This is a genomic window from Burkholderia theae, from assembly GCF_048565265.1.
Classification (GTDB): Bacteria; Pseudomonadota; Gammaproteobacteria; order Burkholderiales; family Burkholderiaceae; genus Burkholderia; species Burkholderia theae.
Genome location: NZ_CP183462.1, coordinates 969,707 through 1,026,262, shown reverse-complemented (window position 1 = coordinate 1,026,262; position 56,556 = coordinate 969,707). Strand labels below are relative to the sequence as shown.

General features: G+C 67.2%; 50 protein-coding genes and 1 pseudogene (2 of these 51 only partly in view). 20 read left to right on the top strand and 31 right to left on the bottom strand.

What is annotated here, in order from left to right; genetic code table 11:
* The 4 genes from ACN22W_RS22105 to ACN22W_RS22090 form a co-directional block, all read right to left on the bottom strand.
* A protein-coding gene (locus ACN22W_RS22105) for a (2Fe-2S)-binding protein (protein WP_048244466.1) crosses the window boundary here: on the bottom strand, positions 1–137 show its 5' portion. 319 nt of this gene lie to the left of the window's left edge; 137 of the gene's 456 nt are visible here — the first part of the coding sequence; its start codon is at positions 135–137; the stop codon falls past the left edge of the window.
* Positions 138–278: 141 nt separating this feature from the next.
* Positions 279–578, bottom strand: a complete 300-nt coding sequence (locus ACN22W_RS22100; RefSeq protein WP_048244468.1) for a putative quinol monooxygenase — start codon at positions 576–578, stop codon at positions 279–281.
* A gap of 93 nt (positions 579–671) precedes the next feature.
* A complete protein-coding gene (locus ACN22W_RS22095) occupies positions 672–1,730 on the bottom strand; it encodes an NADP-dependent oxidoreductase (RefSeq protein WP_419689409.1) in 1,059 nt (352 codons plus the stop codon).
* Positions 1,731–1,970: 240 nt separating this feature from the next.
* A complete protein-coding gene (locus tag ACN22W_RS22090) occupies positions 1,971–2,591 on the bottom strand; it encodes a TetR/AcrR family transcriptional regulator (RefSeq protein ID WP_193100548.1) in 621 nt (206 codons plus the stop codon).
* A 307-nt stretch (positions 2,592–2,898) separates the two neighbouring features.
* On the opposite strand from ACN22W_RS22090, the gene ACN22W_RS22085 reads away from it, so the two are divergent.
* Positions 2,899–4,470: a hypothetical protein gene (locus ACN22W_RS22085; RefSeq protein ID WP_419689408.1), complete on the top strand. Its 1,572-nt coding sequence runs from the start codon at positions 2,899–2,901 to the stop codon at positions 4,468–4,470.
* Positions 4,471–4,599: 129 nt separating this feature from the next.
* Here the strand turns inward: ACN22W_RS22085 and ACN22W_RS22080 are convergent, their stop codons facing one another.
* The 6 genes from ACN22W_RS22080 to ACN22W_RS22055 form a co-directional block, all read right to left on the bottom strand.
* A complete protein-coding gene (locus ACN22W_RS22080; RefSeq protein WP_419689880.1) occupies positions 4,600–5,619 on the bottom strand; it encodes a DNA-binding protein in 1,020 nt (339 codons plus the stop codon).
* A gap of 588 nt (positions 5,620–6,207) precedes the next feature.
* Positions 6,208–6,759, bottom strand: coding sequence for a methylated-DNA--[protein]-cysteine S-methyltransferase (locus ACN22W_RS22075; RefSeq protein WP_419689407.1), 552 nt, complete (start codon positions 6,757–6,759; stop codon positions 6,208–6,210).
* A gap of 113 nt (positions 6,760–6,872) precedes the next feature.
* Positions 6,873–7,646 carry a 2OG-Fe(II) oxygenase gene (locus ACN22W_RS22070; RefSeq protein ID WP_419689406.1) on the bottom strand — a complete coding sequence of 258 codons (774 nt, stop codon included), beginning with the start codon at positions 7,644–7,646 and terminating at the stop codon, positions 6,873–6,875.
* Positions 7,643–7,948 (bottom strand): Ada metal-binding domain-containing protein, encoded by a 306-nt coding sequence (locus tag ACN22W_RS22065; RefSeq protein ID WP_419689405.1) that lies wholly within the window; start codon positions 7,946–7,948, stop codon positions 7,643–7,645. The genes ACN22W_RS22070 and ACN22W_RS22065 overlap by 4 nt, the downstream gene beginning before the upstream one ends.
* 20 nt (positions 7,949–7,968) lie before the next feature.
* The gene (locus ACN22W_RS22060) at positions 7,969–8,688 is read right to left on the bottom strand and encodes a 2OG-Fe(II) oxygenase (protein WP_419689404.1); all 720 of its coding nucleotides are present in this window, start codon (positions 8,686–8,688) and stop codon (positions 7,969–7,971) included.
* Positions 8,689–8,853: 165 nt separating this feature from the next.
* Positions 8,854–9,462 (bottom strand): hypothetical protein, encoded by a 609-nt coding sequence (locus ACN22W_RS22055; RefSeq protein WP_419689403.1) that lies wholly within the window; start codon positions 9,460–9,462, stop codon positions 8,854–8,856.
* 236 nt (positions 9,463–9,698) lie between these two features.
* On the opposite strand from ACN22W_RS22055, the gene ACN22W_RS22050 reads away from it, so the two are divergent.
* Positions 9,699–10,148 (top strand): ester cyclase, encoded by a 450-nt coding sequence (locus ACN22W_RS22050; protein ID WP_048244493.1) that lies wholly within the window; start codon positions 9,699–9,701, stop codon positions 10,146–10,148.
* 241 nt (positions 10,149–10,389) lie between these two features.
* Here the strand turns inward: ACN22W_RS22050 and ACN22W_RS22045 are convergent, their stop codons facing one another.
* Positions 10,390–11,022 (bottom strand): CGNR zinc finger domain-containing protein, encoded by a 633-nt coding sequence (locus ACN22W_RS22045; RefSeq protein ID WP_419689879.1) that lies wholly within the window; start codon positions 11,020–11,022, stop codon positions 10,390–10,392.
* Between the two features lie 167 nt (positions 11,023–11,189).
* Here ACN22W_RS22045 and ACN22W_RS22040 point away from each other — a divergent pair, with 167 nt between their 5' ends.
* From ACN22W_RS22040 to ACN22W_RS22020, 5 genes are all read left to right on the top strand, one after another.
* Positions 11,190–11,885 carry an alpha/beta hydrolase gene (locus ACN22W_RS22040; RefSeq protein ID WP_419689402.1) on the top strand — a complete coding sequence of 232 codons (696 nt, stop codon included), beginning with the start codon at positions 11,190–11,192 and terminating at the stop codon, positions 11,883–11,885.
* Positions 11,886–11,975: 90 nt separating this feature from the next.
* Positions 11,976–12,830 (top strand): alpha/beta fold hydrolase, encoded by an 855-nt coding sequence (locus ACN22W_RS22035; RefSeq protein WP_419689401.1) that lies wholly within the window; start codon positions 11,976–11,978, stop codon positions 12,828–12,830.
* A 66-nt stretch (positions 12,831–12,896) separates the two neighbouring features.
* A complete protein-coding gene (locus ACN22W_RS22030) occupies positions 12,897–13,868 on the top strand; it encodes a zinc-binding alcohol dehydrogenase family protein (RefSeq protein WP_419689400.1) in 972 nt (323 codons plus the stop codon).
* Between the two features lie 24 nt (positions 13,869–13,892).
* Positions 13,893–14,669, top strand: coding sequence for an SDR family oxidoreductase (locus tag ACN22W_RS22025; RefSeq protein ID WP_419689399.1), 777 nt, complete (start codon positions 13,893–13,895; stop codon positions 14,667–14,669).
* Between the two features lie 283 nt (positions 14,670–14,952).
* The gene (locus ACN22W_RS22020) at positions 14,953–15,618 is read left to right on the top strand and encodes a cation diffusion facilitator family transporter (protein ID WP_419689398.1); all 666 of its coding nucleotides are present in this window, start codon (positions 14,953–14,955) and stop codon (positions 15,616–15,618) included.
* A 208-nt stretch (positions 15,619–15,826) separates the two neighbouring features.
* Here ACN22W_RS22020 and ACN22W_RS22015 read toward each other — a convergent pair whose 3' ends face one another.
* On the bottom strand, positions 15,827–17,017 hold the full coding sequence (locus ACN22W_RS22015; RefSeq protein ID WP_129514887.1) for a helix-turn-helix transcriptional regulator: 1,191 nt from the start codon (positions 17,015–17,017) through the stop codon (positions 15,827–15,829).
* Positions 17,018–17,299: 282 nt separating this feature from the next.
* Here ACN22W_RS22015 and ACN22W_RS22010 point away from each other — a divergent pair, with 282 nt between their 5' ends.
* The 3 genes from ACN22W_RS22010 (at position 17,300) to ACN22W_RS22000 (ending at position 20,851) form a co-directional block, all read left to right on the top strand.
* Positions 17,300–18,238: an alpha/beta hydrolase gene (locus ACN22W_RS22010; protein ID WP_419689397.1), complete on the top strand. Its 939-nt coding sequence runs from the start codon at positions 17,300–17,302 to the stop codon at positions 18,236–18,238.
* A complete protein-coding gene (gene ribBA, locus ACN22W_RS22005) occupies positions 18,235–19,359 on the top strand; it encodes a bifunctional 3,4-dihydroxy-2-butanone-4-phosphate synthase/GTP cyclohydrolase II (RefSeq protein WP_419689396.1) in 1,125 nt (374 codons plus the stop codon). The genes ACN22W_RS22010 and ribBA overlap by 4 nt, the downstream gene beginning before the upstream one ends.
* Before the next feature lie 256 nt (positions 19,360–19,615).
* Complete coding sequence (locus ACN22W_RS22000) at positions 19,616–20,851, top strand: NADH:flavin oxidoreductase (protein WP_419689395.1); 1,236 nt, start codon at positions 19,616–19,618, stop codon at positions 20,849–20,851.
* Positions 20,852–20,890: 39 nt separating this feature from the next.
* Here the strand turns inward: ACN22W_RS22000 and ACN22W_RS21995 are convergent, their stop codons facing one another.
* Positions 20,891–22,018 (bottom strand): 4-hydroxyphenylpyruvate dioxygenase family protein, encoded by a 1,128-nt coding sequence (locus tag ACN22W_RS21995; RefSeq protein ID WP_343493858.1) that lies wholly within the window; start codon positions 22,016–22,018, stop codon positions 20,891–20,893.
* A gap of 355 nt (positions 22,019–22,373) precedes the next feature.
* Here ACN22W_RS21995 and shiA point away from each other — a divergent pair, with 355 nt between their 5' ends.
* The gene (gene shiA, locus ACN22W_RS21990; protein WP_419689394.1) at positions 22,374–23,681 is read left to right on the top strand and encodes a shikimate transporter; all 1,308 of its coding nucleotides are present in this window, start codon (positions 22,374–22,376) and stop codon (positions 23,679–23,681) included.
* A 205-nt stretch (positions 23,682–23,886) separates the two neighbouring features.
* Positions 23,887–25,188, top strand: a complete 1,302-nt coding sequence (locus ACN22W_RS21985) for a UDP-N-acetylglucosamine 1-carboxyvinyltransferase (RefSeq protein WP_129514881.1) — start codon at positions 23,887–23,889, stop codon at positions 25,186–25,188.
* A 141-nt stretch (positions 25,189–25,329) separates the two neighbouring features.
* On the opposite strand, the gene ACN22W_RS21980 is transcribed toward ACN22W_RS21985, so the two are convergent.
* Positions 25,330–26,247 carry a TonB family protein gene (locus ACN22W_RS21980; protein ID WP_419689393.1) on the bottom strand — a complete coding sequence of 306 codons (918 nt, stop codon included), beginning with the start codon at positions 26,245–26,247 and terminating at the stop codon, positions 25,330–25,332.
* A 154-nt stretch (positions 26,248–26,401) separates the two neighbouring features.
* Here ACN22W_RS21980 and ACN22W_RS21975 point away from each other — a divergent pair, with 154 nt between their 5' ends.
* Entirely contained in the window at positions 26,402–27,172 is a 771-nt protein-coding gene (locus ACN22W_RS21975; RefSeq protein WP_072436791.1) for an IclR family transcriptional regulator domain-containing protein, read from the top strand.
* Positions 27,173–27,232: 60 nt separating this feature from the next.
* Here ACN22W_RS21975 and ACN22W_RS21970 read toward each other — a convergent pair whose 3' ends face one another.
* From ACN22W_RS21970 to ACN22W_RS21960, 3 genes are all read right to left on the bottom strand, one after another.
* A complete protein-coding gene (locus ACN22W_RS21970; protein WP_419689392.1) occupies positions 27,233–29,533 on the bottom strand; it encodes an ATP-dependent DNA helicase in 2,301 nt (766 codons plus the stop codon).
* On the bottom strand, positions 29,530–31,224 hold the full coding sequence (locus tag ACN22W_RS21965; RefSeq protein ID WP_419689391.1) for a VRR-NUC domain-containing protein: 1,695 nt from the start codon (positions 31,222–31,224) through the stop codon (positions 29,530–29,532). The genes ACN22W_RS21970 and ACN22W_RS21965 overlap by 4 nt, the downstream gene beginning before the upstream one ends.
* A gap of 66 nt (positions 31,225–31,290) precedes the next feature.
* Complete coding sequence (locus tag ACN22W_RS21960; RefSeq protein ID WP_419689390.1) at positions 31,291–32,169, bottom strand: MipA/OmpV family protein; 879 nt, start codon at positions 32,167–32,169, stop codon at positions 31,291–31,293.
* A 389-nt stretch (positions 32,170–32,558) separates the two neighbouring features.
* Between ACN22W_RS21960 and ACN22W_RS21955 the strand changes: the two genes are divergently transcribed.
* Positions 32,559–32,807: a hypothetical protein gene (locus tag ACN22W_RS21955; protein ID WP_419689389.1), complete on the top strand. Its 249-nt coding sequence runs from the start codon at positions 32,559–32,561 to the stop codon at positions 32,805–32,807.
* A 168-nt stretch (positions 32,808–32,975) separates the two neighbouring features.
* On the opposite strand, the gene ACN22W_RS21950 is transcribed toward ACN22W_RS21955, so the two are convergent.
* Positions 32,976–34,775: a methyl-accepting chemotaxis protein gene (locus tag ACN22W_RS21950; RefSeq protein ID WP_412024573.1), complete on the bottom strand. Its 1,800-nt coding sequence runs from the start codon at positions 34,773–34,775 to the stop codon at positions 32,976–32,978.
* Between the two features lie 329 nt (positions 34,776–35,104).
* Entirely contained in the window at positions 35,105–35,362 is a 258-nt protein-coding gene (locus ACN22W_RS21945) for a DUF3562 domain-containing protein (protein ID WP_129514872.1), read from the bottom strand.
* Between the two features lie 555 nt (positions 35,363–35,917).
* Here ACN22W_RS21945 and ACN22W_RS21940 point away from each other — a divergent pair.
* On the top strand, positions 35,918–36,355 hold the full coding sequence (locus tag ACN22W_RS21940) for a hypothetical protein (RefSeq protein ID WP_419689388.1): 438 nt from the start codon (positions 35,918–35,920) through the stop codon (positions 36,353–36,355).
* Between the two features lie 457 nt (positions 36,356–36,812).
* Here the strand turns inward: ACN22W_RS21940 and ACN22W_RS21935 are convergent, their stop codons facing one another.
* From ACN22W_RS21935 to ACN22W_RS21915, 5 genes are all read right to left on the bottom strand, one after another.
* Positions 36,813–37,748: a universal stress protein gene (locus ACN22W_RS21935; RefSeq protein ID WP_419689387.1), complete on the bottom strand. Its 936-nt coding sequence runs from the start codon at positions 37,746–37,748 to the stop codon at positions 36,813–36,815.
* Positions 37,749–37,956: 208 nt separating this feature from the next.
* Positions 37,957–39,339, bottom strand: coding sequence for an amino acid permease (locus ACN22W_RS21930; protein WP_419689386.1), 1,383 nt, complete (start codon positions 39,337–39,339; stop codon positions 37,957–37,959).
* Between the two features lie 443 nt (positions 39,340–39,782).
* Complete coding sequence (locus tag ACN22W_RS21925) at positions 39,783–40,808, bottom strand: DedA family protein/thiosulfate sulfurtransferase GlpE (protein ID WP_343493848.1); 1,026 nt, start codon at positions 40,806–40,808, stop codon at positions 39,783–39,785.
* Positions 40,809–40,995: 187 nt separating this feature from the next.
* Positions 40,996–41,502: a cupin domain-containing protein gene (locus ACN22W_RS21920; protein WP_129514867.1), complete on the bottom strand. Its 507-nt coding sequence runs from the start codon at positions 41,500–41,502 to the stop codon at positions 40,996–40,998.
* Positions 41,503–41,874: 372 nt separating this feature from the next.
* The gene (locus ACN22W_RS21915; RefSeq protein ID WP_048244536.1) at positions 41,875–42,345 is read right to left on the bottom strand and encodes a universal stress protein; all 471 of its coding nucleotides are present in this window, start codon (positions 42,343–42,345) and stop codon (positions 41,875–41,877) included.
* A 610-nt stretch (positions 42,346–42,955) separates the two neighbouring features.
* Here ACN22W_RS21915 and ACN22W_RS21910 point away from each other — a divergent pair.
* Together ACN22W_RS21910 and ACN22W_RS21905 are read left to right on the top strand one after the other, a co-directional pair.
* Positions 42,956–45,070: a PAS domain S-box protein gene (locus ACN22W_RS21910; protein ID WP_419689385.1), complete on the top strand. Its 2,115-nt coding sequence runs from the start codon at positions 42,956–42,958 to the stop codon at positions 45,068–45,070.
* A complete protein-coding gene (locus ACN22W_RS21905) occupies positions 45,067–45,714 on the top strand; it encodes a response regulator transcription factor (RefSeq protein ID WP_006755659.1) in 648 nt (215 codons plus the stop codon). The genes ACN22W_RS21910 and ACN22W_RS21905 overlap by 4 nt, the downstream gene beginning before the upstream one ends.
* Positions 45,715–45,786: 72 nt before the next feature.
* Here ACN22W_RS21905 and ACN22W_RS21900 read toward each other — a convergent pair whose 3' ends face one another.
* The gene (locus ACN22W_RS21900; protein ID WP_193100572.1) at positions 45,787–46,191 is read right to left on the bottom strand and encodes a lysozyme inhibitor LprI family protein; all 405 of its coding nucleotides are present in this window, start codon (positions 46,189–46,191) and stop codon (positions 45,787–45,789) included.
* Positions 46,192–46,534: 343 nt separating this feature from the next.
* Here ACN22W_RS21900 and ACN22W_RS21895 point away from each other — a divergent pair, with 343 nt between their 5' ends.
* The 3 genes from ACN22W_RS21895 to ACN22W_RS21885 are packed head-to-tail and all read left to right on the top strand — an operon-like array spanning position 46,535 to position 48,851.
* The gene (locus ACN22W_RS21895) at positions 46,535–47,137 is read left to right on the top strand and encodes a DUF1326 domain-containing protein (RefSeq protein ID WP_419689384.1); all 603 of its coding nucleotides are present in this window, start codon (positions 46,535–46,537) and stop codon (positions 47,135–47,137) included.
* Positions 47,138–47,160: 23 nt separating this feature from the next.
* Positions 47,161–47,949 carry a DUF2182 domain-containing protein gene (locus ACN22W_RS21890; protein ID WP_419689383.1) on the top strand — a complete coding sequence of 263 codons (789 nt, stop codon included), beginning with the start codon at positions 47,161–47,163 and terminating at the stop codon, positions 47,947–47,949.
* Positions 47,950–47,957: 8 nt separating this feature from the next.
* Positions 47,958–48,851: a DMT family transporter gene (locus ACN22W_RS21885; protein WP_419689382.1), complete on the top strand. Its 894-nt coding sequence runs from the start codon at positions 47,958–47,960 to the stop codon at positions 48,849–48,851.
* Between the two features lie 76 nt (positions 48,852–48,927).
* On the opposite strand, the gene ACN22W_RS21880 is transcribed toward ACN22W_RS21885, so the two are convergent.
* The 6 genes and pseudogenes from ACN22W_RS21880 to ACN22W_RS21855 all read right to left on the bottom strand — a co-directional run.
* Complete coding sequence (locus ACN22W_RS21880) at positions 48,928–49,521, bottom strand: SCO family protein (protein ID WP_419689381.1); 594 nt, start codon at positions 49,519–49,521, stop codon at positions 48,928–48,930.
* Positions 49,514–49,946, bottom strand: a pseudogene (locus ACN22W_RS21875) (hypothetical protein); the annotation flags it as partial. The pseudogene ACN22W_RS21875 and the gene ACN22W_RS21880, both read right to left, overlap by 8 nt.
* Positions 49,947–49,972: 26 nt before the next feature.
* Positions 49,973–52,345: a ricin-type beta-trefoil lectin domain protein gene (locus ACN22W_RS21870; protein ID WP_419689380.1), complete on the bottom strand. Its 2,373-nt coding sequence runs from the start codon at positions 52,343–52,345 to the stop codon at positions 49,973–49,975.
* Between the two features lie 225 nt (positions 52,346–52,570).
* Positions 52,571–52,897 (bottom strand): DUF4148 domain-containing protein, encoded by a 327-nt coding sequence (locus ACN22W_RS21865; RefSeq protein ID WP_193100576.1) that lies wholly within the window; start codon positions 52,895–52,897, stop codon positions 52,571–52,573.
* 224 nt (positions 52,898–53,121) lie between these two features.
* A complete protein-coding gene (locus tag ACN22W_RS21860) occupies positions 53,122–53,997 on the bottom strand; it encodes a PilZ domain-containing protein (RefSeq protein WP_419689379.1) in 876 nt (291 codons plus the stop codon).
* A 79-nt stretch (positions 53,998–54,076) separates the two neighbouring features.
* Positions 54,077–56,556 carry the 3' portion of a penicillin-binding protein 1A gene (locus ACN22W_RS21855; protein ID WP_419689378.1) on the bottom strand. Its footprint extends 103 nt past the window's final position, so the window shows 2,480 of its 2,583 coding nt (coding positions 104–2,583); the start codon falls outside the window, past its right edge — the gene reads right to left on this strand; it ends in the stop codon at positions 54,077–54,079.

The following is a 56,556-nucleotide window of genomic DNA, read 5'->3' as shown; positions in this document are numbered from 1 at the left end:
CACGCGCCGCATTGCGCGATTCCGCAGCCGAACTTCGTGCCGGTGAGGCCGACGACGTCGCGCAGCACCCAGAGCAAGGGCATGTCGTCGGGGGCGTCGACCGTGCGGGTTTCGCCGTTGATGTTGAGGGTGACCATACAGCCTCCGGGGCCGGTGTATTGGGGAAACGGCGCGAACGGCACGCCGTGCGGGGTCGTCATTGTCATCGCCGTCGCGCGGTGCGCCACGGGTGCCGCGCGGCCCGGGTGGGGCGAGCCGCGGCGGTGGTCCTGCGGTTGTTACTCGGCCACGTCGAGGCCCGACAGCACCTTGATGACCGGCGGGGCCGTGAACCAGTCAGCCGACTTCGCGCGGAATTCGCCGAAATACGGGCTGGCGAGGTGCGCGTCGAATGCGGCCTGATCGTCGTAGATCTCGTACAGGTGCAGGTTCGGCGAGCCGTCCTGCTCGCGGAACAGGTCGTAGCGCCGGTTGCCCGGTTCGGTGCGCGTCTTGGCGACCATGCTGCGCAGTTCGGCTTCGGCTGCCTGCGCGTGTTCGGGTTTCACGAACAGCGAAGCAATCACGTGAAGCGCCATCTTGTTACTCCTTTCGAAACGGGATCGAGCATGCCACAAGCCGGCGTCGCGTGACGCCAGCGTGCAGCCGCATGCAGTTGCCGTGCCGTGGTATCAGGCCAGTTCGTCCGGACCCACGCGCACGACGACCTTGCCGAAATTCTTGCCGGCGAGCAGGCCGATCAGCGCGTCCGGTGCGTCGGCCAGGTCGGGGACGACATCTTCCAGCGTCTTCACCTTGCCCTGCGCGACCCACTCGCTCATCTCCTTCATGAACGGTGCATAGCCGGTCGCATAGTGATCGAGGATGATGAAACCCTGGATCCGGATGCGTTTGCGCAGGATCGTGCCCATCAGTGCCGGCACGCGGTCACGGCCGCTCGACACGGCCGTGTCGTCGTATGCCGAGTCGTTGTAATGCGCGATGATCCCGCACACGGGCACGCGCGCATGCTCGTTGAGCAGCGGCCAGACCGCGTCGAACACGGCCCCGCCGACGTTCTCGAAATAGACGTCGATGCCGTTCGGGCACGCGTCCTTCAGCTTGGCGGCAAAGGCCGGATCGCGGTGGTCGACGCAGGCGTCGAAGCCGAACGTTTCGGTGACGTACGCGCACTTGTCGGCGCCGCCCGCGATACCGATCACGCGGCAGCCCTTCAGCTTCGCGATCTGGCCGACCACCGCGCCGACCGCGCCGCTCGCCCCCGCGACGACCACGGTTTCGCCGGCCTTCGGCTCGCCGATCTTCAGCAGCCCCGTATAGGCGGTGAAGCCCGGCATGCCGAGCACGCCGAGCGCGTACGACGGATGCGCGAAGTCGCGGCCGAGCGGAATCAGGTCACGACCGTCGGACAACGCATAGTCCTGCCAGCCGGCGCCCGCGACGACGAGGTCGCCTTCGCGGAACGCGGGCAGGTTCGACGACACGACACGGCTGATCGTGCCGCCCACCATCACGCCGCCGAGCTCGACCGGCGGCGCATAGGACGGCGCGTCGCTCATCCGGCCGCGCATGTACGGGTCGAGCGACAACCAGACGGTGCGCAGCAGCACCTGGCCGGCGCCGGGCGTCGGCACGTTGCCGGACTCGGTGCGGAAATCGTTCGGCGTCGGCGCGCCGACCGGGCGCGAATTCAGGATGATCTGGCGATTTGCGGTCTTGCTTTGCGGCATGTGAGCCTCCGTCAACAGGAATAAACGTGCTTCGTGGGCACGATCGGATCAGGGGTGGACCAGCAGAAGATGCGCGCACGTGGCAGCGGCAGTGTCGGCGGTCAGGCCGTTGCGGTCGCATGCGTGCGGTTGGAATGATCGGGACAGCGTAACGCGGAGCAAGGCGTTCGTCATGCGTGATTGAGTAGACCAGTCGTCTAGAATCAGGGTAAAAACAAGGCGCGCTGATGCGCGCCCGGCTTACGACTGCGCGCCGTCATGCGCGGCCGGCGGCAGGTTCAGCATGCGTCGCGTTTCGGCCATCGCTCTTTCGAGCGGCTTGCGATTGCGGTGAATTTTTTCCAGCAGCGTCGCGCCGAGCCACAGCTCGTAAAGGATTGCGGCCGTGTACGACGGATCGTCGACCGCGCTCAGCGAGCCGTCGGCCAGCCCGGCCTCGATGCCGCCCGCGAGCCGCTCGATGATCTGGCTCGTACCGTTCCGCAGCACCGCGCGCATCGCTTCCGACAGGTCCGACACTTCCGCGCCGAGCTTCACCGCCAGGCACTTGCCTTCCGGATCGTCCGCGCACTGCGTGTGCAGCCAGTTGCCCCAGTACGTCATCAGGCGCTCGGCGCCCGTGCCGGCCTGATGCTTGAGCAGGTTGTCGAGATGCGCGAGATAACCTTCGAAATACGATTCGAGCAGCGCTTCGCCGAATGCCTCTTTCGAGCCGAAGTAATGGTAGAACGAGCCCTTCGGGATGCCCGCCGCAGCGAGAATCTCGTTCAGACCGACCCCCGAAAACCCCTTGTGGAGCATGATCGGCTTCGCGATATTCAGGATGTGCTGGCGAACTTCCGCGCCTGAAGATGCATTCATGATGGCGTATGGTAGCAACGATTAGACCGGTCGTCTAGTAACGTCCAACCGGCATGTTTAGCGGCACTTTACCCGATCCCTGCTGCGCGCCCAATGCCCGGCCGGCTTTCTCCGTCACCTGCTCCCGCATAACCGCGTGCCGGCGTCACACGAACGACTCGGTTTCGTCGCGGGCGTTTCATCGATCTCCCGCATAAATACGCGCGGCGCATCTGCCGGCGAGCGCGAAACCGCGGCCGGCATTGCACACGTGTGCAATGCGCCGGACTGTCGTTGCCTCCTCCCGAACCCGTGACCAGGAACGCCCATGACCGCTTCGAAACCCGAACGCCCGTCCGCGCCGAACCGCCGGCGCTTCATCCAGCGCGGCGCCGCGCTGACCCTGTCGCCGCTCGTCGGCACGCTGGCCGCCTGCGGCGGCGACGGCAGCACGACGTCCGCATCGTCGTTCGCCGCCGCCGGCGCGGCGGATGCGTCCGCGCGCAGCTACGGCATCGCCGATCGCTCGATCACGATCAACGTCGTCAATGCGATCCCGTCGACGACGCTCGCGTTCGGCAACGCGGCGAGCCAGAGCGGCTCGTTGCCGCAGGCGTCGCAAGCGCTGGTTGCAACCGGGCAATCGACCGCCGTCAGCGCGTCGAACAGCTGGGGCGATTGCACGGGATCGTTCAATCTCGGCGGCGGTGATGCATCGTTCGCGATCTCGTACACGCATCCGTTCGGATCGCAACCGACCACCGTCAGCGTGACGCCGTCGGCCGGCTACGTGTCGGGCGCGGACGCCGCCACGTTTCCCGGCCACGACTCGGTCGCGAATCTCAACCTGTATCGCGGCGTCGCGACCGCGAACGGCGCCTGGGTCGTCCCGCTCGCGCAGCTCGCGACGCCGCCGGCCAACAACTGCCAGGATTTCGCGAACAGCATGTTCGGCAGCAACGTGCGCACGGCCGCGGCGATCCAGTCCGCCTACCAGAGCACCGGCCCGCTCGGCTACGTGCCGCCCGCCGACTTCACCGGCGGTCAGCTTGCGGGTTTCGTTGCGCAATGGGTCCAGCGCTGGCAGAACGGGGCGTCGTATGGCGTGCTGCCCGGCGCCGATGCGCAGCTCGTCGATGCGCTGAAGCAATATGTCTCCACGGCATCGAGCGCCGGCCCGCTGACGATGTGGGTGCCGCAGATCGCGTGGCAGGCCGGCTCCGATCCGGCCGTGTTCGCGCTGACGGGCTATCGCGCGTTTCCGTTCGTCGATGCGCAAGGCAACTGGATCGCGGACACGCTGACCGCGTTCCTGACGCTGCTGGCGGCCGGTTCGCACCTCGTCGCGATCAGCGCGACGAGCGACCTGCCGGCGGGCGTCACGATGCAGGCGTTCGACAGTTTCATGGGGGCGAGCGGGCTGACGACGTCGATGGATATCGGCAATTCGCACTACGCGTCGGTCTTGAACACGACGGGCCGTTATTACCTGAGCGTCGGCAGCGATTTCGCGCCGACGAACTGCGGGCTGATCCTGTCGTTCCTGTACGGGCGCACGGTGAACAACCTGCTCGCGGGCGCCGGCACGTACAACACGTTCATCCAGCTCGAAGGCTGGCAAGCCGGCGGTTCGCGTCACAACGCCGACTACGCGACGTATCAGCAGACGCTGTGGAACATCTCGACGTATGGTGCGTCCGCGTACAGCGAGAAGCGTGCGACGTCGATCTTCCTCGCGCCGGCCGGCTGGACGCCGCAGGTCTATCAGACGACGCGGATGATGCCGTACGTCGGCGCCTACGCGCAGTCGAACGGCACGCCGCAGGGCTGGCTGAACACGTCGCTTGTGACGATTCCGGCGGACGCGCCGCCGCTGCCGTCGAAGTATGTGCTGAGCTGAGTTGAATGGGCAGGCAGGCATTTCGGGTGCGGGGCATCTCGCCTGTTTCGCTGCTTGCCTGCCTCGGTGTGCGTCGGTGTGCCTCAGCGTACGTTGTCGGCTGACGCACGCCGGCTGTTGGTTTCGCCGTCAGCGCGCCGCTTCGTCGGCACGCTTTCGCGTGCGCGTTCTCCGCTCGTCTCGCTGCGCGGCCGGTGCCGTCTTGGCGCCGCGCAGCGGGGCCCGGCGCGCGAGCACCGTCATCTCCCGCCTCAGCGCATCGAGCTCCTTGCCGCGCGCCGCATCGGTCGCCTGCGCGCCGTCGAGTTGCCCCTGAAGGACGCCGCATCGATGCAGCGCGTCGCCGAGTTGCGCTTGCAGCGCGGCGATGTCTTTGCGGTGCTGCGCATCGCGTTGTTCGGCGCGCGATGCCGTGGCATCGAGTTCCTTTTGCAGCCGTGCGGCCGCGAGCCGCTCGCGATCGATCTCCTGAAGCGCCCGCTTCTCCGAGGCGCGCAAGCGCTCCTCGGCGCGGCCCGCGTCGTCGCGCAGCCGGTCGAGCTGGGTGGTGAAATCCGCGCGAGCCTGCACGAGTGCGCGATCGCCTTCCGCGTTGTCGGCCTTCAGGCGTTCGATATCCGATTGCAGCGCGCGCCGCGACGCGTCGTCCGCCGCCCTCGCCTGCTCCAGTTCCTGAATGCGCACCTGCGCGGCCAGCAGCGCGGCCGTGCGTTGTTCCAGCGCGGTTTCGGTACGGCCGAGTTCGGCCTGCAGCGCGGCAACTTCCGCGTTCGCCGCCGCCCGCTCGGCTTCGACTTCCGCGCGCAGTGCGTCGAGCGCGGTGGCCGCTTCGGTGCTCGACCGATTCCACAATGCCGCGACCAACTCGCCGGCTGCCGCCTGCAGATCGGCCGGCAGGTCGGGATGCTCGATGCGGACGCGGCTCTTTTCCCGCAGTTCGGCCCAGAACTCGCCGAGGACGGCCGTCGGCGTGCTCATGCTGCCCTTGCGAACGAGCTGGTACAGGCGGTTCGCGGTGGGCGTGATGCCGAAACGGAAGAACAGCAGCGCGCAGGCTTCGCGATACAGCTCGCGGGTTTTCGGGAAGTCGGCCTTGAGGCGCTCGATTTCGGCGGTCAGGCGCGGTTCGTCGGCAGCGAGATCGGACATGGCGGGTTTCGTCGGTGATTTCGTCAATAATATAACGTAAACCGTTAAATATCTAATCATTTTAGTCTAATAATTTGACATTATTTCTATAATGTTGAAATAGAAGGATGCCCGCGCGGCGCGCGGAATCCCGGCTGTTCTTGTGCACGATCTTGTAACCGCCTCCCCTTGCGTGGGATCGGACGGCATGACCCAAGCGTTACCCAGCCGGGCTCGGCGGCTTCACGGCGTGCTCTTGGGTGTGGATCGGCGGTTTGAACACGGTAGCGCTTGCCGGACAACTGGCGGCTACGGCATTCACATCCACGCTGACGGAACAGCGGCGACGGACGTTGGATCGCTGCGGGCGCAGCATTTCCGCATGCTTGCCGGCGGCCAAACACCGCCGGCAAGCGGAATGGCATATCCATCGCCGCCGAGCCATCCCCCGCTCAATGTCGCTCGCGGCAGGATCGTTCGAGACGCGATCCCGGAGAGCGTGCAAGGTCGGAAGTGCCCGAGACGATTACGGGCAGCTGAGAAAGTGACGTGACAGGAGACACACCCACGGCGGCCACATGCCCGCCGTGGTACTCGATCCGGGAATAGTCAGAACCCCGGGAGCGACATCGAATGCGGAACCTGGCCGGAGAATGCCGGCACCTTCTCGTGCTCGAGTAGCCAGCGCTTCCGGTCCAGGCCCCACGCATACCCCTTCAGTTCGCCGTTGCTTGCGATCACCCGGTGGCACGGCACCACGATCGCGACAGGATTGGCGCCATTGGCTGCGCCAATGTCGATCGCGGCGCGGGGGTCTTCAAAGCCCAGTTCCTTCGCGAGTTTTCCGTATGTCGTCGTCGTGCCCGGCGGAATGCGCCTCAAAGCGGTCCACACGCGCTGCTGCAGATCGGTGCCGACCGTTGCGGTCGGCAACGCGTCGATAGCGGTCAACTCACCCGCAAAATATCGGTCGATGGCACGCTCGATCACTTCCGGCGCCGGACGGCTCGTGACTTCGGTCACCCCATATCGTTCGCGCAGACCACGATTCAGACGCGTGGCGTGGCTGGCAAACTCGAGTGCGCGAATCGCATCCTGGGTGTCCGTGACAAGCAACATGTCACCCATCGGGGTTTCAAGACGACTCTGAAAAAGCTGCATGATTCGCTCCCGATCGAAAGCACGTTATGGTGCACCTACTGTATCTGTATGAAGCCGCAGCCGAACTCCGGCTCTTGCGCTCTCATTCGTGTTCTTCCGCGTGCGTTCCGATGCTACTTCGCGTCGTGGAAAATGACGCCGAGCGTACGCCGCTCGCCGCGGCGCAAGCGGCTCACGCCGTGCCGGAGCACGGCGCGATAGAAACCCCGCGACGACTTTACCGGCCGATGGTTCACCGCAAGAACGACCGCGTCGCCTTGCCGAAGCGGCACCACCTCGGCCCGGCCCGGCTTCTTCGGATCGCTTTCGGTCAACAGGAGCTCGCCGCCGTCGAAATCCCGCCCGGGTTCGTCGAGCAGGAAGATTGCCTGCAACGGGAACACGAACTCGCCGTACAGATCCTGATGCAGGCAGCAATAGTCGTTCTCGCGATAGCGCAACAGCAGTGGCGTCGGCCGGGTCTGTCCTGCGTTACGGCACACGGTCTCGAATTCCGAAAGCGTCGCAGGAAACCGGGTGTCGATCCGCATCAAGCCATGCCAGCGGTTCGCAATGGGCGCCAGGCGTGAATAAAGCGATTCACGCAGTTGACCGACGATGTCGGGCAGCGGTCGTGCGAAATACTTGTATTCGCCGCGGCCGAACGCGTATCGCTCCATCACGATGCGGCTGCGAAAGCGCGCTTCCTGAGGATAGTAGCCGGCTACCTCGCTGCAGAGCGACGGCGCGAGCAGTTTGGGAAGTAGCGCGTACCCGTCGTGCGTCAGGTCTCGCTCGAATGCCGCCCAATCGATCGCTGCGATCCTGGCGTCGACCGACGTGTCGGCTGATTCCCCGTCGACGTCCACAGGATCGGCGTCGAACAACAGCGTTGCCTGTCGGGTCATGCGTGCGGCTCCTTGGTGCGTGTTTTATTTGAATGCGATGCCGTGGCCGCCTTCCACGCCGTGTACTTTTCCGGCAGGCAGACTGCGCACGGACGATAGCCGGCCGCTACGGCGGTCGCTTCGTCTTGAAAGAACACGCGGTGTTTGACGTATTCGCCACGCGCGATTGCCCGCAGCGCGGACCGGCAATCGAGCCGGCCGTAGATACGGTTGCGTCGATGCCCGCCGAGTGTGCCCGGCACGTCGCTGTCGTACGGCTTGCCGTCTCGGCCGATCAGTTTGAATCGCGTGGATGGCGTCACGTTCGCTGTCTTCCAGCCCGTCAACGGGCATTGTGAAACGACAGCTCGACGCCAAGCCGCTCGCCGCCGCGAACGCGGCTGATTGCATGCTTGAGATTGACGCGGTAGTAGCCCTTGGTCCCCTTGAAGGGGCGCTGTGCGGTGCTGATGATCGCGGCATCTCCCAGCGTGAGCGGCACAACCATCGGGCGCGACTGCATGCGCGGGCGCTGTTCGGTGAGCACAAATTCCCCACCCGTGAAGTCCTTGCCGGCCTCACTCAGCAGCACGACGACCTGCATCGGAAAGACGTGCTCGCCATCGCTGTTCTGATGCAACGCCAGATGATCGCCGGCGCCGAGTCGGTTCAGATGAGACAGGGGTTGGCTTTGCCCGTCGTCGCTGTTACGCCGCAGGAATGCGTTCAATTCCAATGGATATCGATACTCGACACCCAGGATCTCGTTCCAGCGATTGGCGATGGGGGCAAGATCTCGATACAGCGCGGCACGCCAGGACGCCAGCGGCTCCGGCAGTTGCGCACCGAAGCGCAAGATTTCCCCGCGCCCCAACTCGAGCGAATCGAGCGACACGCGCCGCCCCACCCCGTCCTCGCGGATCTGGCGTGCGAGTTCACGAGCCTCGTCGCGGTCAAATGCACCGCGCAGCAGCGCGTATCCGTCGGAATCGAGTTGCGCGCCGATGTCGATCCAGTCCGGCGCGGCGCAGCTGATGGCAGTTTCGGTCATGTTGAAAGTCATGTTGGGGTTTGAGTTCGGCGCGCTCGAGATTGGGCTTCGCGTCGCAGGCGCTCGCGTTTGCGGTCGACGCCTCGTCGACATGGAAAGGAATGCCTCGAATTTACATGCGACAGCCCCGAGCCGAACTCCATTTCTTGCGGTAGTACTCGCGTACCGCGATGCGATTCACCAACCGGGGAATCGTGCGATCAACCTGATCCAGATCGTCAGGCACCCGGCGTCGTGCATGTAGCGCAATGCCTCGCTCGCGCGCCACGTGCACGGTACCCGTCGTAACCAAATGGAATCGGCGCCGGACCGGTACATCCACACGATCGTCGCCGCCATCATTTGTTGCTCCGGGGCCATCGCGCGAAAACCGGCCCGCCACGCGGCCATTTCTGCCGGATGATGTTCCCCGGATCGCTCGTCGTAGGCAGCCGGGCAGATACCCCGATGGAAGTCCCCCTGGCTGCTGGAACAGAACAGCCGTGACAGTCTCAATTCGGTGATCGCCTGCTTCAGGACGGTGAGGAAGTGGGCCGGTGTTCTCATCGCGCTGACGTGCGTTTCGCCGGCCACCGCCTCCAGCGACAGCGCCGCGTGTTCGTCGAGATCCAGCGATCGAGCAACCAGCCGGTCCAATCGCGTTTCGTCCATCGGCGTCGGAATTTGAGCCTGTGCGTGCAGCACGTGCAGGATCGCATCGACGTCGCTGTCAGTCTTTTCGCACTCGGTGACGAATTGAGAATCGATGTTCAACACTTCCGGTCTTTGACTTTGTGAACGGGTCATCGCATCCGCTACGTGTGCGATTCGTTTTCTCGTCGAGAACGATATCGGTTTGAGACGGACTATTCGATCCGTTTCTTGCTGCCTAATTTTCCCGTATCGACGCCGTGAAAACTGACGACGATTCGTTGAATGGAACGACAAGAAACGAATAGAAGTGCGCATGCTCGATCGCTATCGTTCGTTCCGAGCGGAGCCACTCCGTCTCTCTATCAACCGAGATCACCAAGGAGTCGAACATGTCGAAGGAAGACGATAACAAGGCAGTCGTCGGTCGCTGGTTCACGAATTTCTGGGGCGAGAAATGCGACCTCCGCATCGTCGACGAAATTGCGGCGCCGGACATGCTGCTGAAGTACTCGCTTCACGAGCCGCGCCGTGGCCGTGAGGATATCAAGGCATTCATGACCGACTTCCGCGCGGCTTTCCCGGATCTCAATTTCTGGGGCGTCACGGATCTGATCGCCGAAGGCGACTACGTGGTCGGTCAGTGGGAAGGTGGCGGCACGCACACGGGCCCGGCGTTCAGCGACTTCCTGATCGGGTCGCTGCCGGCCTCGACCGGCCGGCGGATGCACTTTACCGGGACCACGGTCCTTCGCCTGAAGGACGGTCTGATCGTCGAAGAGCTCGGCCTCGATGACGGTGTGACGGCACTCACGCAACTCGAGCTGATCAAGAAAGCCTGAGCGCGGACACAGTCGGTTCAGCGGTCGGATATCGGCCGTAGCAAACCACGAGCACGGATCGGCCCAAGCCGATTCGTGCTTTTTCAATGCGCGGTGCTTATCCGGTATCTGCCGGCGAAGTTCGACACCAGGAACCCGAGACAACGCTTCGGCGGCGCCGGCTGGATTGCGGCGTTCGGCGCCGTCATGCCGGATCGGAAACGACGGGCAGGCAAATCGCCGGCCAACTGAAATCGACCGGCTAGTCGCTTCCCTGTTCCTTGAGCCGCTTCCGGTGCGCTGCGACCTTCGCTCGATTGCCGCAGATCGCCATGCTGCACCAGCGTCGCGCGTGGCCCCGCGTGTGATCGGCAAACAGCAGCGTACAGCGAGGCCCTTCGCATGCCTTGACGTGCGTGAAATCTTCGTCGCACACCAGTTTCGCCAACGCTTCGGCAATCGGCATCAGCAATGATTCCGGCGACTTCCACCGTCGGTTCACTCGCCACTCGAACGGCGCCGTGCCGCCAACCGAATCCGGGACGATTTCTCCATAACGCTCATCCCGCTCGAGCAGCCGGTTCAACTGTTCGAGCACGGCCAGATCCTCCGCACCCAGCTGCTGCCCTTTCCTGCTCCGCACAAATTCCCTGAACCATTCGCGCAACGCACGCGCATCGCGCGCCACGGCATCGAACTCGGCGGACGAAAACCGGGCCCGCAGCGCGTCGAGTGCCGCGGACGGAACCATGGCCGCCTGCTCCAGCCATGACAGCAACCCGGCGCCATCGCCGATCCAATCGACGGGTTCATCGGCTGGCGTTGCGATCGAGTTCAGGAAGTCGAGGCCTGGCGCATCGGCCACGAATATCGCGGGTGTCCGGCGGTAGTCCATCTCTGATGACGAATAGGTGACGACGACCGAATGGTAACCATCAAAATCCACCTTGACAAGTTACATAATCGGTTTGTAACCTGTGTTTTGCCGTCTGAGCGGTTACATAGGTGGGTGTCGGTCGCAGTGCATCACGGTGAGCACTTTTTTCTTCACGGGAGCTGAACATGTCTGCAAGCAAGGTAAGCGCTGTGCTGGTGCACGGCGCATGGGCCGACGGATCGAGCTGGAGCAAGGTGATCGATCGTCTGATTGTTCAGGGCATTGATGCGGTCGCGGCGCCGCTACCGCTGACATCGCTGACCGACGACGTGGCCGCACTCGATCGAACGCTGGAACGGATCGACGGCCCGGTCGTGCTGGCCGGGCACGCATATGCCGGTGCGGTGATCGGTGCAACGCGCGCTGCCAACGTCGCCGCGCTGGTCTATGTCGCGGCGCTCGCGCCCGATGAAGGCGAAACGGTGGCCGACGTGTTTTATCGCGGCGAGTCGCATCCGCAGGCGCCGCAACTCGCACCCGACTGGCACGGCGAGATCTGGTTGCCGAGGGACGCATTTGCAGCCGCATTTGCGCAACATGCAACGGCGCAGGAGTTGGCGGTGCTTGCAGCGGTCCAGCGGCCGATTGCCGTGCCGTGCATCAGTGAGCCGGTTGCGCGCCCGCTATGGAAAGACCGTCCGAGCTGGTTCCTGGTGGCCGGGCAGGACCGGATGATCCACCCGGACACGCAGCGCTTCATGGCAAAGCGAATGAACGCGCAGGTGCGGCCATCGGATGCGGATCACACGCCGTCCGTCACGGCGCCCGACCTGGTGACCGGGATCGTCGTCGAGGCGATCCGGTCGATTTCGACACGCTGATCGGGCGAACGTATCCGGGCATCCGCGAGCCCGCGCAGGCGCTCGGCTCGATCTCATGACCCGTGTCCACATTTTGCATCGAGGGAAATCATGACAGCCGTTACCTATCACCACGTCGACGTCGACGGTTTCAACGTGTTCTATCGCAAGGCCGGCCAGGAGCACGCACCGAAGCTCCTGCTATTGCACGGCTTCCCGAGTTCGAGCCACATGTTTCGCGACCTGATGCCGAAGCTGGCCGACCGCTTCCAGATCGTCGCACCCGATTTGCCGGGGTTCGGTCAGTCCGACAGGCCGACACACGAACATTTCACGTACACGTTCGACAACATCGCGAACGTCGTCGACCGTTTTACGGAGGTCATCGGTTTCGACCGCTTTGCCGTCTACGTCTTCGACTACGGCGCACCGACCGGTTTCCGGCTTGCACTCAGGCACCCCGAGCGGATCACCGCAATCATTTCGCAGAACGGAAACGCGTACCAGGAAGGGCTGAGCGACGGCTGGAACCCGATCCGCAACTACTGGCAGGACGCGTCGCCCGCCAATCGCGAGGCGCTGCGTACGCTGCTGGCCCCCGAGACGACCGTCTGGCAATACACGCACGGTGTGTCCGCTACGGCGTCCGTGTCGCCGGATGGTTACACGCTCGACAATTTCTACCTCGGCCGGCCCGGCATGGACGAAATCCAGCTCGACCTGTTCCGCGACTATCGAAACAACGTCGCGCTATACCCGGCATTTCAGGACTATTTCCGCACACATCAACCGCCGTTTCTTGCAGTGTGGGGACGTCACGATCCGTTCTTCCTGCCGGCGGGCGCGGAGGCGTTCAAGCGCGACATGCCGCGTGCGGTGGTGCGCTTCTTCGATACCGGTCACTTCGCGCTCGAAACCCATGCGGCGGAGATCGCCGACGCCATTCGCGATTTTCTTCCCCATTGATCGACACCCGTCGAACCCGTTTCCCGCGTTCGTGCGGGCACCTCATTTGATTGCGGAGAGATCATCATGCGTGCCATCGTCCTGGAAAAATTCGGCGGCCTCGACAGCCTCGTCTACAAGGACATGCCCGAGCCCGAAGCGAAGCTCGGACAAGTCGTCATCGAGATCAAGGCGTTCGGGATCAACCACGCCGAGATGCACATGCGCCGGGGCGAATGGGCCGAAGCCGCTCCGGTCAGCGGGATCGAATGCGTGGGTATCGTGAAGTCCTGCCCGGGCGGCGAATTCCCGACCGGTGCGAAGGTTGCCGCGTTGATGGGCGGTCTGGGCCGCACCATCAACGGCAGTTATGCCGAATATACGTGCGCGCCGGTCACCAACGTTGCATCGATCGAATCCGACCTGCCGTGGGCGGAACTTGCTGCCATTCCCGAAACGTATGCGACGGCATGGACCTGCCTGTTTCGCAATCTCGCGCTCCGGACGGGCCAGCTGCTTGTCATCCGTGGCGCGACCTCGTCGTTGGGCCAGGCTGCGTTGAAGATGGCAGTCAACGCGGGCGCACGTGTCATCGCGACGACGCGCAATCCCGAGCGATTCGCCCTGCTGGAGAAACTGGGAGCGGAACGCTGCGAGATCGAACGACGCGATCTGTCGAAACACATCGTCGAAGCCGGGCAGATCGACGCGGTGCTGGATCTCGTTGGAAATTCGGTTGTACTCGATTCGCTCGCGATGCTGCGCCGGGACGGTCGTGCGTGCCTGGCCGGATGGCTTGGCGGCCTGGCCCCGATCCCGGATTTCAATCCGTTGCTGCAGATGGCAAGCGGCGTCCATCTGTCCTTCTTCGGCAGTTTCGTCTTCGGGGCGCCCGGCTTTCCGCTGTCGGACGTGCCCTTGCAGGCGATCGCGGCAGATGCCGCCGCCGGACGCCTCGACGTAAAACCTGTCCGTGTCTTCGGCTTCGACGAAATCCATGACGCGCATCGCGTCATGGAGGCCAACGAAGCGATCGGAAAGATGGTTGTCGTCCACTGAAGCCTTCCGCATTCGATGAGGAGCATGGAAATGTCGAACAGGGTCGCCATAGTCACTGGCGCAAGCCAGGGTATCGGTCGCGCCACCGCTTGCAGGCTGGCGCGTGAATTCAGCGCGGTCGCGGTCGTGGCGCGCAACCGGGAAAACCTCGAGCTGACCGCGTCGGAGGTGACGCACGCCGGCGCGGAACCGCTGATCGTCGACGTCGATCTGTCACTGCCGGACGCCGCCGGTCAGGTTGTCGCCTCGACCCTCGCGGCGTTCGGCCGGATCGACGCGTTGCTCAACATCGCGGGCGCGGTGCCGCAAATCGACGTGTTCGAAATGACCGACAGGCAATGGGACGATGGTCTCGCGCTGAAGCTGCACGGTGCGCGGCGACTGACGGTCGCGGCGTGGCCGGCGTTGAAAGCGAGCGCGGGATCGGTCGTGCTGATGTCCGGCAATTCGGCGTTGTTCCCGAAGGCGCCTTATGCAGCGGTGGGCACGATCAACGCAGCCATCGTGGCACTCGCGAAAGCGTTTTCGGATCGCGGCATCGCCGATGGCGTGCAGGTCAACAGCGTACTTCCCGGGCCGGTGATGACCGACCGCCGCCGCTCCTATCTGGAGCACTGGGCGCAGTTGCACGCCATGAGCGTCGAAGACGCAATCACGAGGTTTCCGGCTGAAGCAGGCATTTCGCGTTACGGCACGCCGGAGGACATTGCCGAATTGATGGCGTTCCTCGTGTCGCCGGGCGCGAAGTGGATGACTGGCGCGACGGTCCGCATGGACGGTGGAGAGGTCAAGTCGATCTAGGTTGTTTCGATGCGGACTGGTAAACGGGAGGCATGGGTCGTCATGATTGGTTGAAAGGCAGGCTCTGACGTGCGTAACCGGTTGAGCGGGATTCGGTGGAAAGCGCCGGAATCGGGCTCGGCACGATCCGGCCGGTGCGGTGGCTCCCGGCGCTCGTGGCCCGCTCCGCCACGCCGCTGGCGTCGACGCACGTGCAGGGCTGACCGGCCGCCTTGTCATTTACCTGCCACCGTCGACCGGTAGCGTTCGGGGCTGACCCACGCTATCGACAGACGAATCCGCCATGCAGCGTACGTCGCGCGCCACGCCCAACGTTTATGCGGCCACGTCCCGCGCCCTCGCCGTCAGCCTCGCGATCAACCTGCTGCTGCTCGCCGTCGAGACGGTCGCGGCGTGGTCCGCGCATTCGTCGGGGTTGCTCGCGGACGTCGCGCACGCGGCGATCGACCTCGCGGCCGATGCGCTGATCCTCGTCGCGTGCCGGCTCGACGCGCGCCTGCCGCCGGAGCGGCGCCCGACCTACGAACCGCTCGCGCTCGCGGGCCTCGGCGCGTTGCTCGCCGCGACGGGCGCGCAGATGATCTGGCACGCGATGACCCGGTTCGATACGCCGCCTGTCGTGCAGCCGGTCGCGACGACGCTCGCGCTGGTCGCCGTGACGCTCGCCGGCAAGGCCGCGCTGTCGTACTGGATGCTGCGCAAGGCGCGCGAGACGGGTTCCGCGCTGCTCGAGGCGAGCGGCTGGCATGTGCGGACCGATGCGTTGTCGTCGTTGCTGGCGGCGCTCGCGATGAGCGCGGCGCTGGTCGGTTTCGGCCGTCTCGACGACGTGGCCGCGCTTGCGATCGGCGCACTCGTGATCCGCACGGGCGTTGGGTTCATCCGGCGCGGCTGCGCGCAGTGGCCGGCGCTGGCGGAGTGGGCGAACCGTTCGACGCGCGGGTCGTAAGCGCGGGCGGCATCGTCGGGCATTGTGCCGAGGGGTGAACCTTCCAATACTCGCTATCGGGGATCGGCCGGGCGGAATGACAAAGAGGCTCGCGTGGTGCGAGCCTCTTTTGCGTGATGTCGTCATCGGCAAGCGACGCGTTGCCCCATGCCGATGAATCGCCAGACGAATGCGCCCGGTTCCGATGGTGTTCGGTATCGGCCGCCGCTTACCCGAGCGGCACGACGCTCCCGAGCAGGATCCGCACGAGCGTCGCCTGGCGCGTGACGCCTGTCTTCGAGAAGATCGCACGCAGGTGCGTGCGCGCCGTGTTCTTGCTGATCCCCGATTCGTCCGCCGCTTCCTCGAGCGTCAGCCCGTTCGTCAGCAGCAGCGCGAGCGACGTCTCGGCGGGCGTCAGGTCGAACAGCTTGCGGATGATTTCCTGCGCGCCCTGCGGCTTGCGGTCGGGGTCGCGCAGGAACAGCGTGACGGCCGGCCGCCGCTTGTTGTCCTCCGACCAGTCGGACAGCAGCACCGTGCGCACCAGCAGCCCGAGGCGCGGCTTGTCGAAGCTGCGCGTGATCGGCATCGCCTCGACGGTCGCCGCGGCCGTGCCGTGATGCCCCATCACCGCGTGGCGGATCAGCCGCTTCAACGTGCGGTTCTCCTGCGCGTCGGTAGCCTCGATCGTGCCGCGCGCAATCGTCAGACCGTTGTTCTGCTTGAGGATCTCGTCGGCGACGCTGTTCATGTCGATGATCGTGCCGTTCTCGTCGAGCGCGATCGTGCCGACCTGCATCCGGTCGATCGCGTTCGCATAGATCGACCGTTCGACCTCGGCCGAGTCGAGCCGCGAATGCAGTTCGATCGCACGCTTCAGGTGCGGCAGCAGCAGCGCGCAGATCGCCTTGTCGCGCGCGGAGAACTGCTTCGACGCATGGTTGCGGCACACGCGGAACCGGCACTCGACGCCCGACGGCGTGCGCAGGTCCGCGCCGAGGATATAACGCACGTCCTGCGGCTTCAGGAACTGCTTGTACAGCTCGCTCGACAGCCAGCCCGTGTCGCCGAACACGTCGTCGACCGTCACCACGCGATCGGCCGGCAGGCCGACGAACGGGTCGAGGGAATAGTAGTAATCGTTGTAGGCCGCCTGGCCGTCGCCCGGGACGACCGGGCCGAATTCCGATGCGTGCACGGACAGCGGCGCGCGGCGGTCGCTCGCGGCCGCGCGCAGGATCAGCGTCACGTAGTTCGCCTGCAGCCAGCGGCGGACGAGTTCGAGCGCACCGGCCCACGGCGGCGTCTCCAGCGGCCCCTGGTAGATGCGCGCCATCAGCTCGCTGAAATCCGCGACGCCGACATCGGCCTCGTCACTTGTTGCCTGGCTCTCTTGCGGAGCCCATCTCGTCTCCATCAGCACGCTCCATCCTCCATACGACATGTTTCCAGTGCGACTTGATCTCGCAACCATGATTAGGACGCGTCTAAATTCCGGCGTCATCGGGGGGATTCACTGAATAGTGAGAATTGGCCATCCGGGCGGGCGAACCATCGTCCAATCGGATGATGTGGCGCCCTGCCCGCTGCGCTGGAATGCCCGTCAGGCCGTGCCGGCAAGCGTCCGGCCCGGACTCAGGGAAAACCGCGACACGGGTTTACCTGATTCAGACCGCATCCGATTCAGACAGGAGTTCCCATGCCGCTCGACCCTCAGGCGCAGGCGCTGCTCGCCGCGTTTGCCCAAGCCCCCGCGATCGATTTCGCCCAGCTCACCGTTCCCGCCTACCGTGCGAGCCTCGCCGCGGGCGGCGCCTTCGCGCCCGGCGACGCCGTCGCCGCCGAGGAGGACTGGCAGATTCCCGCCTCGGGCCGGCAGTTGTCCGCGCGGCTGTATCGGCCCGCTGCCGACGGGCCGTTGCCGCTGACCGTGTTCTTCCACGGCGGCGGCTTCGTGTCGTGCGGCATCGATTCGCACGCGAACCTGTGCCGCAGCCTCGCGACACGCGCGCGCACGCTGGTGCTGTCGGTCGACTACCGGCTCGCGCCCGAGGCGCGCTTCCCGGCGGCCGCGCACGACGCGTGCGATGCCGTGCGCTGGGCCGCCGCCAGTGCGCGCGATCTCGGCGCGCGCCCCGGCGCGGTGGCCGTGGCCGGCGACAGCGCCGGCGGCAATCTCGCGGCGGTCGCCGCGCTGCAGTTGCGCGGCTCGGGCATCGGCATCGCGCATCAGTTGCTGCTCTATCCGGTCGTCGATTGCGCGACCGAGCATCCGTCGTATGAATCGCTCGGCGACGGCTACTTCCTGACGGCGGAGATGATGCGCTGGTTCAAGCACCACTATTTCGACGCCGGTGCCGATCGCGCGTCGCCGCTCGCGAGCCCGCTCGCCGCGCCGGACGTCGCGGGCGCGGCACCGGCGACGATCGTCAGCGCCGAATTCGATCCGCTGCGCGACGAAGCCGAAGCGTATGCGCTGCGGCTCGCGCAGGCCGGCACGCCGGTGACGCTCGTGCGCTGGCCCGGCCAGTTGCACGGTTTCGCGAGCATGCTCGGCGCCGTCGATGCGGCCGATCGCGTGCTGACGTTCGGCGCGGACGCGCTGCGCCGCGCATTCGACGCGACGGAGGCGCAATGACGCTCGCCGGCACACTGGAGATCGTCGACGAGCTTCGTGCGGGCCGGATGGTCCTGCTCGTCGACGAAGAGGATCGCGAGAACGAAGGCGATCTCGTGATCGCGGCCGATCACGTGACGCCCGACGCGATCAATTTCATGGCGCGCTTCGGGCGCGGGCTGATCTGCCTGACGCTGACCGCCGAACGCTGCGAGCAACTGCGGTTGCCGCCGATGGCCGATCACAACGGCACGCCGTTCGGCACCGCGTTCACCGTCAGCATCGAGGCGGCCGAAGGCGTGACAACCGGCATTTCGGCGGCCGACCGTGCGCATACGATCCGCGCGGCGGTCCGTGCGGGCGCCCGCCCCGACGATCTGGTGCAGCCCGGCCATGTGTTTCCGATCGCCGCGCGCCCGGGCGGTGTGCTGGTGCGCGCGGGGCACACCGAGGCCGGCTGCGATCTCGCGGCGCTCGCCGGGCTCACGCCCGCGTCGGTGATCTGCGAGGTGATGAACGACGACGGCACGATGGCGCGGCTGCCCGAGCTGAAGGCGTTCGCCGCGCTTCACGGGCTGAAGATCGGCACGATCGCCGACCTGATCCACTACCGCCGCGAGCACGAATCGCTCGTGGAACGCATCGGCGAGCGGCCGCTGCATACGCCGTGGGGACGGTTCCGCGCGATCGAGTACCGAGACACCGTGCACGGCGCGCCGCATCTCGCCCTCGTGCGCGGCGAACCCGATCCGGCAACCCCCGTGCTGACGCGCGTGCACGAATGCCATTCGCTGCTCGACCTGCTCGACGCGGAGCCGTCCGCGCATTCGTGGCCGCTGCACGCCGCGCTGCAGCGGATCGATGCGGCCGGCTGCGGGGTCGCGGTGCTGCTCGACTGCGACATGCGCGGCGACGCGATGCGGATGCCGGCCGGCAATGCGCGGCGCGACGGACGCGTGACGGGGATCGGGTCGCAGATCCTGCGCGACGTCGGCGTGCGGCGGCTGAACGTGCTGTCGAGCCCGTTCCGGCTGCCGGCGCTGTCGGGGCACGACCTGGAGATCATGGCCTTCATCCCGCTCGGGGACGACGATCCGGAAAGCGCGCGCGGTGCGCACGCGAACCCGCTGCGGGCGGCGTGATGCTCGGGTAACGGGCGAGCGTCGTGTGCGGCGCTCGCTGTCGGGCGGGTTGATCGGGTTTTCGCGTAACAGGCGATCGTTTGTTTTTGTGGAATACAGCCCCAAGCCTGTAATTGGCCGCTGCATGCCATCGTTGATGTCTGCTCGGAGGGCCGCTCGCCGCCCTCCGCCATCACGGCTCGTCCACCCGGACGATGCGCGCCCGCACCACCGCCGCACAATGATCGCCGTGCCCATTCCCGACGCCCGCGCCCTCATGGATTCAGCCGACCTCACGACCGCGTTCAGCCCGCTGCAGATCGGCCCGCTGACGCTGCGCAACCGCCTGATCAAATCCGCCACCAACGAAGGCATGACGCCGAACGGCGTGCCGTCGCGCGCGCTCGTCCGTTTTCACGAGCGCATCGCCGAAGGCGGCGCCGCGCTGACGACCGTCGCGTACTGCGCGATCAGCGATGACGGCCGCACGTTCGTCGACCAGGCGCAACTCGATGTGCCAACGGTCCGGCAATTCCGCGCGCTGACCGACGCCGTCCATCGCCACGGTGCGGCCGCCTCCGCGCAGATCACGCATGGCGGCTGCTTCACGTTCCTGCCGTCGCTGTCGACGAAACGGCCGTTGAGCGCCTCGGGCGGCTTCAACAAGGTCGGCGTGATGAGCGGCCGCTTCCTGAAGCAGGCGATGACGCGCGACCAGATGTCGGCGGTCGCCGACGAATTCGCGCAGGCGGCGCGGCATGCACGCGACGCCGGTTTCGATGCGGTCGAGATCCACATGGGGCACGGTTATTTGCTGAGCCAGTTCCTGTCGCCGTTGTACAACCGCCGCCGCGATGAGTACGGCGGCGACGCGGCGCGGCGCGCGGCGTTCCCGGTCGAGGTGTTGCGCCGCGTGCTCGATGCGGTGGGCCGCGATCTCGCCGTCGTCTGCAAGATCGGCGTGACCGAGGGCGTGCGCGGCGGCGGAACGGCCGACGACGCGTGCGAGATCGCGCGGCGGCTCGAAGCCGAAGGCGCACACCTGCTCGTGCTGAGCGGCGGGATGAACGTCGAGTCGGTGTGGCAACTGTTCGGCAGTCCGCTACCCGGCGATGCACGCGCGAACGCCGACAACGCGATCGTGCGCGCCGCGATGGCGCTGCAGAAGCTCACCGAACCGAAGATGGGCGCGTTTCGCGAGATGTATTTCCTCGAACATTCGCGCAAGGTGCGCGCGGCGGTCAGGATGCCGCTTGCCTATCTCGGCGGCGTGCGTTCGCGCGAAAACGTCGAACTGGCGATGCGCGAAGGATTCGATGCGGTCGCGCTCGCACGGGCGCTCGTGTTCGAGCCGGGTTTCGTCAACGGCCTGCGCGACGACCGGCTCGCGCAGTCGGGCTGCACGTCGTGCAACCGCTGTGTCGTGTCGATGTACACGCCGGGCGGCACGGCGTGCGTATTGCGCGAACCGAACGACCCCGCGCCGAACCGGGTACCGGCAGCCGGCGCGTGAGGTTTGATGTATGACGCGTGACGCGGGCGCCGTGGCCGATCAGCCCGCGTCGCGCGCCCGGGCGAGCGCTGCAAGGTTCCCTTCCCCGAACCCGTGGTGCCCCTTGCGCTGCACGATCTCGAAGAAGATCTCGCCCGGCCGGCGCTTGACGAAGGTCTGGAAGAACAGGCGCGGCACGCCGTCGCTGCCGATCTCGCCGTCGACCAGCACCGCGCGGCGGCGCAGCGCGTCGAGATCGACGCCGTGCCCCGGCAGCCGCGCATCGACGTCGTCGTAATAGCGTGCGGGCGGCTCGATGAATTCGACGCCGTTCGCGCGCAGCGCATCGACGCAGGACAGGATGTCGTCGGTGGCCAGCGCGACGTGCTGCACGCCCTCGCCCGGATGGTCGGGCAGATACGCGTGCATCAGCTCGGTGCGCCGCGTGCCTTCCTCGTAGACCGGAATCCGCACCGCGCCGCACGGCGACACCATCACGCGCGAGTCCTCCGACACATGCCAGTGCGCGTCGATTTCGTGGATCTCGCGAAAGTGCAGCAGATCGTGGTAGAAATCCAGCCACTCCCGCATGCGCCCCGCGCCGACCGTTTGCGTGAAATGGTCGACCTGCTGCAGGCCGACGCCCACGCAGTCGAGATCGGTATGCGCGGTCGCGATGTCGATCGGCCGGAAATCGATGTCGAAGATCGAGATGTCGCCGACGCCGCCAAGCTGGCCGTCCTTCCCGCGCCAGCGATCGACGAAATAGAGATGGGAATCGCCGATGCCCTGGATCGCCGGGATCTTCAGCTCGCCGACGCCGACCCGCTCGCCCTCGAACGCCCACGCGCCGAGCTCGATCGCACGCTCGAACGCGCGCCGTGCGCTGGCCACGCGCAGCCCGATCGCGCAGACGCCCATCCCGTACTCCTCCGCGTAGCGCGCGGCGAACGATTCGGGCTCGGCGTTGATCAGGAAATGCATCTGCCCTTGCCGGTACAGCGTGACGTTCTTGCTGACATGCCGCGCGATCGCCTTGAACCCGAGCTGCTCGAAGCGTTGTGCGAGCGCTTCCGGCACAGGCGCCGCGAATTCGACGAATTCGAGGCCGGCCATCCCGAGCGGATTGGCGGCCGGATCGGCGACGGGCGGCGTATCGCTGGACAGGGGGTGGGAATTGCCGGGCATTCCAGTCTCCGGGGGCATGCGGTCCGTGGGGATGACGCCCGTTGCGTGCGGCATGCGCGGCCGATGTGGCGGCCGGGCCTCCGCCCCGAACGGGCGAGTTTTCGATGCTGCAGATTTTAACCAAATCGTTCACGGCGCACACCCTGGCCGAACGGGATATCGTCGCACCGCCTAGTGCAAACCCGGAAAGCGTTCGATAATCGCACGGACTTGAACGATAATCGCGCACTTTGTCCGATTGGCCAATTGCCGCCGTACGGCGCGCGCCCTATTCTCCGTTCACCCATCGACTTCAATGCAGCATCGGACGCGGCGCCGCCACGATCAACGATGCGCCGTACCAGGAGACATCGCAATGACCCCAACCTTCGACACCCTCGACGCCGCTGCCGGCGCCCGCGCGCGCAGCCAGGCCCGCAAGGCCGCGATCGGCAGCTTCGTCGGCGCTGTCGTCGACTGGTACGACTTCCTGCTGTACGGGATCGTCGCCGCGCTGGTATTCAATTCCGAGTTCTTCCCGAAAGTCAGCCCGACGATGGGCACGCTCGCGGCGTTCGCGACGTTCGGCGTCGGCTTCCTGTTCCGGCCGCTCGGCGGCGTCGTGTTCGGTCACTACGGCGATCGGCTCGGCCGCAAGCGGATGCTCGTGCTGACCGTGATGCTGATGGGGCTGTCGACCGTCGCGATCGGCCTGCTGCCGGCATTCTCGACGATCGGCTGGTGGGCGCCGGTGCTGCTGGTGCTGATGCGCGCGGTCCAGGGTTTCGCGGTCGGCGGCGAATGGGGCGGCGCGGCGCTGATGGCCGTCGAAAGCGCACCGAAGCAAAAGAAGGCGTTCTACAGCAGCGGCGTGCAGGTCGGCTACGGTGTCGGGCTCGTGCTGGCCACGGGCATCGTGTCGATCCTGAGCCACACGCTCGGCGAAGCCGCGTTCAAGTCGTGGGGCTGGCGCCTGCCGTTCGTGTTCAGCATCGTGCTCGTGCTGATCGGGCTGTGGGTGCGCAAGAACATGGACGAGTCGCAGGAATTCGTCGAGAAGGTCGAACACGGCAACCGCAAGCTGCGCCTGCCGGTGCTGGAAGCGTTAACGCGCCATCCGAAGGCGTTCCTGCTGATCATCGCGCTGCGGCTCGCCGAACTGTTCACGATGTATATCGTCACCGCGTTCGCGCTCAGCTATTCGACGACGAACCTCGGCATGTCGCGCGACCTGTTCCTGAACATCGGGCTGCTGGTCGGCGCGGTGAGCTGTGTGACGATCCCGTGCTTCGCGTGGCTGGCCGACCGCTACGGCCTGCGCCGCATCTACCTGATCGGCGCGCTGATCGGGCTCGCGTCCGCGGTGCCGTTCTTCGTCGCGCTCGAGGCGCGGTCGATCGCGTGGATCGTGATCTTCTCGATCCTGCTCGCGAATGCCGCGCACGACATGGTCGTGAGCGTCCGGCAGCCGCTGTTCACCGAGCTGTTCGGCGCCGAATACCGCTACAGCGGCGCGGGCGTCGGCTACCAGTTCGCGAGCGTCGTCGGCGGCGGGTTCACGCCGTTCATCGCGGTTGGCCTCGTCAGCGTGGCTGGTGGCTCGTGGCACCTCGTCGCCGGTTATCTCGCGGTGGGTTGCCTGATCTCGCTGGTGGTCGCCGCGCGGATGCGGGCGGCGCAGTGACGACCTGACCGGATGGCCGACCCGACTCGCGGCCGGCCATCTCTCCGCACGTCGGCCGGTGGCCGCACATCTGCATCGCGGGCGCGACGTCAAACACTGTCAGTTACGCGCGCCAATCCCCCATTTCCCCTCTGAACATTCCACGCCGCCCGCCGACCAATGGCATCATATGGGCCTACGTCAGTCACCGATACGCCCCCATATCATGTCGAATCTCATCGTCCACGGCGGCACTCCGCTGCGCGGGGACATCAAGCCGTCCGCGAACAAGAACGCCGTCCTGCCGATTCTGTGCGCCACCCTGTTGACCGATCAGCCGCTGCGCCTCATCGGCGTGCCGGACATCACCGATGTGCGCAAGATTCTCGACATCTTCCGCACGCTCGGCAGCGACGTGTCGGTCGACTTCACGACGGGCCTGCTCGAACTCCACCATCGCAACACGAAGTTCGATCCGGCCGTCCACCGCCTGCCCGAGGCGATGCGCTCGTCGATCATGCTGATTCCGCCGCTGCTCGCGCGCTTCGGTGTCGCGCGTCTCGAGAACGACGTGAAAGGCTGCACGCTCGGCGTGCGCGAGATCGATCCGCACGTCGAGGTGTTCGAGCGTTTCGGCGCGCACATCGAGCGCACGTCCGATTCGCTGATCGTCCGCACCGACGGCCCGCTGACGGCCAACGATCACTGGTTCGACTACGCGTCGGTGACGACCACCGAGAACTTCGCGTTGTGCGCGACGACGGCGAGCGGCACGTCGACGCTGATGAACGCGGCGTCCGAGCCGCACGTGCAGGAGTTCTGCCAGTTCCTCGCGATGATCGGCGTCACGATCGAGGGCATCGGCACGTCGCGGCTCTGCGTGACGGGCGGCGGCAAGCTCGGCGGCGGCGAGTTCCGCTTCGCCGAGGATTTCCACGAGATCGCGACGTTCCTCGCGCTCGGCGCGATCACGGGCGGCGACATCACGGTGCGCAACTCGTCGCCCGAGCATTTCCCGCTGATCGACCGCACGTTCGCGAAGTTCGGCGTGAACGTCACGCACCGCGACGGCTGGTCGCGCGCGGAACGCGACGGCCCGCTGCGCGTGCGCCGGCCGTTCACGCAGAACATCCTGACCAAGGTCGAAGCCGCGCCGTGGCCGTACCTGCCGGTCGACCTGCTGCCGATCTTCATCGCGCTCGGCGTGCGCGCGGAAGGCAGCGCGATGTTCTGGAACAAGGTCTACGACGGCGCGCTCGGCTGGTCCGGCGAACTGTCGAAGTTCGGCGCGCACGTGCTGCTGTCCGATCCGCACCGGCTGATCACGTTCGGCGGGCTGCAACTGACGCCGGCGCGCGTCGAGAGCCCGTACATCATCCGCGTCGCGATCGCGCTGCTAATGGTGGCCGCGAGCATCGAAGGCCGCTCGGAAATCATGAATGCGCTGCCGATCCGCCGCGCGCATCCGCACTTCGTCGAGAACCTGCGCTCGGTCGGCGCGAACGTCGAGTGGACGAGCAGCGAGTAAGACCCTGACGGGTGCGGCGCGCGTAACGCGGGCGCTGCACTCACCCGGCGGCTTCGACAAGCCGCCGGCCGCTAGCCGTCCGTGTTTTCCGCCTTTCCCGCAATGGGTGCATCCGGCACACACTCACCGGCCTTGCGCGCCTCAACGCGGTTTCACAAGCGCGATCGTCCCAGCAATACCGCGGAATAGCGGCAACGCTTTCGGCATGTCGTCCACAACCGTCGCGCACGTGAGACTGATCCGGTAGTTCGGCGTATCGCCGAGCGCCATGTACAGCCTGACACGCTCGTGATCGGGCCCGATCTTCGGCCAATACACGGCCTCCTGCCCCTTCACGCCGTCGCCGAGGTCGATCGGCGTCACGCGCTCGATCACGCCGAGGATCGAAATCGTCGATTCGATCGCCGACTTCAGGTTGGCGATCGCTTCCGGTGAATTCAGCGCACGCTGCGGCACGTCGGCCATCGCGAGCGGCTGTGACTTCAGCGCTACCTTGCACAGACTGTCCGACTTCCCCGCGTAGCGAGGCGACGGTTCCGGATTCGTCACGTCGACGATCAGCGGCATCGATGGCCGCGTATGCTGCCCGCCGATCTCCAGCGGCGCCGGCACGGAAAACGACAGCCCCGTCGCGGCATCGCTGAACTGCCACTGGCCGTCCGCATCGGATTGCGCCGAGCCGAGGTCGAAGTTGATCGGCACCACGAGCGGCACGGACGCCTGGCTCATGTCGGGCGAGAACGCCGGCACGTTCCCGCGGCGAAACGCGGCCAGCGCCGCGACATCGAGATCCGCGTAACCCGACGACTGGGCGATTTCCACCTGTGTGACTTCGCCGTCGCGGCCGATCAGCGCTCGCACGCGCACGGTGTACGTACCGGATTGCCGATGACCGGGGCCAACCGGCACGATCAATCGCTTGCCGATGGTTTCCCTGACGGCCGCCGCCCACGCATCCTGCGTGGCCGGTGCCGCCGCATGGGCAGGCAATGCAGCAAGCGCCAGCACCACGGCGTAACGTGCGAGATGGCGGGCGAATTGGTGGTTGTCGACGTTCATTTCCTCGCGCTCGGGCCGAGAGTTCAGCGTCGAATCATACAAGCTCGAACCGGCGAGCCTCGCGACGCGCCCGCAGGCCATTCGATCTGCGCGATAATCGCCCGATTCCGCGCGATCACCGCCCGCAATCGCTCAGTTCCCGACGCTCCCGACGATGAAAAAGCCCGAACTCGACCGACGCGACTGGATTGCCGGCCTCGAAAAAGGCCTGATGATCCTGGAAGCCTTCGACAGCCAGCACGCGCGCATGACGCCCACGCAGGCCGCCGCGCGCACCGGTCTCACGCGCACGGCCGCGCGGCGCTACCTGCTGACGCTCGAATCGCTCGGCTACGTGTACACCGACGGCAAGCTGTACGGCCTCACGCCACGCGTGCTGCGGGTCGGCTGGTCGTACTTCGATTCGGCGCGCCTGCCGCGCACGGTCCAGCCCTATCTGCAGCAACTGAGCGCGTCGCTGAACGAATCGGCATACGTGAGCGTGCTCGACGGATGGGAGCTGGTGTTCATCGCGCGCAACGGCGTGTCGCGCGTGATGACGACCGGCTTCGTGCTCGGCGCGCGCGTGCCGGCGCCGCTCACGTCGCCGGGCGTCGTGCTGCTCGCCCATCATCCCGATCGCGAAGCCGTGCGCGCGTGGCTCGACGACACCGAACTGCCGCCGTTCACGCCGCACACGATCACGAACAAGGCGCGCCTGCTCGAACAGGTCGACCACGCGCGCGACGCGGGTTTCGCGGCAATCGAACAGCAATTGCAGGTCGGCGTGCGCGGGATCGCGGTGCCGCTGAAGAACCGTCACGGCGAAGTGGTCGCCGCGCTGAGCACGAACATGCCGATCGGCACGGAGACGACCGATGCCGCCGTGCGGCGCGTGCTGCCGCACCTGCAGGAAGCCGCGCTCGCGATGCTCAACGTGCTGTAGGAACCTGCGAAGACGGGGCATCCGCACGGCGGAAGCGATTGCGCGGCTTCAACTTCACCCTTACCCGATCCGCCACCAGCGCGGCAGCAGATCGCGCACTTCGCGGCGCCGGTAACGGTCGTCGATCAGATGCACGACACCTTCGTCGTGCTCGGTGCGGATCACGCGCCCGGCCGCCTGCACGACCTTCTGCAGCCCCGGATACAGGTACATGTAGTCGTAGCCATTGCCGAAGCGCGCGTCCATCGCGCGCCGCATCTGCTCGTTGACGTCGTTGACCTGCGGTAGCCCGAGCGTCGCGATGAAGGCGCCGATCAACCGCTCGCCGACCAGGTCCACGCCTTCCGAGAACGCGCCGCCCAGCACCGCGAAACCGACGCCGCGCCCGCCCGCATCGAAGCGCGCGAGAAACGCGTCGCGTTCGTTTTCCGCCATGCCGGGCGCCTGCGCCCACACGGGCACGTCCGGATGGCGCGTCTGCATCAGCGCGACCACCCGCCCCAGGTAGTCGAAGCTGCTCAGGAACCCGAGGTAGTTGCCGGGCCGCGTCGCATACTGCGCGGCGATCAGGTCCGCGATCGGTTCGAGCGAACGATCTCGGTCGCGCCAGCGCGTCGACACGTGGCTCGCGACACGCACCGTCAGTTGCTCTGCGCGGAACGGCCCGTCGACGTCGAGCCAGCCCGTATCGCCGGGCAACCCGAGCGTGTCGCGGTAGAAGTGGAACGGGCTCAGCGTGCCGGAGAACAGCACGGTCGCGCGCGCGGCTTCGTAGCGCGGCGCAAGAAACGCGGCCGGGATCACGTTGCGCACGCACAGCGTCGACTGGACGCGGTGCCGGCGGCGCGCCGACGCGACGCCGTCGAGCGCCGGCTGGCGCGGCATCGGTTCGCCGTGCAGCGTCGCGTCGAAGATCGACGCACTGTCGAACGCGTCGGCGAGCACGCCGAACTGGATCGCCTCGAAATGAAACCGCAGCAGCGCGTCGCCGTTCGCGCGCGGCGCGTCGGTCAGGTGTTCGCCGATCGCCGCGACGAGGTTCTGCACGGCCGACACGATCGGGCCCGGAACGTCCGGATATGCCGCATAGCGCTCGGCCTGCGCGCGATTGATCGTGCCCCACGCGCGGGCGAGCCGGTCGAAGGCCTTGCGCAGCGCGGCGGGCGCGGCTTCGCGCGCGGCCGCGAACGCGAACGGATCGAGCGACGCGCTGTACATCTTGCGCGCGCGATCGAGCAGGTTGTGCGCCTCGTCGACGAGCACGCCGACGCGCCACTGATTCTGCTGCGCGAGCGTGTGCAGCATCGCGCTGCCGTCGTAGTAGTAGTTGTAGTCGCCGATCACCATGTCCGACCAGCGCGCGAGCTCCTGCGCGAGGTAGTACGGGCAGACGTCGTGCGCGAGCGCGGCAGCACGCACCGTGTCGCGATCGAGCAGCCCGGCGCCGATCGCCGCGTCGCGCGCGGCCGGCAGCCGGTCGTAGAAGCCTTGCGCGAGCGGGCACGATTCGCCGTGGCACGCTTTGTCCGGATGCTCGCACGCCTTGTCGCGCGCGACGAGCTCCAGCACGCGCAGCGGCAGCGCGGGCGTGCCGGCGCCGAGCGTCGTCGCCGCTTCGAGCGCGAGCGCGCGGCCGGGCGTCTTCGCGGTCAGGAAGAACACGTGGTCGAGCTCGCCCTCGCCGCACGCCTTCAGCAGCGGGAACACGGTGCCGAGCGTCTTGCCGATGCCGGTCGGCGCCTGCGCCATCAGGCAGCGCTCGTCGCGCGCGGCACGATAGACGGACACCGCCAGCTCGCGCTGGCCGCTGCGGAACTGCCCGTGCGGAAACGCGAGCGCGCGCAGTGCGGCATCGCGCGCGGCGCGATGGGCCGTCTCGCGCTCGGCCCAGCCGACGAAACATGCGCATTGCTCGGCGAAGAACGCCGCGAGCGTGCTCGCGTCCAGCTTTTCCGTCAGCACGGTCTCGCGCTCGGACACGATGTCGAAATACACAAGCGCGACGTCGATTTCGGCGAGACCACGCGCGTCGCACATCAGGTGCGCGTAGACCTTCGCCTGCGCCCAGTGCAGCGCGCGGTGGTTGGCCGGCATCGCGTCGAGGCTGCCGCGATAGGTCTTGATTTCCTCGAGCCGGTTCGACACGGGATCGTAGCCGTCCGCGCGGCCACGCACGGTGAGCGTGCCCCACGTGCCCGTCAGCGCGATCTCGGTTTCGTAGCGTGCGCCGCGGTTCGACGTGACCGCGCCGTGGCCGGCGATGCCTTCGAGCGCGGTTGGCGCGGGCGTAAAGCGCAGGTCGAGATCGCCGCGCCGCGCGGTGAACTCGCACATCGCCCGCACCGCGACGACGTAACTCATGCGGACAGCCCCGCCGCCTCGGCTTGCGCGATGCCCGCGCCGGCCCACTCGACATCGACGACGCGCACCGGAATGCCATGTGCGACGCAATACGCGAGCCAGCGCGTCTGGTTGTCCTGCAGCCGGTCGCCGGGGCCTTTCACTTCGATCAGCTCGTAGCGGCGCTCGCCGGGCCAGAAGCGCACGAGATCGGGCAGCCCCGAGCGGTTGCTGCGGATGTCCGCGAGCAGGCGCGTGAACCACAGCCGCAGGTGCTCGGGCGGCAGGCAGGCGAGCGCCTCGTCGAGCAGTTCGTCGGTCAGCACGCCCCAGAACACGAACGGCGACTGCATCCCCGCCTTCGTCGCGAAATGCCGGCGGATCGTATCGCGATATGCACCCGAATCGAGTTGCGCGAAGCATGCGGCGAACGCGTCCGCACGACGCGCGGCGAAATCGGGTGCATGCAGGTCGGCCGGGCCTCGCTGGAACGGATGGAAAAACGCGCCGGGCACGGCCGCGAACACGGGCTCCCAGCACAGCAGCCCGAACAGCGAATTGATCAGCGTGTTCTCGACGTAATGGACCGGCGAAGCCGGCTGCGCGAGATGGTCGCGCACCGCGAACTCGACGCTGACGAACGCATCGGGACGCGCAAGCACGAGCGTCTCGCGCGGCACGTCCGCCGCGACGGACGCACGTTCGACGCGCTGGCCCAGGCGGCGCTGCAGGCGTGGCAGCATGCGCTCGACGCGCTGGCGCTCCTCGTCGCTCTCGAAGCCGCCGCGCGCATCGAGCGCCAGCGCGAGCGCGTCGTCGTCGCGCCCGCAGCGCTCGAGCACGCGGATGCGCCGAGGGCGGCTGCCGGGCCACGCGCTGCGCGCGTACGCGTCGAGCGCGGCGGCCCAGTCGGCCCGGCGCTCGCACGTCTGCCCGAGCGCGAACAGCAGCTTCGCGCGACGCGTCCCGAGCCACGGCTGCGCGCAGTCCACTGCATCGATCGCGCGCACCAGGTCGTCGAACGGCAGATCTTCCGGCCATACGTCGAGTGCGTCGCGGCACATGTTCAGCGCGAGGTACGCATCGACGTCGCCGCGCTGCTGGAACGCACGCGACGACGGCGCGATCGGCACGCTTTCGTACTGGAACACACCGAGATCGGCGAGCACGAACTCGCTCCAGTCCTGATGGAGATTGCCGAATAACATCAGGCGCAGCCGGTCGCACAGCGCGCCGACCATCACGCGCAGCACGACGTCGCCGGCCTGCGCGCACCATGCGTCGAGCGGTTGCGCGACGTCGTGCGCGGGCCGCAGCCGTTCGAGCCATTCGAGCTTGCGCTCGCCCGCATGCGCGGCGAGCGACGGGAAGATGCGCAGCAGATCGGCCTTGGTCGACAGCGCGAACAGTTCGTCGAGCGTCAGTGCGGGTGCCGGATCGACCCAGCCGAGTTCGACGAGCGGCGCGGCCGCATCGAGCGCGCAGCCGATTTCGTCGTATACGAGCTTGCTGGCACGGAAGTCGGGCCCGTTGCGCATCAGCATCCGCACGAGGAGCGCACGCGACGCCTGCGGCAGCGTCGCGAAATGCCGGACGAACGCGTGCTCGTGCGCGTCGAACAGGTCGTCGTAACGCGCGCCGAGCCAGGCCAGCGCGCGTTCGAAATTGGTCAGGTAGTAAAACGCCGGGGGCGTCGGCGAAACAGGCGTCACGGAGTTTGATCACTGTACATTTGTACAGGTCGGAATCATATCAAATGTGACGCTGCCCGGCCCCGGTCAGAACTGGTAATTCACCGACATGTCGAACACGCCGTTGGTCGACTGCTGCGTGATCGGGCTGCGCGCCGCGCGGCCGACGAGCTGTTCGATCGCGCCGTCGATCGTGACGAACCAGTGCTTGTTCACGAACCAGGCCATCGTCACGCCCGCGCCGACCGACTTGATCCCCGCGCCCGACGAATAGGCGGGCAGCCCCGAACGCGCGGCGGCGCCCTGGTTCACGCCGAACCAGCTGTTCATGTAGCGCGAATCGGCGAACGACACGGTCGGCCCCGCGAACCAGAAGAAATGCTCGTTGCTGCCTGGCAGCGGCATGTACGCGGAGAAATCGCCGACCCAGCCGTTCGAGCCGCCGATGCTGCGCCGGATATCCGCACGCAGCACGAGCGGAAATTCCTTCGAGATCACGTAATCGGCCGCCAGTTTCATCACCGGCGCCGCGTTGATGTTGTCGAGGCCGTTCAGGTGCTCGGTGTCGTCGGCCGAACGACGCCCGAGGTCGTAACCGACAGACAGGCTTACGCGCCAGTTCGGCCCGCGCAGCACGTTCGCGCCGAGCCCCTCGCCCGTCGACAGGAAGAACAGGTCGCGATAGCGGATGTCGAGATTCGGGCCGCCCAACACGCGATAACGGTCGGAGCCCGCATAGCGCGGCTGCAGCGTCATCGCGGCGCCCACGCTGATATCCCAGGTGGAAATGTTCGGGTCGTACAGTTTCTCGAGCGGCACGCCCGCCGAGTATTGCCACTCGCCGAGCGGCGAAGGCGTCTGGGCCGACGCGTCGCGTGTGCCGGCCGCGGCGAGCGCCGCGCAGGCCGACAGGCCGGATACGAACCGGCGTGCGCCGGGTGACAGCAACGGGCGATCAACAGTCATCAAGGCGGTCTCCGTCGGTTGCGCGAAACGAACCTGAGGGAAAGCGCGTCGCGCCTCCTCGGCTGCAGCCATTGGCAGCCTGCGGTGCGAACGTAGTGTGCGCTGAATTAACGAACATCCTACGCGACGCGCGCGCAGACGCAAAGCGCCCGCTGTGCACGGGCACCTTGCCGCATTCCGGAACGAACCGGTAACGCGTGATGGAATCGGACGCGTTCGCCGTGATAGTCGCGAATTCGTCGCCGCAACCGTTCGCGTCGTAACGTATCCTTTTCGAGGATGGATGCATCACGATGTCCTCTCCGTTTCAGCGGCGCGCAGGCATCGAGCGGCCGATGCCGGGCAGGCACGGCGCTCGCGCGCTGCATCACCGACAAGGAGGTTCGACCATGAACGTTCAAGTCCCCGGCCGCCGCGACGCCGTGTCACCGGCTGCCGGACTGTTCCGGCTCGCCACGTCGCGCCCGCCACCCGAAGACAAGACGGAAGAACGAATCGACGAAGGGCTCGAAGAGTCGTTTCCGGCCAGCGACCCGCCCGCCGTCGGCGGCGCGACCCGTATCGACCCCGCCAAGCCGGCTGACAAGCACGAACGTCGCGCGCCGCACGTCCCGCCCCCGCCCCGCGATCAGGGCTGACGGCGGTACCCGGCCCGTACAGCGTTTCATCGCGGCGACGCTGTGCCACTTCGACGACAACGAGCCGCGCGACGAAGGCGCTTGGGATCAACGCACTGCAACCGGCTCGCGCTGATGCGCGACAACGGCCGCTCCTGACCGGCGCGGCCGCGTCCTGCGCGGGACGCGTCACGCGACCTTGAACCGCCCGACCGTGGTCGCCAGCGCGTTTGCCTGCGACTGCAGCGCGGTCGCGGCGGCGGTCGACTGTTCGACGAGCGCCGCGTTCTGCTGCACCATTTCGTCGAGCTGCGTGACCGCGCGATTCACCTCCTGGATGCCGCGCGTCTGTTCGTTCGCCGCGTGCGTGATCTCGGAGATGATCGTCGTCACGTTCGACACGTTGGAGACGATCTCGCGCATCGTGTCGCCGGCCTGGCGCACCTGCCCGGACCCGGCCGACACGCTCGCGACCGTCGATTCGACCAGCACCTTCACTTCGCGCGCGGCCTGCGCGCTGCGTTGCGCGAGGCTGCGCACTTCCTGCGCGACGACCGCGAAGCCGCGGCCCTGCTCGCCCGCGCGCGCCGCTTCGACGGCCGCGTTCAGCGCGAGGATGTTGGTCTGGAACGCGATACCGTCGATCACGCCGATGATGTCGCCGATCCGGCCCGACGCTTCCTCGATCTTCTCCATCGTCGCGACGACGTCCGACACGACCACGCCGCCGTGCGACGCGATCCGCGACGCGGCCGCCGCGCGTTCGTCGGCCTGACCGGCCGCCGCGGCCGACTGGCCGACCGTCGCGGTGATCTCTTCCATCGACGCAGCCGTTTCCTCGAGGCTCGCCGCCGCCGATTCGGTGCGCGACGACAAATCCTGGTTGCCTGCCGCGATCTCGTTCGCGGCCGTGCGCACCGATTCGCTCGCGTCGCGGATCTGGCGCATCACGTCGTTCAGCTTGTCGACGAAGCTGTTGAACGAGCGCGCGATGTCGGCGACTTCGTCGCGGCCATCGGCCGGCAGGCGCTGCGTCAGGTCGCCGGCGCCCGAGCCGATCGCGGCCATCGCCTGGCGCACCTGCGACAGGCGGCGGAACGCGGTCGCGGTGATCGCGCCGATGATCAGCGACGCGACGCCGACGATCACGACCAGCGTGATCAGCGACGCGGTCAGCAGCGAGCGCATCCCGGCCGTCGCTTCGGTCTTGTCGAGCAGCACCAGCGCATACCAGTCGGTGCCCGGCACGGGCCGTGCGCGCACCAGCTTCGCGTCGCCGCCGACGCTCACCTCGACGGGCGCATTCGCCGCCGCGACCGACGCGGCACCCATCGCGCCGAGCTCGGGCGACACGTCGGCGACCGCCTTCAGCGTGAGCTTCGGGTCCGGGTGCGCGACGATGTGGCCGCTGCTGTCGATCAACATCCCGAAGCTCGCCGGCGTCGGGCGGATCGATTTCACGTTGGCGATCACGCTGTCCATCGCGACGTCCGCGGCGACGACGCCCTTCAGCGAGCCGTCGCGCAGGATCGGCACCGCGAACGTGACCACGAGGTTACCCGTGCCGGCGTCCACATAAGGCGGCGTGACGACCGGTTTGCCGGCCTGCGCGGCCTGCTTGTACCACGGGCGGCCGGTCGGGTCGTAGTCGGGCGGAATGCCGGTCGGGTCGGAGAAGCGGAACGCCTTGTCGGCGTAGCCCGCGTAGACGTTCGTGAAGCCGCCGGCCGCGGCCATCTGCTTGAACACCGGCAGCGGATCGGGCGCCAGCGCGGCATCCTGCAGCGATGCGATCATCCGGCTCCGGGTGGCGACCCAGTCGGCGATCCCGACCACGTGGCCGCTCGCGACGGAGGTCAGGTTGCGGTCGATCGCGTCGTCGTTGTACGAGTGTGCAATGAAATAGTTGATCAGCGTGGTGGCGACGAGCGCGAATACAACGATGGCGACGCACGCGGCGAGGATGCGGGCGCGGATGGACGAGAGCATGGCAACGACTCGGTAAGGGAGCGCGAACGCCCGGTGGACGAATTCACCGGGTAAACGGCAATCGCGCCACATACTTGAGGCCGTTGTGACAATTCAGTGAAATGTATGACAAAAGGCGCCGGCGACTGTCAGCGTATCGTCAGGATGGTTGCGCCCGGCTGACGCCCCGCGCGAAGGCTGCCGAGCGCGGCAACCTGCGTGCGGGAAGCACCGGCGTTTCGGGTCGGCCGGTTCGTCGTCGGCCGCCTGCATGAAGGTCGAGCGGGATCCGGCCGCGGCGCGGCGACGGAACGGGTAACGCCCACGGCGTCAGCCGCGGCGAGCGCCCGTCACAGACGATGGCTCGGGCGTGGATCGGATTCCGTGGGCGGTGCACCGGCCGGCGTGTCGTTGTCGACGAGATCGCCCTGCTGGCGCATGCGTTCGCGCAGGTGCCGGATCGCGAACACATGGATGTAGTCGTGCACGCGCGCGCCGGACGACAACACGCGCACTTCGTCGTCGAGCATCGCGCGCAACTGATCCGCGTCGATCGCACGCTGTTCGGCGGCTTCCTTGAGTGAATCGAGCAAATTGTCCTTGGACATCGACGGACTCCTGACGGTCGAGGAACGAAAAGATGACGGTACCGGAAGCTTAAAGACTGGACGGCCGCGCGGCGTGCGATGCGCCGGCGTGTGTTTGCGCGCGATCAACGGCACGTTGCGTGCCGCCGTGCCGATCCGTCCCCGGACCGCCGCGCATGGTTCGCGGCGCAAACTGCCCGCGAACGAGACTGGAAACCCTGCCACGCCACCCCGGGGCGCGGCACCGGCTGACGGGCGAGCGGTGGAACGCCGCACGACGCCGATGCAGTGGGGAACTTAGACTGGCCGAAATCATGCGTCAAGCGACGTCCGACGCACGCCGTTCATTCGTCGGAATGAATGCGCCGGGTCGCCGCCGCACCGGCCGATCGGCCGCCGCGCGTGTCAGTGGATTCCGATACGCGCCGCGCAATACCTGACAGCGACTTCAGCGCGCGCCGCTTGGCAGCGCGCTCTCGACGCACGATACTGGCTACATGAACGAAACGTTCATACCGGGTCATCGCTCAGCCGGCCGTCGAGCCGGCATGCGGGGTCCGGCGCAGGAGACCAACCATGAAAAAACATCGCAATATTCCGGGCCGGGACGGCCAGCGGCGCGCGACGTGCAACGCGCGTGCCCTGCCCGCCCGGGCCGAGTCGGACGGCAACCGCCCGGCCGACGATCTCGACACCTTGCTCGCGCTCGCACGCGAAGCCGGGCTGCTCGTCACGCTGGACGGGCAGATCGGCCGCGAAAAATACCAGAGCGTCGCGGGATCGCTACTCTCGCTGCAACGGTTCGCCGCCGCACTTCGCGCGCGGGCCGCAGCCGACGCGCCAGCCGTTTCGGAGCCTCGCCGCAAGGCGCGCCCCGGCTGGCCGCACGCGAACCGTCTGCGCAACCGTACGTGCAGCGTGTGTGCGCCGCTTCATGCCATGCGTCAACACCCGCGTGTCCGCCGTGGCGCCGCCCGTCGGCACGACCTGCGGTCGATTCCTCGCATCACTTGAGCGTGCAGGCAGCCAGCACGGCACGAAGCCGTGTCATGGCTGCATCCCGCACTCTCCTCTGCAACGCCTGCCGCGTGCCGTGCACGGACGGCAGCGCCACACACGCCGCGCAACTCGGCGGCATGCACAACGATTCCTGCGAAGAAAGAAAGCTGACGGGGCCAACAACATAAATGGGGAAAGCGGACGGGGTGACTTGCACCCCGCCCGTCCTCCAAGGCAGCCGGTGGCTGCCTACCCTCGTGCCAGAGAGTTCTCGGTCGGATGACGCGCCATTCGATGCATGGCACGGCTCCGGAAGTGATGTGATCGCTGCTCGCGCTCATGCGTGGTTGTCGCTACGCTTGCACGACAGACCGGCTGCGTCGCCGGATGTTCCGTCAATGTCTCACGCGATAAACACGCCATTTCTGACGCAAGTCAACTCAAGCCCGCTTTGCGCTCGACACCGCGCGATTCACTCGTCCCCGCGCACGAGCAGCACCGGCACTTGCGCGAGGTGCGCAACACGGCGCGCGACGCTGCCGATCAGCCAGGCGGCGAGGCCGCGCCGGCCATGCGTGCCGACCACCAGCAGCTCCGCACGCCAGTGCACGGCGTCGCGCATCAGCGCATGGGCCACGTCGTCGCTCGTCGGGCGGGTCTCGACGACGCCGCGCTTGGTCGGGTTCCCGGTCGCATGAAACAGCGGGCCGATCTTCGCCAGCGCATCCTCGCCCTCCGCGCGGTACGCATCCTCGAGCGCGCGCACCGGCACGATATCGGTCAGACGAACCGCGCGATCGATCACGTACGCCGCGTACAGCAACGTCGTCGGCGCCGCGAAGCCGAGCCCGACGCGCACTGCGTGCAGCGACGGCTCGCTACCGTCGACCGCGAACATCAGCCGCTGCAGCGTGCCGTCCGACGGTCGCGCATAGGTGGCCGGCACGATCAGCAGCGCACAGCGCGCGCGCGTCGTCAGCGTGTCCGACACCGCGCCTTCGACGAGCCTCAGCAGCCCGTGATGCGGATTCGCGCCGACCATCAGCACGTCCGCGCGCCACGCCGACGTGTCGTTCACCAGCGCATCGGCGACCGAGCCGCCCGTGACCGACGTATCGACGATGGTCTGCTCGACTTCGATACCGCTGTCGGCGAACAGCGCCGCGATTCGCGCGTTGATGGCGTGCGCGTCTCCGATCATGTCCTCGCGCGCGGACGTCAGCAGCGCGTCGATGCGCGGGATGTCGGGCAGCACGAGACGCGGATTGTCGATTGCGCAGATGATGCGCAACCGCATGCCGGGACGCAGCAGCGTGCGCGCATAGCGCGCGGCGGACAGCGATTCGGGCGTCGGATCGACGGCCAGCGCGATCCGCGCGAGTGTCGGGATGGACTGGGCAGGCTGCATGGCGAAGGCCTCCGTGCGTGCGCGTCGCCGCGGAACGATGACGGGAACTTCGCGCGGAAGCGGCGCGCGGCGGCCGGACAGCCGCCGCGGTCGCAGGGATCGGCGGGTAGCCACGCGAAGCGCGGACAAGCGATTTGTTCAGCATAGGACGTCCGGCCCGCGCGCGCATGATCGCGATCAACGATCGCGCGGCCCCTGCCCGCGCCGCTTACGACTTCGTCGGCATCGATGCCGCCGGCCGGTTCGCGTAGAACAACGCATACGCGATGCCGAGCAGCACGATCCATACTGGCCCGATCACGAGCGCGATACGCGTGTCGGGCGTGAATGCCATCAGCACGACGACCAGTGCGAGAAAGCCGAGCGCGACATACGAACCGAGCGGATAGAACGGCACGCGGATCGGCAGGCGCGCGATCTTGTCGGCCGACAGCGTGCGGCGAAAGCGCATCTGCGCGATCAGGATCACGCACCACGTCCAGATCGCGCCGAACGTCGACACCGACGTGAGCCACGTGAACACGTGCTGCGGCGCGAGATAGTTGAGCAGCACGCCGATCAGCAGCAGCGCGACCGACACGATCACGCCGTACACCGGTACGCCGTTGCGGTTCACGCGACCGAGCTTGCTGGGCGCCTGGCCCTGCTGCGCGAGGTTGTAGAGCATCCGCGCGGTGCTGAACAGGCCGCTGTTGCATGACGACAGCGCAGCGGTCAACACGACGAAGTTGATGATGCCGGCGGCGGCCGGAATGCCGAGCCGCGAGAACGTCATCACGAACGGGCTGCCCTGCGTGCCGATCTGGTCCCACGGATAGAGCGACATGATCACGAACAGCGCGCCGATGTAGAAAATCAGCACGCGCCAGAACACCGAGTTCACGGCCTTCGTCAGCGACTTTTCAGGGTTGCGCGCCTCGCCGGCCGTAAGACCGAGCATCTCGACGCCGAGATACGCGAACATCACGATCGGCAGCGCGCCGATTACGCCGCCGATGCCGTTCGGCATGAAACCGCCGTGCGCCCACAGGTTCGAGATGCCGGTCGCGACGCCGCCGTTGCCGATACCGAACGCGATCATCAGCCCGCCGCCGATGATCATCAGCACGATCGTGACGATCTTGATCAGCGCGAACCAGAACTCGAATTCGCCGTACAGCTTGACCGCGATGAAGTTCACCGAGCCCATCGCCATCAGCGCCGCGAGCGCCCAGATCCAGTTCGGTATGCTCGGGAACCACATGTGCATATAGACGCCGACCGCCGTGATTTCCGCCATGCAGGTGACGATCCACACGAACCAGTAGGTCCAGCCGGTCAGGTAGCCGGCGAGCGGGCCGAGGTAGTCGCGCGCGTAGCGGCTGAACGCGCCGGCGACCGGATTGGTGATCGCCATCTCGCCAAGCGCGCGCATGATCAGGAAGATTGCGATGCCGCCCAGCAGGTAGGTCAGCAGGATGGCCGGGCCGGCCGTGCGGATCGCGGTGGCCGAACCGAGGAACAGGCCGACGCCGATCGTCGCGCCGAGCGCCATCAGGTTGATGTGCCGTTCTTCCAGCCCGCGGTGCAACTGGTCTTCTGGTTGTTTCAAGTTCGTCTCCTGGCAGCCGCGCGCGGGCCGCCATCATTGTGTCGATGTCAATGCGCGACCGTTCATGCCGATACTGGCAGCCGAAAACGAAATAATCCCCGCCGTCGATTTCCAAATGAGAAACGACTCGGATGTTGCGTCAATCCGATGGGAATCGCCGCGGATTATCCGCATTTTCCGGAACAATCCGGAAAACGGATCGGGCCTTTCACGGAATACGTCCGTGCGGCCCGTGCGACGCGGCTGTGCGCGTGACGGACGGCAACGGGATCAATCGTTTTCGGCGCGAACGAATGCGCGTCGAATGTGTGCAATCAAGCACACGCAATATGCAGGCGGGATTATAAGAATGATCAGACGTTTCACGCCAGCCGATTTTCGTAAAAATCGCACCGGGTGAAACGGATGGGGGAATTGAAATGCGCGCGACATCGCGCGCGCATTTATTTGGACAGCGTCGCGCGCACCGTATATTCGCCTTCGAGCGCCCCGTGTTCGGGACGCACGAAATAACGCGACGCATCGAGGTCGGCCGGCAGCGGCTCGACCGGGAAGCCGTGCTTCTCCCACGCATCGAGGCCGCCCTTCAGCGCCCGGATGTTGTGGATCATCTTCTTGCGCTGCATCTTCGCGATCAGGCGCTTGGCCGTGGCCTCGTTCGGGCACACGCAATAGACAACGATCGGCCGCTTCAGCAATTCCGGGTCGAGCAGGTCCGGCGAATCGAGATCGACCGGCACCGCGCCGGCGATCCGGTACGGCTCGCGCTCGCGAATCGCTTTCGGCCGCGCGTCGAAGATCAGTGGCGGCTCGTCCGACGTCATCATCTCGACCAGCTGCGGCGGCGAGATGCGCACCTGGGCGAGATAACGGCGGAACTGCACGCGACGCACCCAGCGGTACAGCAGGAACGTGATGAAGATCGCGAGGAACGCGTCGAGGATCGTGCCGCCGCTCGCGCGCACCCACAGCACGAACTGCACGATCTGGTCGTGAATGGCCGCGCCGCCGATCAGCCAGAACGCGGCCCACAGCGACGCGCCGGCCAGATCCCAGAACAGGAACACGCCGATGCCTATCGCGGTCGTGCCGAGCAGCGGCGCCGACACGAGGCCGAGGCCCGGCAGGAATTTGGACAGCACGAGCAGCGGCGCGCCGTATCTTTCGAATACGTTACGCGCGAAGCGCAGCGTCGTGTCGAGCGACAGCGAGAAGCGCACGAGGCCGTTCAGCAGGCGCCGGCCGCGCGTACGGCCCATGAAGAACCACAGCGAATCGGCGAGCATCGTCGCGCCGATCGCCGCCGCGAACATGCTGGTCCACGACGCCTGCCCCATTGCCGCCATCGTGCCGCCGAGAATCAGCATCGGCACGGCCGGCACCGGCACGCCGAGCTGCGTGATCAACACGCTCGCGAACACGGCCCAAGGGCCGAGCGACGATGGAATTGCAATCGGAAAGTGCCACACGGCGGCGCTCCTGGAAGACATGCGGGCCGTGCGACCGGGGGCGTCGGGACGGCTGCGCAACGGCCGCCGCGGCACGTCCGCAGCCGACCTTGTGCATGACGGGCATTCTAAACGGGTTTGGCCACAATCGCGCGGAACACACGCCGTCCGCGCGGGCTTCGGGCCGCTGCCTGCACCGCTGTCGCGCTCACGCGTCCGGACGCGGCGCGAGCTGGGCGACGTGTTCCGCGTAGTCGGGAAACGCGGCGGCCAGCGTGGCCGGATCCGCCAGCTCGAATTCCGCGAACTCGAACCCCGGCGCAACCGTACAGCCGACAAGCGCGACGTGCTCCGGCAACGCGCAGCGCGCGCCGAACCAGCATCCGGCCGGCACGACCGCCTGGAACACGGTGCCCGGATGCGTGAGCGGGTTGCCGAGCCGGTGGATCGTCAGCCCGTCGCGCTCGTCGAGCACCCACACTTCGATCGGATCGCCCGCGTAGAAATGCCAGACCTCGTCGGAACGGATCCGGTGCCACGACGAATAGGCGCCGTCGCACAGCAGGTAGTAGATCGCGGTCGACGCGGCGCGCGGCGCGCCGTCGGCCGGCCGCACGACCGCATCGGTCGCGCGGTAGGTTTCGCGGAAATAGCCGCCCTCGGGGTGCGGCTGCAGGTTGAACTGGCGAATCAGGTCGGCGGCGGAAATCGGCATGGCGGATGACGTCGGTAAGGTAAGGAACCGGGCATCCGGCGTACGGCCCCGTTCATCGCGGATGCGACCGGGTCGGCTACTGACGGATGCCGCAGCGTCGATCGCCGCGGCCATGCACGCGGCGAAGAAGCGGACACCGGTCGATGCTGCCAGAACTGCGTGTCGGGATGCAACCGCGGGCGCGCAAAAACGCCCATGCGTGCGCATCCGGGGCGCCCTCGTCCCGACGACGCATGCGTCGAACGCGACAGGCGCACTCGCGCGCGGTGCGCCGATCGGCGCGTCGCGCGTTTCATCACGCAGACATCCGGCGAACGCGAGCGGCAGTCCCCTGCCCGCGATCGCTGATGCGTCAGCGCCTCACCGCGTGCATCACGCGGCCGTCGGCGCGGCCGGCTCGTCGTGCCGCACCAGCAGCACGGGCCGGTCGGCCGCGCGCAGCAGCGATTCCGCGACGCTGCCGAGCAGCAGCCGGCGCAGCCCGTGCCGCCCGCTCGTGCCCATCACGATCAGGTCGGCGTCGGCTTCGGCCGCCGTGCGCATCAGCACCGTGGCGACGTCCTCGCCGTATGCGTCGAGCGCGCGCACGGAGCCCTGCACGTGCTGCTGCTCGAGCACCGCTTTCGCGGCGTCGAGCACCGGCGTCGCGGCAGCGGTGGCGGCCGCATCGCCGTCGCGCTCGGCCGCGAAGCCCGCATCGACGTCGACGAGCTGCGGCCGATGCTCGACAACGTACGCGCAAGTGACCTCGCCACCGGACGCCGCTGCGATCCGGATCGCCTCGTTCAGCGCGAGACGCGCGCTCGGGCTGCCGTCGAGCCCGACGAAAATCCGCTTGTACATGGTCCGTCCCTCCGACCGGACACGCGTCGCGCGTTGCGCAACGGCGGCCCGTTACCGCAAGCCGACCCGGTGCCGACTTGCCTGCCGAACAGTCTGCTCCACGTGCCGACGCGCCTCTTGATGCGCGTCAAGCGCGGCCGGCACGCCCGCTGCTCCGCACCGTTTGCCGCATTTTCAGCTGACCCCATTACATAAAAAGTGTAAAACGCGCACAATTTCATCTTGAAAACAGACGTTGCACGCAGCCGGTGCGAGTTTTGCCCGGTTTTGCCGCGCTGCCCGAGTGCTAAGGGCCTGTTCACGCTAATAACGGACTTGCGAACGTGCCTTGCCGGCTGCAATGCAAGGAGTGAGGAGCGCCGTTTGGCCGAGCCAAACAAGCGACGATCGACGCCGCAGTGCGGCCGGCAAGGCACGTTCCCCTGATTTGATAGAACATTTTTGTGGGGCTGGCCACCAGAAGGGCCGATCGCCGCGTCATGCTCCTCGCGAATACGCTGAGTATTCGCATCGTCGCATTCCTTGCGCTCGGCCCTTCTGGTGGCCAGCGCAAGCCCGTTATTAGCGTGAACAGGCCCTTAGGCTGCCCCGACAACCGAATGACCATCGAATGACCGCCAGTGGAACCCCGACGCGTGATGCCCGAGGGCCCACGCGCCTCCAGATCATGTTACGCCAGCCGCTCGCGGCCGGCGTCGTTGCGCTATGCGCCGGCGCGGTGCTGTCGCTCGGCGTCGCCCTGCTGGTGCGCGAGCAGTGGCAAGGCGCCGTCCGTACACGCTTCGAACGCCGCACGACGCACGTGACCGCGATGCTGCGCCACGAACTGCAGTCCGGCGTCGCCGTGCTCGAAGGCGCGCGCGGCGTGTTCAATCTCGTCCCGGACATGACGTCCGAGCAATGGCGCCGTTATGCGGAGACGCTCGATCTCGACAGCGGCCGCTCGCCGGTCCGGCAGATCGGCTATGTCCCGCTGCCGCCCGCGACGCGCAATGCCCTCGCCGGCGCGAGACCGATGCCGGCGGGCGCGTTCGCGGCCGCGACGCTCAGCGCGCCCGCATCGAGTTCGTCGGTCGTGCGCTTCGGCACGTCCGACGCCGCGCCGCTGGCGCGCGCGCTGCAGTCCGGCGACATCGCGCTCGGCGTCCACTCGGCCGACGACGACACATCCCGCGACGCGCGCACCCTCACGCTGTTCCTGCCCGTGACCACCTCGCCGCACGCGGCCGCCACGCCGTCCGGCACGCGCGAAGCCGGCGCCGACGGGGTGCTGTTCGCGGCGCTGAGCCCGCGGCGCCTGGTCGAGCGCGCGCTCGACGCGGAACGCGGGATCGACCTGTGGATGACCGCCGGCGGCGATCGGCGCGCGATCGTCAGCGTCGAGACGACGACCGACGAGGCGTCGACGTCGCCCGACCTGTTGCGGCGCACCGAGGAACTGAATTTCGGCGGCACCGTGCTGACCCTCGCCTATTCCGCGGACGGCCGCCCGAGCGCGACCGGCGCGCAGCGCGCGGCCGGCACCGTGCTCGCCGCGGGACTGATCGCGTCGTTCGCGTTCGCGGCACTCGTCCATGCGCTGGTGCGCGGCCGGTCCAGCGCCGCGGCGGATGCCGGCGCGAGCAGCCGCGGCATCCTCAACGAGGCGCGGATGATGGGCATCATCCGCTCGTCGATGGAAGCGATCATCACGATCGACGAGAAGCAGACGGTCGTGATCTTCAATCCGATGGCCGAGCAGGTGTTCGGCGTGTCCGCGATGGAGGCGATCGGCGCACCGCTGTCGCGCTTCATCCCCGAACGGTTCCGCGCCGCGCACGCGAAGCACGTCGACCAGTTCGGCGTGACGGGCGTTTCCGAGCGGCAGATGGGCCGCCAGCGCGTGCTGTTCGGGCTGCGTGCCAACGGCGAGGAATTCCCGATCGAGGCATCGATCTCGCAGATCCGCGATGCGTCGGGCAAGCTCTACACGGTGATGCTGCGCGACATCACCGAGAGGCTGCGTGCCGAGAACGCGCTGAAGCGGTCGCGCGAGGAATTGCGCGAACTGTCGGCGAACCTGCAGAACGTGCGCGAGGAAGAAAAGACCCGCATCGCGCGCGAACTGCATGACGATCTCGGCCAGCAACTGACCGCGCTGAAGATGGACCTGTCGGTCGTCGAGCAGCAGTTGCGCGTGCCCGGCCGCGCGCAACCCGACGAGGACGTGCAGTCGCACCTGCAAGGCATGCGGCGGCTGATCGACGCGACGGTCGCATCGGTTCGGCGCATCGCGGCCGACCTGCGGCCCGTGATGCTAGACGATCTCGGCCTCGTGCCCGCGATCGAATGGCTCGCGAACGATTTCACGAACCGCTACGGAATCGATGTCGAGCGTCACGTCGAAACCGGCGGCCTCACCTTTACCAGCGCGGGCGCAACCACGCTGTTCCGCATCGTCCAGGAAGCGCTGACGAACGTCGCGCGCCATGCGGATGCGACGCGCGTCGCGCTGCGGCTCGACGTCGAGGAAGGCTTCTGCGTGTTGCGCGTCGCGGACAACGGCCGCGGCGCGGCGCCCGGCGGTCCGGCCCACGAGGACAAATCGTTCGGCCTGATCGGCATTCGCGAACGCGCACACATGCTGGGCGGCACCGTGACGATCGACACCGCGCTCGCGCGCGGTTTCTCGATTACCGTGTCGTTTCCGCTCAGTACCGTTCAACAGGAATCGCTTATCTCATGATCAAGGTGCTCATCGCCGACGACCACACGCTCGTGCGTGACGGTCTACGACACATCCTCCAGAACGCCACCGGATTCGAGGTGGCCGGAGAAGCCTGCGACGGCCCGTCGACGATCGCGCTCGTGCGTTCGACGCCCGCGCAGGTGCTCGTGCTCGACCTGTCGATGCCGGGCCGCAACGGCGTCGAACTGATCAAGCAGATCAAGGACGAGAAGCCCGCGCTGCGCGTGCTCGTGCTGACGATGCACGCGGAACAGCAATACGCGGTGCGCGCGTTCCGTGCGGGCGCGTCGGGCTATCTGACGAAGGAAAGCGCGAGCGCCGAGCTGGTCGGCGCGGTGACCAAGGTGGCCTCGGGCGGCGTCTACGTGAGCCTCGCGATGGCGGAGCAGTTCGCGCAGAGCCTGAACGAGCCGGCCGAGACGTTGCCGCACCAGCGGCTGTCCGACCGCGAATTCGACGTGTTCCGGCGGATCGCCGCCGGCCAGACGCTGACCGAGATCGCGCAGGCGCTGTGCGTGAGCGCGAAGACGGTCAGCACCTACAAGACGCGGATCCTGGAAAAGATGCAGATGCCGCACGAAGCCGCGCTGGTGCGTTACGCGATGCGGCACAAGCTGCTCGACGAAACGGACGACGTGTAACGAACGATGCCCAGCAGCGGATCGCTGGATTGACCGGCCGCGACATTCGGCCGGTTGCACCGAGCGCGCCCGTTACTTGGCAGGCACCGGACACGCGAGGTCGCCTTCCTCGCAGGACAGATAACCCTTCAGCGTTTCGGTGCGCGCCTTCGTCAGATCGTCGAGGCAGGTCGACACGACCATCGGATACACGCTGCCGCCCTCGGCGTTCGCGCTGGAGAAATTGCATTCGGCATCGCGGTACGCGATCCACGCGCGCTGCGCATTCACCAGTTTGTCGGCAAGCGGCCGCGCATCGCGCAGGCGCGCGGTGACGGCCTGGTAGGTCCGGTTCAACTCCCCGTCGGATTTCTTGTACGCGCGGTCGGCACATGCCGTCATCGCCGCCTGATCCGTCGCGTCCGCACAATTCGTCTGCGCATGGGCGACGTTCGCCGCCAGTGCCAGCGAGCACAGCAGACCGGTCAAGACACGCATGGATGCTCCTTGTTGTTCGTTGAGGTCGTGGAACCCGGTGCGGAGCCTGACGCCCCAGCCGCGCCTCGGCGCGCGGCGACACCGTCCGCGATGCTAGCGCACGCGCGATCGCTTGTCAGCCGGCATCATGCGCGCCGGCTTGCATATCGTTCACGCACGCCTACACTGGGAAAATCGATACGCCGCATCAGGCCCGTGCTATCGCATCCATCCCGTCTCCGCTTCCGCGCATTCCTCTGCGCATTTCGCGTTCGTGCCGCCGAGCGGGCGTGACGTTTGTTTCGTCAGCCGGTTTCCTCCGTCCTGCGCCACGCGCAATCGCCGTCGCTCTCTGGAGGAAATCATGAGCTATCACCTGGAAGGCCGTCTGCTCGAGGTCTGCAACTGTCGCGTACTGTGCCCCTGCTGGATCGGCGAGGATCCTGATTTCGGCGTGTGCGACACCATCGTCGCCTGGCATGTGGACAAGGGCACGGTCGACGGCGTCGACGTCGGCGGCAACACGATCGCCGCGGTGTGCCGCGTGCCGGGCAATATCCTGCAAGGCAACTGGACAGCCGCGATTTACGTCAGCGACACGGCGTCCGAAGCGCAGGAGCAGGCGCTGCTCAAGGTCTACACAGGGCAAGCCGGCGGCCCGATCGCCGAGCTCGCGAAACTGATCGGTACGGTCGTGTCGATCGAGCGCGCACCGATCCGATTCGACGTCGAGGGTGCACGCGGCACACTGTCGATCGGCACCGACTACCACGCGGAACTCGAGCCGTACCTCGGCCCGAGCGGTGCACAGACGACGCTGACCGATACCGTGTTCTCGACCGTACCCGGCGCCCCCGTGTTCGTCGGCAAGGCACCCGTCTATCGATCGAAGAATGCGGCGATCGGCATCGACGTCGATCTGAAGAATCACAACGCGTTGCAGAGCACGTTCCTGTTCGACGCGTGAATCGCGGTCGCACGGAAACCGCCATGGCAGCGTCGCTGCACCGGCGCCTGTTTCCGCTTGTGCTCACGAGCCTCGTTGCATTCGCGTGGGTCACGTTGTGGGCGTGGACGCGCAGTCCGTACGGGCGTTATCTCGAGCACGGCGACGGCGACGCCTCCGCACCGTTCAGCGTGCTTTGTCGCGCGCTGCCGGGCGGCGCGTTATGGCTGCCGGCCGTGCTCGACGCGGCCGCCTGGACGCTGATGATTCTCGCGATGATGCTGCCGACGACGCTGTCGTTGTTCGACGCGTTCGCGCGCGTCGTCACGAGCCGCCCCGACCAGACGCGCCTGCTCGCGCTCGTCGGTGTCGGCTACGTCGCCGCGTGGAGCGGCTTCGGCCTCGTCGCGCACGGCCTGCATGCCCTTGTGCTGACAGGCGTTGCGCATGTGCCGGCACTCGCGTGGCGCGGCTGGTTGATCGGCGCGGCCGTGTTCGCGCTCGCCGGCGCATTTCAGTACAGCAGCCTGAAGGAACGCTGCCTGGACCGTTGCCGCACCCCTTTCAGTTTCGTGATCAGCCACTGGCGCGGTCGCGCGCCGCTGCGGCACGCGTTCGCGTTGGGCGCAAGCCACGGGCTCTTTTGCGTCGGGTGCTGCTGGGCGCTGATGCTGCTGATGTTCGTCGTCGGCGCCGGCAGTCTCGGCTGGATGCTGTCGCTCGCCGCGCTGATGGCCCTTGAAAAGAACGCGACGTGGGGACGGCAACTCACGGCGCCGCTCGGCGCCGCGCTGTTCGGTGTGGCAGTGCTGATCGTCGCGAACCACGCGTGAGGCCCGCGATGCGCCCGCCCGCCTCCGTGTTCGCGCTGCACCTGCGGCCGGGCGTGCGGGTCGTCGCGCTGACGTCCGTCGCGATGCTCGCATTCGCATCGAATTCGCTGCTGTGCCGGCTCGCGCTGCAGGCCGGGCGGATCGACGCGGCCAGCTTCGGCAGCGTGCGACTCGTGGCGGGCGCGCTCATGCTCGCGATCATCGTGCGCACGACTGCGCGACGGCCCCCGCCACCCGCGGACTGGCCCGCGGCGGCGATGCTGTTCGCCTATGTCGCATGCTTCTCGTTCGCGTATCTGACCGTCAGTGCGGCAACCGGCGCGCTGATCCTGTTCGGCGCGGTGCAACTGACGATGTTCGCGTGGGGATGGCGCGCCGGCGAACGATTCGCCCCGGCGGGCTGGGCCGGCTTCGGCGTCGCGCTCGGCGGGCTGCTGTATCTCGTGTCGCCGGGGCTCGCGGCGCCGACGCCGCAAGGCGCCGCGCTGATGACCGTCGCCGGCGTTGCATGGGGTATCTATTCGATTCGCGGCCGCGAGCCTGCCGATCCGGTCGCGGCGACCGCCGGCAACTTCCTGCGTGCCGCACCGCTGGCGCTCGCGTTGAGCGCCGTGCTCGCCGCCCGCATCCACCTGACGCCGGCCGGCGTCGCGCTTGCCGTGCTTTCCGGTGCGCTCACATCAGGCCTCGGCTACGTCGTCTGGTATGCCGCGCTGCGGCACCTCACGGCCATGCGCGCCGCGGCGATCCAGTTGTCCGTGCCGCCGCTTGCCGCGTGCGGTGCCGTGCTGTTGCTGTCGGAACAGCCGACCTGGCGGCTTGCGCTTGCATCGGTCGCCATCCTCGGTGGCGTCGCGACCGTGCTCGCGACCCGTGCCCGTCACGCGAGCACCGCGCGGTGACGCCAGGCAGGTGCACCACGTACACCCCGGCTCATTCGGGCGTGCAGAAACACGCGTGTCATCTTCGGCGCGCTGCTCACGCGCGCCGCAAGATGTCCGCGACGGATTCGGCTGACGGCAATTCGTAGGTCCGCCAGATCAGCGCGCCAGCCCGGTCGACTATCTGGACCTGCGTGCTGTGATTGTCGAGCCCCGTGAGTCCGCCGCCAAACAGCGCCTGCAATACGTCCACATCCTTCAGTTCCGGCGCGGCCGCGATCCAGCCCGGCCTCGCATCGAAGCGTGCGAGCCACGCGCGCATCCGCGCGGGCGTGTCCTCGAGCGGACTGACGCTGAGCGACAGCAACTGCACGTCGGGATGCCCGCGCGGCCCCAGCAATCCTTGCACGCGCTGGAACACGGCGCCCTGGATAGGACAGGTCGACGAACAACCGGTGAAGAATAGCTGCAATGCCGTCACCCGGCCGTTCAGCAGCGCGCGCAAACGGGTCGCGCGGCCGTCTGCCGTGTGTACCGGTACGTCCGGCACCGGTACCGGCGGCGTGACGCGCCCGCCGTGATAACCGACGATCGGGACGGCGGGCGCCGGGCCGGGTCGCAGCGCCGCCAGCGCGAGCGCCGCCGTCAGCCACGCGCGCCGCCGACGGGCGTGCTCGTCCAGCGCGCTCATGCCCCGCCTCCGTTCAAATATCGCCAGAGCGCCGTGCAGTCGCGTTCATTGAGCGTGTAGCGCGGCATCTCGACGTTGACGAGGACATAGGCCGGATCGAGGCCGGTGCGCAGCAGCGCGCAGAAGGCGTCGCGATCGTAGCGCGTCAGCGGGCCGCCGCGCCGGCCGCGCGGCGCAGTCCGCCAGTCGTGCGTGAGACGCGGCGCAAGCGAGTTCGGCACGGCGGGCCCCGCGCCCGCCGCATGGCAGTTCGCGCAGCGCACCCCGGGCGGCGGCAGGCTGTCCGGATGCGTCGACAGCCGCCCTTGCAGCGGCGCGGCGCCGTCGAAGAGCGCCTGACCGCGCGCGGGAGCGTCGCCGGCTGCGGCGGCGCTGCCGCCGTACATCGCCGTGGCGACGCACGCGCCTGCCAGCCGCGCCGCCACGCGCCGCCCGAATCGGGGATGCGGCGTCACGAGATCTGCAACGACGTCGACACGCTCGGCACGCCGTTCGCGTCGAGCGCGAACAGCATGTAATAGCCGGGCAGCACCACGCCGGCATCCGACGGGATCGCGAGCCGGTACGATGTCCCGCTCGCATTGACGATGGACAGCGGAATGCGGCGCTGATCGTTGTTCGTCGTGTGCGTCACCGACGACAGGCGCATCAGCACGAATGACGCGACCGGACCGCGCGTCGCGACCTCGATCGATGCGCCGCGACTCGCCGCCGAAGGCGCGCTCGCGATTGCGGGGCGCGCGGCCGGCGAGCCGTCGGCATTGAGCAGATAGGGCGGCGTGAGGATCTCCGCGTTCAGGTGATTGTTCACGCAACCGGTGCCGCACTGCCCGCCTCCGCCCGCGAACACGCGACCGTCCGGCAGCAGGATCGCCGTGCTGTGATAGGTGCGCGGCGTCTGCATCGGCTTCAGCAGATTGAAGCGCTGGGTCTTCGGGTTCCAGATCTCCGGAACCATGATCGCCGTCGTGTCGGTGAACGGCATCGGCAAGCTCTGGCCGCCGATCATCACGATGCTGCCGTCCGGCAGAATGACGCTGTTCGCGAACGCGCGCTGGTAGGTCATCCCGTTCAGGCGTTGCACCGTGACCGGCTGGTTCGGTCCGCGCGTGATGTCGATCTGGTAGACCGCATTCGATGCATAACTCGACGCGCTGCCGTTCTGCTGGTACGACTTCGCGCCACCGGTCTTCAGAATCTTGCCGATGTCGTATAGCGACGCCGTGCCGTTGATGCTGTAGGGATCGGCGCCGCGCGTGCCGGCGGACTGGATCGTGCCGCTGCCGTTGGTCGAGATCCAGTTCATCTGCGCACTCGGGCCGGCGTGGAACACGCTGCCGTTGCTCTGCGCGAACAGCCACAGGTGGTTATCGCCCCGATAGATGCCTTGCGGATCCGGACCCACGATGCCGGTTTCCGGCACGCCGGACAGCACCGTCCAGTTGGCGCCGTTCCAGACTTCCGCGCTCTTGCCACCCTGGCCGCCGCTCCACGAACCGCCGAGCGTCAGCACCGAGCCATTCGACAGCAGTGTGTCGCCCTGATAGCCGCGCGGAATGTTCATCGTCGCCGATGCGCTCCACGTGTTGCTGTTCCAGTCGTACAGCGTCGTCTTCGGACTGCTGTCGCCGCCGTTCACGAGCAACCTGCCGTCGGACAGCATCGCCGTGCCCGGGCAGAACATGTCCGAGCCCGCGGACGTCTCCAGGAATTGCGTCGCCCGGTTCGTCGCGGGGTCGAACAGCGCTGTCTGCGTCTGCGTAGCCTTGTTGCCGACGTCGTTCTGGAAGCTGAAGGTCTGGTCCGCCGACCACATCACGAGCTTGCCGTTCGGCACGTTCGCAATGCCGATCGGATTGACCGGCAGCGGGATGACGGGACTCCACGCCGACGGCAGCGTAACCGGGAAACTCTGCGGCAGGCCAAGCGTGAACTGGTCGTTCAGCGCGGTCGCACCCTGGCACGGGTACTGGACCAGCGGAGCGCCGTCCGTGAGCGCGCCGCCGCTCACGTTCGCACACATGCCGCTCGCGACCGACACCAGCCGGTAGTTCGAGCCTGACGCGGCAGCGACGGTCCACTGGTCGTTCGTTTGCGCATCGCTTTGGCACGGATACTGGATCAACGGCGTGCCGCTCCCTCCCGTGCCGCCCGACACGTTCAGGCACTGCCCGGTGTGCTGGGACACGACGTGATAGCCGCTGCCGGCCGGCAGCAGCGACCAGCCCGCGTTGCTCTGGGTCGAGCACGCGCCCTGCACGATCGCGGCGCCCGCATTGGTCGAATTGCCGCTGATCGTCAGACAACGACCGCTGCTCGCGGACACGATGTTGGAGAATGCGGCGACCGGCAGATACAGGTTGAACTGGTCGTTCAGCGCGGTCGCGCCCTGGCACGGATACTGGATCAACTGTGCGCCCGACGCGCGCGAGCCGCCGTTGACGTTCAGGCACATGCCGCTCGAGACCGACACGATCCGGTAGCTTGCGCCGACGGCCGTGATGGTCCACTGGTCGTTGGTCAGGGTGTCGCCCTGGCACGGATACTGGATAAGCGGCGTGCCGCTGGCACGCGAGCCGCCCGGCACGTTCAGGCACAGGCCGCTGCCCTGCAACACGATGTGATAATTCGCGCCGACAGGCACGAACGACCACGTCGTGTTGCCCTGTCCCGCGCACGAGACCTGCACGACGCCCGCGCCGGTGGCGGCCGAGTTGCCGGCGATCGCGACGCACTGCCCGCTGTCCGCCGACACGATGTCGGAATAAGACGCCGTGACGGCCGCCGCGGCGCTCGACGGCAGCCACGCAACGAAAATCGACATGCACACGCACAAAAACGCCTGTCGCCAGGCAAGCCCAGACACTTGCATGATCCCCCCGTGGTCCCGTTTTAATTTCCGGTCGTATTAAAACGTCGAATCCCTGGATCGGGATGTACGGTGGGCCACTCAATGGGGACGACGCAAAAAAGCCCGCACTCGTCACGAGTGCGGGCTTTTCGATACCGCTTTGGCCGCGGCCCTGAAAGCCGCTATCCGGCCACCGGCTTAGTGGCCGAAGAACACCGACGAACGATCCGTTGCGGCCGGCACGACCACGCGCTGACCCGATTGCGACGTCGCGGCGGCGTTCGCGCCGTAGCCCGTCGCGTCAGCTTGCGCGCCGGTCTGCGCAGCGGCGATCTTTGCCTGTGCAGCCTGGATGTTTTCCGGATAGTTCATCCAGTCGTTCGGGTTGTAGCCGGCCTTTTCGAGCTGGACCAGCTCGGCGCGCACTTGCGCGCGGGTCAGCGGCTGCTGGTTCGATTGGGCGAACGAGACGACCGGTGCGGCCACCAGGGCGGCCAGTGCAACTGCCTTGATCAGCGATTTCATGATGCGTTACCTCCAGGATTGTTTTATCAGGCGCTTCGGACTCGGAGTCGTTGCGCATGAGTAGAAGTCTAGGAGGCGCGACTATCAGGGTAAATACTTAAATCGCAAATTCACTGTTGACGGAAATCGTACAATTCCAGCGGAATAGATCTATTCATCAGATGATTGTCGGTATTCATGTATTGAATGCCGCGATACGGCATCCGGCGTGCGCCCACCACGCGTCAGCGCGGGTGATCGGTGTGCGTCGACGCCATCAACCTGTCGAACAGTAGCGCCTTCAGGCGGATCAGGTTGTCTGCGCCGGTTTCGCCCAACGCCGCGTGATGGAGCGTCAGCGCCGGCGCGGCCGGATCCGCATGCACGGCCCGCACGGTGCCGTCGAGTGCCAGTTGCTCGACGCGGTCGTCCATCGCGTACGGAAGCTGCACACGTATCGGCTCGCCGGTTGCGGCGATCGTCCGGTCGACCGCAATCGACAGCCCGCTCAGGCTGATGTCGTGCACCAATCCGATGGCCTCCTCCCCGTCGGCGCCTCCCGTACAGCAGGCCGCGATCCGCACCGGCACGCGCGGCTCCGCGCGCGTGCGCAACCGGTCGACGAAGCCGGGCGGTGACAGGATCATGAAGCGCGTGGCGCCCGACGCCTGCACCGACTCGACCGTCGCGCCGAAGCGGGACACCGCGGCCCGGCCGATCGCCACCGCCTCGACGTCGTCGCCGCGCGCGAATTCGAGCACAACTGCTGGCAGCGGCTCGACGAACAGCGCGCCCGATGCGGCGACGCCGATCAGCCGGCAGCGCTGTAGCGCGCGGGTCGTGCCGACCCGGCGGCGGATGCCGATCGCGGCGCCTGCCGACAACCCCATGCGCGTGGCCGGCGGCACCTCGCCATGCACGGGCGGATCGGTGTCGGTGGCGTCGCGCCGGCGGACGGGCCGGAAATGGTCGAACAGGAAAGCATGCTGCGCGGGATCGCGCAGGACCGTGCCGACCGGCAGCAGCGCGGCGCCGTCGGCATCGTAGAGATCGAAGCCGAGCGGGACGCCGGCAGCGAGATCGTCACGCGCGAGCGCGACGTAGTCGGTGGGAAGTCGCATCGGAAAAGCGCGGAGCGACCGCGCGATCTGTCGTGACAACTTGATTACGGCAGCATCGCGCGAAATCTGAACGGCTCCGTTACTGCGAAGCGCCAGTCGGGCCAGTCGCGTCGGGCGCGACCGGCACAGGCGGCTGGGCCGGCGTGGCCGAAGGGGCTGCGGTTGGTGCGCTGCCCCCGTTCGTCGTACTGGCACCCGCCGGCGGCTGCGCGGGCTCCTGTTGCGATGCGCCGGCCGACAGCGCGGCGGCCGATGCGGCCACTTCGGACGCCGGTATCCATTCCTCGACGATGCCGCCGGACGCCGCTTCGGACGCCGATGCCGCCGACGCGCCCGATGCCTCGCTTTCGTCGGCCTCGGGCGGGCGCTCGATACGCTGCGTCCTGACGGATGCGGGTGCCTTCTGCGGCTCGGGCCTGAACCACGTGTCGAACAGGTCCGTCACGCGCTCGCGCAGCGACGCGAACCAGCCGGGCGACGGTTCGGTATCGAATTTCGCCTTGGTGTCGACGATCCGGGCGCGCTGCGCGCGCTGGAAGAAATCGCCGACGATCGGCAGCGCGCTGTGCGCGCCCTGCCCCCAATAATCGCTGCGCAGCGTCACGCGGCCGTCGTCGAAACCGACCCATGCACCCGCGACGAGGCCGGGCTGCATCAGGATGAACCAGCCGTCCGCGTTGTCCTGCGTCGTGCCCGTCTTGCCGGCCACGTCGCCACGGATCCCGAAGCGCGTGCGAATGCTGCCGCCCGTGCCGCGCGTCACGACATCGCGCATCACGCCGAGCAGCACCTTGTCGGTTTCGGCATCGAGCGCGCGCTCGGGCGGCGCCGGCGCGTATTCGGCGAGCACGTCGCCCTGGCGGTTCTCGATGCGCGTCACCATCTGCGGCTCGACATACAGCCCGCCGTTCGCGATCGTCGCGTACGACGCGACCATTTCCTTCAGCGTGACCGGGCTCGTGCCGAGCGCGAGCGACGGCACGCGTTCGAGCGGGCTTTCGCGCACGCCCATGTCGCGCGCGAGCCGCGCGACGGCCGCGGGCCCGACCTTCTCCATCACCTGCGCGGTGATCCGGTTGCGCGACAGCGCGACCGCGTCGCGCAGCGTCATCGGCTTGCCGGTCGGCGGCACGTCGTCGTTCGGCCGCCAGATCTCGCCGCCCTTCAACGGGATCTCGACTGGCTGGTCGATGAACGTGTCGTCCGGCTTCATCCCGTTCGCGAACGCGACGCCATAGACGAACGGCTTGAACGTCGAGCCCGGCTGGCGGCGCGCCTGCGCGACGTGATCGAACGGCTCGCGGGTAAAGTCGCGGCTGCCCACCCACGCGCGGATCTGCCCGTCGCGCGGATCGATCGCGAGGAAGCCGGCCTGTACGTCGGTCTTCGTCTTGCACAGTGCGCGCAAGAAGCCGCGGTCGGCCGCGAGCAGCTTCATCGCGGCCGCGTCGTCCTTGCCGGCGTCCTGCGCGGCCTTGTACTCGGGCGACTCGCGCATGAAGGTGCGGAACACCTCGTTGTCGGTGCCGCAGCCGTCGCGGCCGCTCCACGCGTTGTTCGCGATGCCCTGCAGCTGATTGCCCTGCAGCGTGAGCGCCTGCGTCGCCATCTGCTGCAGCCGCGAGTCGATCGTCGTGCGCACGATCAACCCGTCCGAATAGATGTTGTAGTCGTTGCGGTCGGCCCACGCGATCAGCCACTTGCGCAACTGCTGCGCGAAATGCGGCGCGGGCCCCGGCGGCTCCTTCTGGCGCTCGAAATCGATGCGCAGCGGCCGGCGCTGCAGTTGCGCGAACTGCGCGGGCGACAGCTTGCCGTACTTCACCATCTGGCCGAGCACCGTGTTGCGCCGCTGCAGCGCGCGCTCGGGATTCAGCACCGGGTTGTAGTAGCTGTTGCCCTTCAGCATGCCGACGAGCGTCGCGCTGTCGAGCACGTCGAGCTCGTCGGCCGACTTGTCGAAATAGGTGCGCGCGGCCATCTCGACGCCGTACGCGTTGTACAGGAACGGCACCGTGTTCAGGTAGGTCTCGAGGATCTGGTCCTTGCTGTAGACGGCCTCGATCTTCAGCGCGGTGATCGCCTCCTTCACCTTGCGCGTGAGCGTCGGCGCGCGGCCGATCTCGTCCGGATACAGGTTGCGCGCGAGCTGCTGCGTGATCGTCGAGCCGCCCTGGCGATCGCCCGAGAACGTATGCAGCGCGGCCGACGCCGTGCGCTTCCAGTCGAGGCCGTGATGCTCGTAGAAGCGATGGTCCTCGGTCGCGATCAGCGCGTCGACCATGTGCGGCGAGATCTGCTTGAGCGGCACCCACTCGCGGTTCGACGGCTTGAATTCGGCCAGCAGCTTGCCGTCGGCGGACAGCACCTGCGCGGGCTGGTCGACGCGTGCCTTGCGGATGTCGCCGATGCCCGGCGTGAACGGGATGAGCACCACCACGTACAGCGCGAACAGCGACGGCACGGCGGCGGCCGTGAGCAGCACGCCGCGGCGCGTCGGATGACGGAGGTGGTGCCACGCGGTGGCGGCGAGAGGCTTGACCCTCGCGGCGGCGGCAA

Bases quoted from the DNA above. Each gene is read 5' to 3' on its own strand.
- ACN22W_RS22100 (WP_048244468.1), bottom strand. From the start codon at position 578: ATGGCGCTTCACGTGATTGCTTCGCTGTTCGTGAAACCCGAACACGCG.
- ACN22W_RS22095 (WP_419689409.1), bottom strand. From the start codon at position 1,730: ATGCCGCAAAGCAAGACCGCAAATCGCCAGATCATCCTGAATTCGCGC.
- ACN22W_RS22090 (WP_193100548.1), bottom strand. From the start codon at position 2,591: ATGAATGCATCTTCAGGCGCGGAAGTTCGCCAGCACATCCTGAATATC.
- ACN22W_RS22085 (WP_419689408.1), top strand. From the start codon at position 2,899: ATGACCGCTTCGAAACCCGAACGCCCGTCCGCGCCGAACCGCCGGCGC.
- ACN22W_RS22080 (WP_419689880.1), bottom strand. From the start codon at position 5,619: ATGTCCGATCTCGCTGCCGACGAACCGCGCCTGACCGCCGAAATCGAG.
- ACN22W_RS22075 (WP_419689407.1), bottom strand. From the start codon at position 6,759: ATGCAGCTTTTTCAGAGTCGTCTTGAAACCCCGATGGGTGACATGTTG.
- ACN22W_RS22070 (WP_419689406.1), bottom strand. From the start codon at position 7,646: ATGACCCGACAGGCAACGCTGTTGTTCGACGCCGATCCTGTGGACGTC.
- ACN22W_RS22060 (WP_419689404.1), bottom strand. From the start codon at position 8,688: ATGACTTTCAACATGACCGAAACTGCCATCAGCTGCGCCGCGCCGGAC.
- ACN22W_RS22055 (WP_419689403.1), bottom strand. From the start codon at position 9,462: ATGACCCGTTCACAAAGTCAAAGACCGGAAGTGTTGAACATCGATTCT.
- ACN22W_RS22050 (WP_048244493.1), top strand. From the start codon at position 9,699: ATGTCGAAGGAAGACGATAACAAGGCAGTCGTCGGTCGCTGGTTCACG.
- ACN22W_RS22045 (WP_419689879.1), bottom strand. From the start codon at position 11,022: ATGGACTACCGCCGGACACCCGCGATATTCGTGGCCGATGCGCCAGGC.
- ACN22W_RS22040 (WP_419689402.1), top strand. From the start codon at position 11,190: ATGTCTGCAAGCAAGGTAAGCGCTGTGCTGGTGCACGGCGCATGGGCC.
- ACN22W_RS22035 (WP_419689401.1), top strand. From the start codon at position 11,976: ATGACAGCCGTTACCTATCACCACGTCGACGTCGACGGTTTCAACGTG.
- ACN22W_RS22030 (WP_419689400.1), top strand. From the start codon at position 12,897: ATGCGTGCCATCGTCCTGGAAAAATTCGGCGGCCTCGACAGCCTCGTC.
- ACN22W_RS22025 (WP_419689399.1), top strand. From the start codon at position 13,893: ATGGAAATGTCGAACAGGGTCGCCATAGTCACTGGCGCAAGCCAGGGT.
- ACN22W_RS22020 (WP_419689398.1), top strand. From the start codon at position 14,953: ATGCAGCGTACGTCGCGCGCCACGCCCAACGTTTATGCGGCCACGTCC.
- ACN22W_RS22015 (WP_129514887.1), bottom strand. From the start codon at position 17,017: ATGGAGACGAGATGGGCTCCGCAAGAGAGCCAGGCAACAAGTGACGAG.
- ACN22W_RS22010 (WP_419689397.1), top strand. From the start codon at position 17,300: ATGCCGCTCGACCCTCAGGCGCAGGCGCTGCTCGCCGCGTTTGCCCAA.
- ribBA (WP_419689396.1), top strand. From the start codon at position 18,235: ATGACGCTCGCCGGCACACTGGAGATCGTCGACGAGCTTCGTGCGGGC.
- ACN22W_RS22000 (WP_419689395.1), top strand. From the start codon at position 19,616: ATGGATTCAGCCGACCTCACGACCGCGTTCAGCCCGCTGCAGATCGGC.
- ACN22W_RS21995 (WP_343493858.1), bottom strand. From the start codon at position 22,018: ATGCCCGGCAATTCCCACCCCCTGTCCAGCGATACGCCGCCCGTCGCC.
- shiA (WP_419689394.1), top strand. From the start codon at position 22,374: ATGACCCCAACCTTCGACACCCTCGACGCCGCTGCCGGCGCCCGCGCG.
- ACN22W_RS21985 (WP_129514881.1), top strand. From the start codon at position 23,887: ATGTCGAATCTCATCGTCCACGGCGGCACTCCGCTGCGCGGGGACATC.
- ACN22W_RS21980 (WP_419689393.1), bottom strand. From the start codon at position 26,247: ATGAACGTCGACAACCACCAATTCGCCCGCCATCTCGCACGTTACGCC.
- ACN22W_RS21975 (WP_072436791.1), top strand. From the start codon at position 26,402: ATGAAAAAGCCCGAACTCGACCGACGCGACTGGATTGCCGGCCTCGAA.
- ACN22W_RS21970 (WP_419689392.1), bottom strand. From the start codon at position 29,533: ATGAGTTACGTCGTCGCGGTGCGGGCGATGTGCGAGTTCACCGCGCGG.
- ACN22W_RS21960 (WP_419689390.1), bottom strand. From the start codon at position 32,169: ATGACTGTTGATCGCCCGTTGCTGTCACCCGGCGCACGCCGGTTCGTA.
- ACN22W_RS21955 (WP_419689389.1), top strand. From the start codon at position 32,559: ATGAACGTTCAAGTCCCCGGCCGCCGCGACGCCGTGTCACCGGCTGCC.
- ACN22W_RS21950 (WP_412024573.1), bottom strand. From the start codon at position 34,775: ATGCTCTCGTCCATCCGCGCCCGCATCCTCGCCGCGTGCGTCGCCATC.
- ACN22W_RS21945 (WP_129514872.1), bottom strand. From the start codon at position 35,362: ATGTCCAAGGACAATTTGCTCGATTCACTCAAGGAAGCCGCCGAACAG.
- ACN22W_RS21940 (WP_419689388.1), top strand. From the start codon at position 35,918: ATGAAAAAACATCGCAATATTCCGGGCCGGGACGGCCAGCGGCGCGCG.
- ACN22W_RS21935 (WP_419689387.1), bottom strand. From the start codon at position 37,748: ATGCAGCCTGCCCAGTCCATCCCGACACTCGCGCGGATCGCGCTGGCC.
- ACN22W_RS21920 (WP_129514867.1), bottom strand. From the start codon at position 41,502: ATGCCGATTTCCGCCGCCGACCTGATTCGCCAGTTCAACCTGCAGCCG.
- ACN22W_RS21915 (WP_048244536.1), bottom strand. From the start codon at position 42,345: ATGTACAAGCGGATTTTCGTCGGGCTCGACGGCAGCCCGAGCGCGCGT.
- ACN22W_RS21910 (WP_419689385.1), top strand. From the start codon at position 42,956: ATGACCGCCAGTGGAACCCCGACGCGTGATGCCCGAGGGCCCACGCGC.
- ACN22W_RS21905 (WP_006755659.1), top strand. From the start codon at position 45,067: ATGATCAAGGTGCTCATCGCCGACGACCACACGCTCGTGCGTGACGGT.
- ACN22W_RS21900 (WP_193100572.1), bottom strand. From the start codon at position 46,191: ATGCGTGTCTTGACCGGTCTGCTGTGCTCGCTGGCACTGGCGGCGAAC.
- ACN22W_RS21895 (WP_419689384.1), top strand. From the start codon at position 46,535: ATGAGCTATCACCTGGAAGGCCGTCTGCTCGAGGTCTGCAACTGTCGC.
- ACN22W_RS21890 (WP_419689383.1), top strand. From the start codon at position 47,161: ATGGCAGCGTCGCTGCACCGGCGCCTGTTTCCGCTTGTGCTCACGAGC.
- ACN22W_RS21885 (WP_419689382.1), top strand. From the start codon at position 47,958: ATGCGCCCGCCCGCCTCCGTGTTCGCGCTGCACCTGCGGCCGGGCGTG.
- ACN22W_RS21880 (WP_419689381.1), bottom strand. From the start codon at position 49,521: ATGAGCGCGCTGGACGAGCACGCCCGTCGGCGGCGCGCGTGGCTGACG.
- ACN22W_RS21870 (WP_419689380.1), bottom strand. From the start codon at position 52,345: ATGTCGATTTTCGTTGCGTGGCTGCCGTCGAGCGCCGCGGCGGCCGTC.
- ACN22W_RS21865 (WP_193100576.1), bottom strand. From the start codon at position 52,897: ATGAAATCGCTGATCAAGGCAGTTGCACTGGCCGCCCTGGTGGCCGCA.
- ACN22W_RS21860 (WP_419689379.1), bottom strand. From the start codon at position 53,997: ATGCGACTTCCCACCGACTACGTCGCGCTCGCGCGTGACGATCTCGCT.